This is a genomic window from Halomonas sp. IOP_31, from assembly GCF_021151495.1.
In the GTDB taxonomy this organism is placed as follows: domain Bacteria; phylum Pseudomonadota; class Gammaproteobacteria; order Pseudomonadales; family Halomonadaceae; genus Modicisalibacter; species Modicisalibacter zincidurans.
In genome coordinates this window covers 107,716-164,339 of the sequence record NZ_JAIRBP010000001.1, presented here as the reverse complement: position 1 = coordinate 164,339, position 56,624 = coordinate 107,716, and the positions used below count along the sequence as shown (strand labels likewise).

Sequence of the window (56,624 nt, the reverse complement as noted above, 5' to 3'; positions counted from 1 at the left end):
TGCGCCCGGGGATGTTCGCCGACGTCCGCACCCTGGCGCCGGACAGCGTCAGCGTGCCGACGCTGCCGCGTACCGCCCTCGCCTTCAATACTTATGGCGATTACGTCTTCAAGATCGTCGAGAACGACCAGGGCCAGACGATCGCCCAGCGCACCCAGGTCAGCATTGGCCGCCTGCGTGGCGACCAGGTGGAGATTACCCAGGGGCTCGAGCCCGGTGATCGCGTCGTCGCCACCGGCCAGCTGCGCCTGCGCGACGGTCAGCCGATTCAGGTCAAGGATGGCGGCAGCGAGAGCAATGCAGACGCGGCGCGGAACTCGGGCGACGGCGCACCGGCTGCCGATAGCGAGGCGTCGAACGCGGAGGCGCAGGGCTGATGAAGTTCACCGACATCTTCGTCCATCGGCCGGTACTGGCCACCGTGGTGAGCCTGCTGATTCTGCTGATGGGCCTGCGCGCCGCGATGGACATGGAAGTGCGCCAGTACCCGCAACTGGAAAGTACCGTGATCACGGTCTCCACGGCCTACCCCGGAGCCAGTTCCGAACTGGTGCAGGGCTTCGTGACCACCCCGCTGCAACAGGCCATCGCCGAGGCCGACGGCATCGACTACATCAATTCGCAGAGTATTCAGGGCGCCTCGACCATCGAGGTGAACATGACGCTCAACTACGACGCCAATGCCGCGCTGGCCGAGATTCAGGCCAAGGTGGCGAGTCAGCGCAGCGTATTGCCGGAAGCCGCCGAGAGTCCGGTCATCGAGTCCTCGACCGGCGATTCGACGGCATTGATGTATCTGGCGTTCTATTCCGGCGAAATGCCGGTGCCGCAGATCACCGACTATCTGACCCGCGTGGTCCAGCCCAAGCTGCAGGCGCTGCCCGGGGTCGCCAAGGCACGCATCTATGGTCAGGGCTTTGCCATGCGCATCTGGCTCGATCCCCGGCGCATGGCCGCGCTCGACGTTACGCCGCAGGAGGTCGTCGCGGTACTCGAGAGCAACAATTATCAGGCCGGCGTCGGCAAGACGCGCAGCGAGTTCGTGGCCGTCAACCTGACCGCCAACACCGATATCAGCGATCCCGAGCAGTTCGAGGATCTGGTAGTGCGCAACGACGACGGCGACCTGGTGCGGCTGCGCGATATCGCTCGCACCGAGTTGGGGGCGGAAAGTTATGACAGCACCGCCTGGTACAACGGCACGCCGGCGAGTTTCATGGCCATCGAGCAGGCGCCGGGCGCCAATCCGCTGGATGTGGCCCGGGCCGTGCGCGAGACGATGCCGGAGGTCCGCCGCCAGCTGCCCACCGGGCTCGACGTGGTGCTGCCCTACGATGCCTCGGAATTTATCGAGGACTCGATCAACGAAGTAGTCAAGACGTTGCTCGAGGCGCTGGTCATCGTGCTGGTGGTGATCTTCCTCTCGCTGGGTTCGTTCCGCGCCGCGCTGATACCCGCGGTGGCGGTGCCGCTGTCGTTGATCGGCGCCGCGTTCGTGATGCTGCTGATGGGCTTCTCGCTCAACCTGCTGACGCTGCTGTCGATGGTGCTGGCGATCGGCCTGGTGGTCGATGACGCGATCATCATCGTCGAGAACGTCCATCGCCACATCGAGGCCGGCGAGAGCAAATTCGAGGCCGCCCTGAACGGCGCCCGCGAGATGGCCACGCCGATCATCGCCATGACCACCACGCTGGTCGCCGTCTATGCGCCGATCGGCTTCATGGGCGGGCTGGTCGGTTCGCTGTTCACCGAATTCGCCTTCACCCTGGCCGGTGCGGTAGTGATCTCGGGGATCATCGCCCTCACCCTCTCGCCGATGCTGGCCGGCAAGGTGCTCAAGCCCCACGGCAACCCGTCGCGCTTCGAACGTGGCGTCGAAGCCACCTTCAATGGCCTGGCCAACGGCTACCGCTCCATGCTCTCACGGGCACTGGAAACGGTCTCGGTACTGGTGGTGTTCGCCGCGGTGGTACTGGCGTCGATCTATTTCATGTTCATCACCAGTCAGAACGAGCTGGCGCCGACCGAAGACCAGGGCATCATCTTCTTCCAGGGCACGGCGCCGCAGACCGCCACGCTGGACTACCTCAAGCGCTTCGCCAACGACATACAGGCCGAGGCCGAACAGATCGACGGCTACGACGAGACCTTCATGATCCTTGGGGGCACCAGCGCCGATACGGTATTCGGCGGTTTCAAGATGAAGCCCTGGAGCGAGCGTGACATCTCGCAGATGCAGGTCATGCCGAATCTGCAAGCGGCTCTGGGTCGGGTGACCGGGCTGCAGACCGCGGCGTTCGCGCGCCCTTCCCTGCCCGGTTCGAGCGGCGGCTTGCCGATCCAGTTCGTGCTGACCACCGCCAATAGCTTCGAGGAGCTCAACGCCGCCGCCGATGAACTGCTCGGCAAGGCCATGGCCAGCGGCAACTTCGCCTTCCTGCGCAAGTCGATCAACCTCGACCGGCCGGTGACCAGCATCCAGGTCGACCGTGATCGCGTCGCTGACCTGGGGTTGACCATGGCCGACGTCGGTCAGGCGCTGGCCACGCTGCTTGGCGAAGGCTTCGTCAACCGCTTCAGCATGGAAGGCCGCAGCTACAAGGTGATTCCGCAGGTCGACCAAGCCTACCGGCTCGACGCCTCGATGATCGAGAATTACTACATCGCCGCCGACTCGGGCCGCCAAGTGCCGCTGGCCAGCCTGGTCAGCTTCGAACGCGGCGTCGAGCCGTCCAAGCGCACCCAGTTTCAGCAGCTCAACGCGCTGACCCTGGAAGGCGTGCCGCGCCCCGGCGTGGCCCTGGGCGATGCCCTGGCCTGGCTCAACCAGAGCGCGGCAGAAACCCTCACCGCGAACTATTCGGTGGACTACGCCGGGGCCTCGCGGCAGCTGATGAGTCAGGGCAGCGGCCTGGTTCTGACCTTCTTCCTGTCGCTGTTGGTGATCTATCTGGTCCTCGCCGCGCAGTTCGAAAGCTGGCGCGACCCGCTGATCATCCTGGTCTCGGTGCCGATGTCGGTGGCCGGCGCGATGGCCTTCATCACGCTCGGCGTATCGACGGTCAACATCTATACCCAGGTCGGGCTGATCACCTTGATCGGGGTGGTCGCCAAGAACGGCATCCTGATCGTCGAGTTCGCCAACACGCTGCAGCACGAGCGCAGCCTCGACAAGCGCCAGGCGGTCATCGAGGCGGCGACGATTCGCCTGCGGCCGATCATCATGACCTCAGTGGCGCTGATCGTCGCCATGGTGCCGCTGCTGATCGCCACCGGCGCCGGCGCCGTCAGCCGTTTCGACATCGGCCTGACCATCGCCTCCGGCCTGGGTATCGGCACGCTGTTCACACTGTTCGTGCTGCCGGCGTTCTACATCCTGCTGGCCCGCGATCACAACGCGCTCCGCGATGCCGGTCGCGAGGCACAACCCGGCCATTGAGCACGAGCCCCGCGCGAACGGCGCGGGGCCCGCTCGGGCCAGGCGTCCTTACCAATGCGCCTGGCCGCTCATCGCCCAGAGGCGTAGACTCGATCTCCCACGATTAACGATGCGCTGTAGATGCCCGACACTCAGACCCTGACCCAGCAGGCCGAGCGCCAGTGCCACCAGCGAGGCGTACGCTTCACGCCGATTCGCCGACGCGTACTGGAAATGATCTGCGCCTCGCCTGGCGGTCTCAAGGCCTATGATCTGCTCGACAAGCTGGCCGCAGTACACGCCGCGGCACGGCCGCCGACGGTCTACCGCGCGCTCGACTTCCTGATCGAACAGGGCCTGGTGCATCGCATCGAATCGCTCAACGCCTATGTCGCCTGCCCCTGCCCCGAGTACCGTCACGGTTTTCAGTTGTTGATCTGTCGTGACTGCGGCCGGGTCGAGGAGCTGCACCTCGACGAGGTCAGCGCGCAGCTCAGCCAGCGTTCCGCGCGGCTCGGCTTTCGCGTCGATCGCCAGACCATCGAACTATTGGGCACCTGCGATGCCTGTCAGCTGGCACTGGCCGAATCCTGAAAGCATTGGCATGAACCCCGGATGCGCTGCACGCAGAAGCGGCATCCTAAAACATAACGGAATCTCATGAGCGAATTGTTCAAGTCCTTGGAATCCGCCCCGCGTGGCGAGCACCTGGACACCGCGGCACTCCTCGATGCCGTACGCTGGAACGACGCCGGCCTGATCCCGGCGATCGCCCAGCAGCACGACAGCGGCGAAGTATTGATGATGGCCTGGATGAGCCGCCAGGCGCTCGAGGAGACACTGGCCAGCGGGCGGGTCTGCTATTACTCGCGCTCGCGCGCGAAGTTATGGCGCAAGGGGGAGACCTCGGGCCAGGTGCAGACTCTCGTCAGCGCATGGCTGGATTGCGATGGCGACGCCTTGCTGCTCGGCGTCGATCAGACCGGGCCTGCCTGCCACACCGGTCGGCGCAGCTGCTTCTATATCGCCCTGGGTGCGCAAGACGGCGAGATCGACGCCGAGCCGTTGGTGGATCCGGCCACGCTTTATCGGCCTGACGGCAAGCGCTAAGCACATGGCTCGCCTGCTGCGAAACATCTCGACCGCGCTGCTGCTGGTAGTGCTGCGTGGCTATCAATATCTGATCAGCCCCTTGCTCGGCCCGCGCTGTCGTTTCTGGCCGAGCTGCTCGAACTATGCGATCGAGGCGCTGCGCCTGCATGGTCCGGCCCGGGGCGGCTGGCTGGCACTCAAGCGCATCGCCAAATGCCACCCCTGGCATGCCGGGGGCATCGATCCGGTGCCGGAGTGCCCGGACTGCCGCCAGCCGGTGCCCGACGAGACCGCCTCAGAAGCGAACGACACTCGCTAGACGGCCTTTGCGCCTTTCGATCACGCAATCAGCCCGATACCGCCTGCTGCTCGGCGACCGCGTAGATGTGCTTGAGCATCGCGTGCAGGCCGTTCGAACGGGTCGGCGACAGGTGCTTGTCGAGCCCCAGTTCCTCGAGGAACGTCGGCTGAGTGGCGACGATCTCGCGGGCCGGACGATCGTTGTAGATCCGCATCAATACCGCGATCAGCCCCGACACGATGGCAGCGTCCGAGGTGGCCTCGAAATGCACGCTATCGGCGCGGCTTTCATGGTGAATCCAGACGTTCGACTGGCAGCCCTGGATCTTGGTCTCCGGGGTCTTGAGTTCTTCCGGAAACGCCGGCAGTTGCTTGCCCATGTCGATGATGTACTGGTAACGGTCCATCCAGTTGTCGAACAGACCGAATTCCTCGATCAGCTCGGCCTGGGCTTGTTGAGCGCTCATGATCTCTCCTCGATCGGTCGTAGCGCTGATTATAACGTCTCAGCCCGGGCGGCGTCCGCCATGCTCACTGCTCGCCCAGGCGATGGGCGGCTATCTGCTGCCGCCATTCGTCGGCCTCGGCATGCAGGTAGCGGGCGGTGGTATCGCGTCGCGAGTGACGCGCGGTCTTGGCCAGATAGCGCAGTTCCACGCCGGCCTGCGCCTGATGGGTCAGCGCGGTATGCCTCCCCCCCCTGCGAGGCGAACATCCCCTGCAGAATGACCAGGCTCTGCCGGCGACTGGCCGCCGACAACGGCCGGCGAAACGGGCGCCACTGGAGATGGCTGCGTGGGCGAGGCGGTCCTATCCAGCGCTCGGGCGGCTGCGGGTGGCGATCCCGCTATCGCCCTGCCCCGGCGATCCATGAAGTTATCAGCACGCAAGATAGTGTATTATCCATATTACGTAATATGTATCAAATGGATGATGCTGCAAACACGCGGCATTGGGTTAAAATCGATCGGCCAAGCAAGCGGGTCGCATGAACCAGGCGCATATGACACAGTGAGGAGACCGTCATGGCACGCAGTGGAGTGCAGTTCGAGGATGTCCAGCGAGCGATCGATGTGCTGCTCAAGCGCGGCGAAGCGCCGGGGATCCAGAAGATTCGCGATGTACTGGGCACCGGGAGCTTCACTACCATCAGCGAGCACTTTCGCGAATGGCGGGAGCAACGCGACGCCAACCGCGACCAGCCCACCTGGCAGGACATTCCCGAGCCCGTCGAGGCGCTCGTTCACTCATTGTGGGAACAGGCGCAGAAGCACGCCGGCGACGGCTTGAGTCACTATCGCGAAGAAGCTGACCGACTGGTCGAGGCGGCGCGGGAGCAGGCCCAGCGTTCGCGTCGCGAAGCCGAGGATGCCCTTCAACGCGAAGCGGCGATCAACGAACATTGGCTTCAAGCGCAGACGCGGCTGCAGGAGCACAGCGCGCTGATCGCACGTCTCGAGGCGGCACAACAGGCCGCCGAGCAGCGCGAGAACGAGCTGAACCAGCGGCTGGCGGCGGCCGAGCGTCAGGCGGGCGAGGCGCGGCAATCGTTACGCGACGAGCAGGCCCAGCACCAGACGGCCTTGAAGGCGCGCGACGAGCATTGGAGCGAGCAGCTCAAGCAGGAAGAACAGCGTCACGAGGCGGCCGAAGCGCGACTGATGGCCCTGCTCGACGAGGCGCGTCAGGAAAGGCAGCGCAGCGAAAAGAATCAGCAGCAGCGTATCGACGCACTCGAAAAACGCCTCGCCGAAGCCGACCAGGACAGACAAGCCACCCGGCGCGCGCTGAGCGAAGAGCAGGCCAGCCATCGCGAGACACAGTGGTCGCTGAACAAGGCCAAGGATGCGCTCAGTGAAAGCGAGCGCCGGGTGCGACAATACGCCGACGATCGGGCCGAAAACGACAAGGTCGTGGCGCAGCTCCGCGAACGCCTGCAGGATGCCGAAGCGCGCCTCGCCCGGGTCAACCTGCCGCCCTTCGTCTATTGATGGGTTGCTCGCACAGCCATGACCGGACGCAAAAGAGCCGCCCCGTTGCCCGGGCGGCTCTTTTCAGGTTCTTCGCGGATCAGCGTGAAACGTCAAGACCCCGCTATTGGGAATAAACTCCCTGCCAGGCAAACCAGCCTGGATGGCCCACTGGAGCATGGGGACTCCTGAGGGAGGGAACTTGTTCCCGATTGGCGCCGCAGGCGCCCGGCATGGCCGGGGAGATACAGTGCCCGCCGCCATCGCGAATAAATTCGCTCCCACAAGGACAAACTAACTGGCAGGGGGCTGTGGGAGGGAGCTTGTTCGCGATGATCTGTGCCGCATTTCCCGGTAAAATGCGATGAACCTCTTTTTACTGATTACTTCTGTTGGCTACGCTACCTGGCGACTGATCCCCGTGGGACGCGGCGATCACGATCAATAGTACGCGTTGGTGGTATCGGTATGATCGGTGACGTCGCGGATCCCGGCGAGTTCGGGGATGCGCTCGACCAGGGTCTTCTCGACGCCCTCCTTGAGGGTCAGGTCGACCGCCGCGCAGCCCTGGCAACCGCCGCCGAACTGCAGGATGGCCATGTTTTCCTCGGTCAGCTGGATCAGCTTGACTTCACCGCCATGGGAAGCCAGTCCGGGGTTGATCTCGCTATAGAGGATATAGTTGATGCGGTCCTCCATCGGGCTGTCGGCGTTGACCTTGGGCATCTTGGCGTTGGGCGCCTTGATGGTCAGTTGCCCGCCCATACGGTCGGCATTGAAGTCGACCACCGCCTCCTCGAGAAACGGCACGCTGTGCGTGTCGAGGAAGACCGTGATCTTGTCCAGCGCCAGGCGCTCGTCGCTGGGCTCTTCCTCGCCGGGACGGCAGTAGGCCAGGCAGGTCTCGGCATACGGCGTGCCCGGCTGGGTGATGAAGATGCGCACCGCGATCCCCTCGACGTTCTGCTTGGCGAGCAGCTCGGCAAGGTAATCCTGGGCGCTATCGGTGATCTGGATGTTCTCGCTCATGAATCTCGCCCCATCAAGACAATACGGTGATTTGCCCTAATGGTATGCAAAAACGCCGGGCGGCACAATCCTGACTGAAATACTCGGACTTATGAGCCCCGCGAGGTCGCTCTAGGCTAGCAACGGGCGGGAGTGCCCCGATCGGGCGCGTTTCTGGTAGCATGGTCGGCCATCGAAAGGCCCGCGCCCAGGCATTTCGAGCCGCCATCGGCAGGCCGCCGGGCAACGACAACCGAGAACGATCGCTGGAGACAGATGCCGACCATGGCTACCGCGCCCCCTTCCCCATCGCTTTCTACCGCGCTGCCCGCCAGCCCCCCCGAGGCATTCGCCAGGACCCTCGGGCAGCGCATCATGCTGCTCGACGGCGGCATGGGCACCATGCTGCAGAACGCTCAGCTAAGCGAGGCGGAGTTCCGCGGCAAGCGTTTCAGCGACTGGGCGACGCAACTGCAGGGCAACAACGATCTGCTGGCGCTGACCCAGCCGGCGCTGGTCGAGCGCATCCATCGCGACTACCTCGAAGCCGGCGCCGACATCGTCGAGACCAACACCTTCAACAGCACGCGACTCTCGCAGGCCGACTACGGCATGCAGGCGCTGGTGGTCGAGCTCAATCGCGAGGCCGCGCGGCTGGCACGGCGGGTCTGCGATGCGGTCGGCGAGGAGACCGGCGTGCCGCGCTACGTCGCCGGGGTTCTCGGGCCGACCAGCCGCACGGCGTCGCTGTCGCCGGACGTCAACGACCCGGCCAAGCGCAACGTCACCTTCGACGAGCTGCGCGAGAACTATCATGAAGCCGCGCAGGCGCTGATCGAGGGCGGCGCCGATCTGATCATGATCGAGACGATCTTCGACACGCTGAACGCCAAGGCGGCGATCTACGCTCTCGAGGAGCTGTTCGACGCTCGCGGCCAGCGCCTGCCGGTGATGATCTCGGGGACCATTACCGACGCTTCGGGGCGCACCCTCTCGGGGCAGACCACCGAGGCGTTCTGGAACTCGATTCGCCACGCCTCGCCGCTCTCGGTGGGCCTGAACTGCGCGCTGGGTGCCGCGGAACTGCGTCCCTACCTGGAAGAGCTGTCGAGCAAGGCCGATGCGCTGGTCTCGGCCCACCCCAACGCCGGGCTGCCCAACGCGTTCGGCGAGTACGATCAGAGCCCCGAGGAGATGGCGGCGATCGTCCGCGAATTCGCCGAAAGCGGCCTGGTCAACGTCATCGGCGGTTGCTGCGGCACCACCCCCGAGCACATCGCCGCGATTCACGCCGCCGTCGCCGGAATCGCGCCGCGTCAGGTCCCCGAGCGACCCCGGGCGTGCCGGCTGTCCGGTCTCGAGCCGTTCAACATCGAAGCCGACTCGCTGTTCGTCAACGTCGGCGAGCGCACCAACGTCACCGGCTCGGCGCGTTTCAAGCGACTGATCAAGGAGGAGGATTTCAATACCGCGCTGGAAGTGGCCCTCGAGCAGGTCGAGAACGGCGCCCAGTTGATCGATATCAACATGGACGAGGGCATGCTCGACTCCCAGGAGGCGATGGTGCATTTCCTCAAGCTGGTCGCCTCCGAGCCGGATATCTCGCGGGTGCCGATCATGGTCGACTCCTCCAAGTGGGCGATCATCGAGGCCGGGCTCAAGTGCATCCAGGGCAAGGCGGTGGTCAACTCGATCTCGCTCAAGGAGGGCGAAGCCGCCTTCCGCGAGCAGGCGCTGGCCTGCCGGCGCTTCGGCGCCGCCATCGTGGTGATGGCCTTCGACGAACAGGGCCAGGCGGATACCTTTGCTCGCAAGACCGAGATCTGTCAGCGCGCCTATCGACTGCTGGTCGACGAGATCGGCTTTCCCGCCGAGGACATCATCTTCGACCCCAACATCTTCGCCATCGCCACCGGCATCGAGGAGCACAACAACTACGCCGTCGATTTCATCGAGGCGGCCCAGTGGATCACTGACCACCTGCCCCATGCGATGGTCTCGGGTGGCGTCTCCAACGTGTCGTTCTCGTTTCGCGGCAACAACGCGGTGCGCGAGGCGATCCACTCGGTGTTCCTCTACCATGCCATCAAGGCCGGGCTGACCATGGGCATCGTCAACGCCGGCCAACTGGCGGTCTACGACGACCTGCCCGCCGAGTTGCGCGAGGCGGTCGAGGATGTGGTTCAAAATCGCCGCGACGACGCCACCGAGCGGCTGCTCGAACTGGCCGAACGCTACAAGGACGAGGCCGCCGGCGGTGCCAGGAAGGAAGACCTCGAGTGGCGCGGCTGGGCGGTCGAGAAACGCATCGAGCATGCCCTGGTCAAGGGCATCACCGCGCATATCGAGGAAGACACCGAACTTGCCCGGCAGCGTGTCGAGCGCCCCATCGAGGTGATCGAAGGGCCGCTGATGGACGGCATGAACGTGGTCGGCGACCTGTTCGGCGAGGGCAAGATGTTCCTGCCCCAGGTGGTCAAGTCGGCACGCGTGATGAAGCAGGCGGTCGCCTACCTGCTGCCGTTCATCGAGGCGGAGAAGACCACCGATACCCAGGCCAAGGGCAGGATCGTCATGGCCACGGTCAAGGGCGACGTCCACGACATCGGCAAGAACATCGTCGGCGTGGTCCTGCAGTGCAACAACTACGAAGTGATCGATCTCGGCGTGATGGTGCCGGCCGAGAAGATCCTGCAGACCGCCCGCGAGGAAAACGCCGACATCATCGGCCTGTCGGGGCTGATTACCCCGTCGCTGGACGAGATGGTGCATGTCGCCAGGGAGATGCAGCGCCAGGGCTTCGATCTTCCGCTACTGATCGGCGGTGCGACTACCTCCAAGGCGCACACCGCGGTCAAGATCGACCCGCAGTACGAGCATCCGGTGATCTACGTTACCGATGCCTCGCGGGCGGTGGGCGTGGCCAGCCGGTTGCTCTCGCGCGACAGCAAGCCGGACTACGTCCAGGCCATCCGCGACGAGTACGTCCAGGTTCGCGAACGCAATGCCAAGCGGCGTCCCAAGGCCGCCGATCTTTCTTATGCCCAGGCCCGCAAGCGCCGCTTCGTGCCGGACTGGCCGGCCTATACCCCGCCGGAGCCGAGCTTCATCGGTCTAAAGACTTTCGAGGACTATCCGCTCGACGAACTGATCGAGCGCATCGACTGGACGCCGTTCTTCATGAGCTGGCAGCTGGCCGGCAAGTACCCCAGGATCCTCGACGACGAGGTGGTCGGCGAAGCCGCGCGCAACCTGTTCGACGACGCCCAGGCGATGCTCGCCAAGCTGGTCGACGAGAAACACATCACCGCCCGCGGGGTGATCGGCCTGTGGCCCGCCAACAGCGTCGACGACGACGTCATCGAAGTCTACGCCGACGAATCCCGCGAGACGGTCGTCGAGCGCCTGCACCACATTCGCCAGCAGACCACCCGCAATCGCGACGGCATCTGCTACAGCCTCGCCGACTTCATCGCCCCGCGTTATGACGTGAACGGCGAGCCGAGCGGCAAGCCCGACTGGATCGGCGGTTTTGCCGTGACCACCGGACATGGCGTCGACGAACTGGCCAAGCGTTACGAGCGGGCCGGCGACGACTACAACGCGATCATGGTCCAGGCCCTGACCGACCGGCTCGCCGAGGCCTTCGCCGAGCGCATGCACGAGCGGGTGCGCAAGGAATACTGGGGCTACGTGCCCGACGAGGCGCTCGACAACGACGCGCTGATCGCCGAGAACTATCAGGGCATCCGGCCCGCGCCGGGCTATCCGGCCTGCCCCGACCATACCGAGAAGGCCACGCTGTTCCGGTTGCTCGAGGCAGAAGCCAGAACGGGGCTCGAGCTGACCGAGAACTTTGCGATGTGGCCGGCGGCGGCGGTGGCCGGCTGGTATTTCGCGCATCCCGAGTCGAAGTACTTCGCCACCGGCAAGATCACCCGCGACCAGGTCGAGGCGCTGGCCGACCGCAAGGGCATGTCATCGAGCGAACTGGAACGCTGGCTGTCGCCGGTGCTCAGCTACGATCGCGACTGAGATGTGGCTGGATGTACCCACAAGTAGTGCGTTTTAATAACATATAGTCCAACAAAATATGACTATTTATTCTTTCATCGAATAAAAGAAACGGAGTATGGTCTCTGCCATAAGGCACAGATCCCATTTCGCCCTGACCAGCAGGACACCCCGGTATGTATCGGTACGACACCTACGATCAGACGCTCGTCGACGAGCGCGTTGCCCAGTTTCGCGATCAGATGGACCGCTATCTGGCCGGTCGCCTGAGCGAAAGCGAATTTCTCCCGCTGCGGCTCCAGAATGGCCTGTACATCCAGCGTCATGCGCCGATGCTGCGCATCGCGATTCCCTACGGCATGCTTTCGAGCCATCAGCTGAGAACGCTGGCCGGCATCACCCGACGCTATGATCGAGGCTACGGTCACTTCACCACCCGCCAGAACCTGCAGTTGCATTGGCCGAAGCTCGAGGACGTGCCGCAGATCCTCGCCGAGCTGGCCGAGGTGCAGATGCACGCCATCCAGACCAGCGGCAACTGCATTCGCAACACCACCAGCGATCAGTTCGCGGGCATCGCCAGCGACGAGATCGAGGATCCGCGGCCTTGGTGCGAACTGATCCGCCAGTGGTCGACGCTGCACCCGGAATTCGCCTACCTACCGCGCAAGTTCAAGATCGCCGTCACCGGCGCCGACCATGACCGGGCGGCCATCCAGGTCCATGACATCGGTCTGCGGCTGTGGCGCAACGAGGTGGGCGAGCTGCGGGTACGGGTGCTGGCCGGCGGTGGCCTGGGGCGCACGCCGATGATCGGCGACGTGGTGCGCGAGGACCTGCCCTGGCAGCACCTGCTGACCTACCTGGAAGCCTGCGTGCGCGTCTACAACCAGTTCGGGCGCCGCGACAACAAGTTCAAGGCGCGCATCAAGATCCTGGTCAAGGCCCTGGGAATCGAGGAGTATCGCCGCCGCGTCGAAGAGGAGTGGGCACACATCAAGGATGGCCCCCAGACGCTGAGCGAGGCCGCGGTCGCCTCGGCCCGGGCGCACTTCCCCGAGCCGCCGCGCCGCGTGGTAAGCGAAGCGGCGATCGCCACCTATGAGGCGCTGCGTCGTGACAATCGCGACTTCGCGCGCTTCGTCACCAACAACGTCACCGACCACGTCGATCCGGGCTACAAGGCGGTGACGCTGTCGCTCAAGCGCCGCGAGCACGCCCCGGGCGATGTCACCGCCGATCAGATGGAGGCCATCGCCGCGCTCGCCGATGCCTTCAGCTTCGGCGAGATGCGCGTCACCCACGAGCAGAACGTGGTGCTTTCCGACGTGCCGGTCGACGAGATCGAGGCGCTCTGGCACAAGCTTCGCGATCTGGGCATGGCCAATCCCACGGTGGGCACGCTCAACGACATCATCTGCTGTCCGGGCGGCGACTATTGCTCGCTGGCCAACGCCGTGTCGATCCCCATCGCCCAGGCGATCCAGGAACGCTTCGAGGATCTCGATTTCCTCTACGACCTGGGGCCGCTGGATCTCAACATCTCGGGCTGCATGAACGCCTGCGGTCATCATCACGTCGGCAACATCGGCATCCTCGGCGTCGACAAGAAGGGCGAGGAATACTACCAGGTCTCGCTGGGCGGCAACTCCCGCGACGACGCCTCGCTGGGCAAGATCCTCGGTCCCTCCTTCTATCGCGAGGACGTGCCCGAGGTGATCGACAAGGTGCTGAAGGTCTATGTCGAGCAACGCCATGAGGACGAGCGGTTCCTCGACACCTACCGCCGCATCGGCATCAAGCCGTTCAAGGAGCGCGTCTATGCCTGATACCAGCCTGATCAAGCTCGGCCAGCCGGAGCAGGATACCTGGGCACTGTCGCGGGACGAGGCAAGCCTGCCCGAAACGCGCCCGGCCATCGTGCCGCTCGGCGTATGGCGCGAGCACCGCGGCGACGCCTCGCTGGCGCCCTGGTTGCCCAGCGACACCCAGCTCGACGCGCCGCTCTACGACGCGTTGCGCCAGGCGCCGCTGATCGCCATCGACTTCCCGAGCTTTACCGACGGCCGTGGCTATTCGCTGGCGCGATTGCTGCGCGAACGCTACGGTTATGCGGGCGAGGTTCGCGCCATCGGCGACGTGCTGATCGACCAGCTGTTCTACATGACCCGCTGCGGATTCGATGCCCTGGCGCTGCGTAACGATCAGCACCTCGACGATGCGCTGCATGCACTGGGTGCCTTCAGCGTCAGCTATCAGCCCGCGGTGGACGTCAAGGAAGCGCTCTTCGAGCGGCGTCTGCGCGAAGCGACCTGAAGCCGAGATCGACCGCAACACAAGCGCCGCCCCCCCAGGCGGCGCTGTCGTTAGATGCTTTCCCCTGCCTTGCGATCAGCCGCGACGTTTCTGCTGGCGCTCGCGATTGCGTGCGCGCTCGCGCTCGGACTTGCGCAGCATCACGTAGGTGGCGCCGATCCCGCCGTGTGACGGTACCGCCGAGGCATAGGCCTGGACCTGATCGAATTGCTGCAGCCACTTGGCGACGTACGAGCGCACCACGTTGGCGTGACTGTCCAACGCCCTGCCGCGGCCGTGCACGACGAGCAGACAGCGCAGATCGCCGGCGGTGGCGTCTTCGATGAAGCGAAACAACTCCTGGCGACAATCGCGCAGCGGCCGCTTGATCAGATGCAGCCGCGCTTGCGGGGCATAACCGCCCTGGCGAAGACGATCGAGCACCCCGGTCTGGATACCGTCCCGGCGGTATTCGATCGGATCGATCGACGCCACCAGATCGACGAACTCATCGCTCAGGAAGTTCGCCGCCTGCGCGTCGGCCTCGGCGCTGGCCCGCCTCGCCAGTTGTGCCTCGCTGGGCATTGCGGGCTGGGTGTCCAGGCTGGCCTTGTCGCGGCCCTTGGAAACCGGACGCACCTTGCCGGCCATCAACTGCGTGAAATCGCTGTCTTCGTCGAACTGACGATTCATGGCTACGCCCTCCGGCCGTTCATCGTGGTGCTTAATCATACCAAAGCCGCAGCCGCTGCCTTAAGCGCCACGCTGTCGCAGCCGGAAAAATGCTATGGCATGATCGGCGGCGTTTGCCACAGTTCACAGGACGGACAAATGAAATTGTTCAAGCGCCTGGCCTTGGCGCTGTTGACGATGATTGCCCTGGCGACCGGCTATCTATGGTTCGTGTTCGCCAGTCCCTACGGCTATACGCCACCCGAAAACTTGCCGGCCATCAGCCGTCAGGAACCCCACCGGGTCTTCGTCTATGGCACGCTGCGTTCTGGCGTCGTGCGCTGGCTGGTCTATGGCCGCTGGGGCGACCCGCAGCCGAGCGTCCTGCCGGGTTACGATCGCGAAGGCCTGGATATCGAGAAACAGCCCGGCGCCGAGGTCTCGGGCTTGGTGCTCAGCGTCTCCAGCGAGGAGCTGGCGGCGCTCGATCGCTACGAGCGGCTCGGTGTGCGTTACAGCCGGTATCGCCTGAGGCTGGCCAATGGTCAGCAGGCCTGGGTCTACGCACGCATTCAATCCTGACCCGGCATTGGGGTGACGCCGGGAAGGCGAGTTGTGGCGGGCACTTGGCGCGCTTTACAATGCATGACCCACTCCTTTCCGGTAAGGCTGCGTATGACGCCCCTGACCCTGTCACAACCCGCGCTGCTCGAAGTCGCGCCAGGCACTCAAGTTGAGCGCGGCTGTGACTTTCATGTTCGCCGCTATTTCGACGAGCTCCTGTCCCGCGAAGAGCTCGCTGCGTGATCGGCCGCCCTCCCGAAACCATTCTCGCCCTGATCGATGCGTACTGAGCGCTCGACTGTAGGCAACAAGGAGCTGTCATGAGCGATTCACGTCCCTACGTGCTGGTCCTCTATTATTCCCGCTTCGGGGCTACCCGCAGCCTGGCCGAGCAGCTGGTGGCCGGCATCGAAAGCCAGGCTGGCATCGACGCTCGGCTGCGCACGGTACCGGCGGTTTCCGCGCGCAGCGAAGCGGTCGAGCCGGAGATCCCCGCCGAAGGCGCGATCTACGCGACACTCGATGACCTGCGCAGCTGCGCCGGCCTGGCGATCGGCAGCCCTACGCGCTTCGGCAACATGGCCGCGCCGCTCAAGTACTTCCTCGACGGCACCAGTGAGCTGTGGCTGAACGGCGCACTGGTCGACAAGCCGGCGACCGCTTTCACCTCTACCGCCAGCCTGCATGGCGGCCAGGAAGCGACGCTGCTGACGATGCTGGTTCCCCTGCTGCATCACGGCATGGTGTATGCCGGCGTTCCGTACAGCGAGCCGGGGCTGGTGGCGACGACCTCGGGGGGTACGCCGTACGGGACCAGCCATGTCGCCGGTGCCCGCGGCGAACGCAGCGTCGACGATGCCGAGCGGGAACTGGCCTACGTCCAGGGCAAGCGCATTGCACGCTTGGCGCTGGCCCTGCAATCCACTCAGGGAAGTGCCGGATGAACGGACTCGAACGGCTCGAAGCGCGCCACGGGCTCGAATCGCTGACCCGCAAAGCGCGCCAGGCCGTGCTGGCAAGCTTCGTGTTGCTCATCGCGCTGCTCTTGATCAGTGGCTGGCAACTGCGCAGCAACAACGGAATCGAGTGGCTGCCGGTGCTGGTGCGCGCCCTGCCGCTGGTCCTCTTCCTGCCTTCGATCCTCACCCGCCGCCCGCGCGGCCACGCCTGGCTGGCTTTCGTCAGTCTGCTGTATATCGCCCAGGGGGCACTGCTTACCACGCTACCCAGCCAGGCCTGGTGGGGCTGGCTCGAGGTTCTGGCGGCAATGGCGCTGTTCTTCGCCAGCGCACTGTACGCCCGCTGGCAAAGTCGCCTGCTGCGCCGGTGAAGCCCTCCAGCGCGCTGATCCTGGCGATGCTCGCGACGAGTATCGCGAGCACCCTGGCAGGCTGGCCGATGTGGCCGGCGGCGCTGCTCAGTTGGCTGGCCACCCTGCGGCTGGCCCGGCAGTTGCCGCGGGCTTCGCGTCATCAAGTGCTGTGGCTGGGGGGCGCCGGGGGGCTGATCTGGCTGGTGGCGCTGATGCGCGACACGCCCTACGCGCCGATTCAGGCGCTGACCATCAATCAGGCCCTGCTGATGATGTTCGCCGGAGTCAGCTTCCTGTCGATGGCGACACCCGCCCAGCCTGCGGGCGAACGCCCGCGAAACGGCAGCCTGTGGGGAACCCTGTTCGGCGTTCACCTGTTCGGCGCGGTGATCAATCTCTCGGCGCTATTCCTGTTCGCCGATCGCATGCAGCGTGACGGCACGCTGAGCCGTCGCCAGGCAATGGTGCTGGGCCGGGCGTTTCCGGCCGCCGCCGCCTGGTCGCCCTTCTTCGTCGCCATGGGGGTCGCACTCACCTATGCCCCGGGGCTCGACTTCACGGAACTGCTGCCGTGGGGCGCGGCCAGTGCCGTGCTGCTGCTGGGTCTGGTGGCGCTCGATACTCTGCGCGTCCCGGGCCCGTTCGTCGGCTATCCGCTGAACGCCAGTGCGCTGGTCCTCCCCGGTGTGCTGGCGGTCACGGTAATGGCGATGCACGAGTGGCGTCCGACGATGTCGATCCCGTTGATCATCAGTATCGTTTCGCCCATTGCAGCCTTGCTGCTGGCTCCCCGGCATGAGCGTGATGCACGCCTGAGACAGCAGATCGACCACGGCCTGGCACGCCTGGTGCCCCAGTTCGCGCTGTTCCTGGCCGCTGGGGTGCTGTCCAGCGGGCTGAGCGCGCTGCTCGCCAGTTTTCCCGCCGGGCTTTCACTGCCGTTCGTCAACTACGGCCATTGGCAGGCCTGGCTGAGTTTGGGGGGCATCGTGACGGCGGCCTTCATCGGCATCCACCCGCTGGTCAGCGTGACCACGCTGGCGCCCCTGCTGACGACCCTCGATCCGGATCCGACGCTGCTGGGCATGGTATTCCTGATGGGCTGGGCGCTGGGCACCGGAAGTAGCCCGCTGTCCGGCAGCAATCTCGTGCTGTGCACCCGCTATGGCGTCAATGCCCGCGACATGCTGGGCTGGAACCTGCCTTATGCGGTGCTCGGCTGGCTGGGCTGCGGACTGATCTTTGCGGCCCATGCCCAATGGGGATGATCGTGCTCGAGCCTGTCACTTGGGCGCGTATCTGCGCTGGCCACGCCGGGTCTTTATACCGATCATGAGAGCATGATGAGAGCAAAGTGCCATGCCTCGCGAGCCGACGAGACACCATCAAGCGGGTTTTGCCTCGATCGCCTTGAGTGCGCCCGGATCAGCAGCGATCATGAAGGGAAATACCAGGAGAACGCCATGAACACCGATATCGCCGACGTCAGACGCAACTACAGCGGAGATTACCTCGACGCCAGCAATACCCCTGGCGAGCCATTGGCGCTATTCCAGCAATGGCTGGCGCTGGCGCTCGAGCGCGAGGCCGACGATGCCAATGCCATGACCCTGGCGACCGTCGACAGCCTGGGATTGCCGCATGCGCGTATCGTGCTGCTCAAGGGCATCGACGAACGTGGTTTTGCCTTCTACACCAGCTATCAGAGCCACAAGGGCGCGGAACTCGCCAATGTCCCGCATGCCGCCCTGGTCTTCTGGTGGCCGGCTACCCAGCGCCAGGTGCGTGTCGAAGGGCGGGTGGTCCAGGTCGACGAAAGCGAATCGGACCAGTACTTCCAGCATCGTCCGCGGGCCAGTCAGCTGGGCGCCTGGATATCGCAGCAAGGCGTCGAGATCCCCGACCGGACGTGGATCGAGGAGCGCAAGGACCGCTTTGAACGGCTTTACAACGGGCAGGACGTGGTCCGCCCACCGCACTGGGGAGGCTACCGCGTCGTTCCGGAAATCGTCGAATTCTGGCAGGGCCAGGCCGATCGCCTTCACGATCGGCTGCGCTATCGTCGCCACGACGACAGCTGGAACAAGGTACGTCTGGCGCCCTGAAACCCGATCCTCGGCAAGCCTGAAAAAAGAAGCGCCCGGCCTAGGCCGGGCGCTTACGCATCGATGGATCTAGCCGGATCGCAGGCTTAGCTCTCGCCTTTCCACTCGTTGACGATCTCGGGATTTTCGTCGACCCATTTCTGGGCGTTGGCGTAGGGGTCGCTGCCCTCTTCCTGGTTCATCAGCATGACTTCGCCCATCTGCTCCGGTGTCCACTCGAAGTTGTCGAGGACTTCGTAGACTTCCGGCATGTCCTTCTCGAGGCCCTGGCGGACGATGGTGCGGATCTGCTCGGTATCGCCGTAGACGTTCTTGGGGTCGTCGAGATACTTGAGGTCCCAGCGCGAGAACATCCAGTGCGGCGTCCAGGCCGTGACGACAATGTCTTCTTTATTCTGGATAGCCGACTGCAGCGCAGCGGTCATCGTGGCGCCGCTACCGCTGCGTAGCTTGATGTCGCCCTGAAGGCCATATTCATCGATGACGTCTTCGGTCAGGCCCATCAGGCCGGCGCCGGGATCGATACCGATGATTTCGCCATCGACAAGGTCGGCCTTCTCGCCGAGTTCCGCGATGGAGTCGATGTCGGTATAAGCCGGCACCGCGAGTCCGAGCTTGGTGCCGTCGAGATTGGTTCCCAGATCGACGACCTTGTCCTTGGTCTGTTCGAAGTAATTCTCGTGGGTCGTCGGCAGCCAGGCCGCGACCATGCCATCGGCATCGCCGTAAGCGACCGCCTGCCACATCGCCGCCGCCGACAGCGACGACATCTCGACGTCATAGCCCATATCCTCGAGCACCGCACGAACCACGTTGGTTGACGCAACTTCGGATGACCACTCGACGTAGGCCAGCGTCACCGTGCCCTTGCCTTCCTGCTGAGCCTGGGCAACGCCAGCGACGCCCAGTCCGGCGATCATCATCATTGAACCGAAGCGTACGGCACGTGACATAGCATTGAACGTTTTCATCACTTTCCCCTTCTTTGGTTGAGTGTCCGGGTGCCGTCCGATTAGCTGCCTCGGAACGTCACCCGCCGACGCCCCTCGAAGCGTCGGCTGCAGCGTCTTAACGCGCCTTCACGGGCTTGCGGAAGGCCTGAGTCAGGCGATCCAGCAGCATGGCTAGAATGACCACGGCGATGCCCGCCTCGAAGCCATCGCCCGGGCGCAGCCGCTGGATCGCTTTCCAGACCTCGCTGCCCAGGCCATCGGCACCGATCATGGCGGCGATCACGACCATCGACAAGGCCAGCATGATGGTCTGGTTGATGCCCGCCATGATAGTCGGCAACGACAGCGGCAACTGTACCTTGAACAGTTTCTGGCCACGTGTCGAGCCGAAAGCATCGGCGGCTTCGATGAGTTCCTTGGGCACCTGGCGAATGCCCAGGGTGGTGAAGCGGATGGCCGGCGGCATCGAGAAGATCACCGTGGCGAAGATCGCCGAGACCGAACCGATGCCGAAGAACGGAATCGCTGGAATCAGGTAGACGAAGGCCGGCATGGTCTGCATGAAGTCAAGAACCGGCATGATCACGCTATACAGCCGGTCGGAGAGCGCGCCGAGTATGCCCACCGGCAGCGCGATCACCACTGCCACGAGGGTGGCGAACACCACTAGCGTCAGCGATTCAATCATCGGATACCAGAGCCCCATGTTCCAGATCAGCGCCAGACCGAGTACCGAGCCGATCGCCAGGCGGATGCCCGCTACCCGCCAGCAGAGCAGTGCGATGAGCGCCATCAGCGCCCATTCAGGCATCCAGGCCAGGGCGTCGTTGATGGTATTGATTCCACCCTGGGTGAACCGTGAAATGCCGCGGGTCACGGATGCGTATTCGGTGGTCAGAAAGTCCAGCCCGGTTTCGATCCAGTCGCCGAGCGGTATACGGGGAATATCGATAGCCATTTAGTGTTCTCCAGCTTCAGCCAGTTCCGCCAGCACGGCGCCCTTGACCACCACGCCGAGCAGACGCTGGTCCGCGTCGATCACGGCGATCGGGTAGCTCTTGTCGTTGAACATTGCAAACAGGTTATGCAGCGGTTCGTCGGGGCCGACCTTGGGGAAATCGTCATGAATCAGCTCCTTGATGGACTGAACGCCTTCCCTGGCCGCCCGGTCAGCGGCGTCGGCCTCGATCAACCCGAGCAGCTTGCGATCGCGACTGGTGACGTAGATCGAATCCAGGCTGTTCTCGCTGAGCTTGTGCAGTACCGTGCGCGGGCCGTCGTCCTCGCGTGCGGTGGCACGCACCGGGCGCATGGCGCTGCGTGCGGTGAGGATGCGCGACATGTCGACCCCTTCGATGAAGCGGGCGACATAATCGTCGGCGGGATTGGTAAGAATATCCTCGGGCTTGCCGATCTGGACGATCTCGCCATCCTTCAACAGGATGATCCGATCGCCGATGCTCAGGGCCTCGTCGAGATCATGGGTGATGAAGATGGTGGTCTTCTTCATGCGGTGCTGCAGCTCGAGCAGTTCCTGTTGCATGTCCTTGCGGATCAGCGGGTCGAGTGCCGAAAAGGCCTCGTCCATCAGCATCACGGTCGAATCGTTGGCCAGCGCCCGTGCCAGGCCGACGCGCTGCTGCATGCCCCCGGAAAGCTGGTTGGGCAAGGCGTCTTCCCAGCCGCCGAGACCGACCTGCTTCAGCGCATCGCTGGCGCGCCGGGTGCGCTCCTGCTTGTCCACGCCGCGGACCTCAAGGCCATATTCGGCATTCTGCTGTACGGTGCGATGCGGGAACAGCGCGAAGTTCTGGAACACCATCGAGAAGTGACGGCGCCGGCAATGCAGCAGCTCCTTCTCGGACAGCGTGGGGATATTCTCGCCGTCGATGACGATCTCGCCCTCGGTCGGCTCGATGAGCCGGTTGAGACAACGGATCAGGGTCGATTTTCCCGAGCCCGAGAGACCCATGATGACCAGCAATTCACCCTCTTGGACATCGAAGCTGACATTGGAAAGACCCAGCGTCTGGCCGGTCTGCTCGAGAATCTCCCCGCGGCTCTTGCCCTTGTCGCGCAGTTCCAGTGCCTTCTTCGGCTGATTGCCGAAGACCTTGCTCAGGCCGCGTACCTGAATCTTGGTCTGTTGCGTTTCGCTCATCGGCTTTGCCTGTATGTCGTGATCGTTTTATTTGATGCGAAACGACGCGGCGAAGATTTCTCAACGCCATCGCAGCGCCGTATTTTCATAACGAGTGGTTATAGCTCTTATTGCATCATACAATCTTATTAATAGTGCTTCAAATCAGAAGTACTGATGATTGATCAACGGTTCAATTTCCCCATGGCCAGTTACGGAGGAATTCCGAACGCTCAATAGGGCTGATTTTCGAGGCGATGACGCTGCCAGTCGCTGGCGGGGGCATTGAGTCGCAGGGCAGCATCGACGACTTGCTCCTCCATGTTGTAATGACTGGTGAAGCCGAGCCGCTTCACCAGCGCTCGCATCGGACCGTTATCGACCATGATCTTGCCGACCATTTCCAGGGTACCCAGGCCGCGGCTGTAACGGATCATTTTTTCCATCAGCAGTCGCCCCAGGCCATGACCATGCATGTCGTCGCGGATGATCACCGAGAATTCGGTGCGGATGTTGTCGGGATCGTTCCAGACCCGTACCACGCCGAGCATTTCCTTGCTGCCGTCGGTGCGCTGATGTTCGGCAATGAAGGCCATCTGACGGTCGTAGTTGATCTGGGCCAGCCGCGACAGATCGCGCTTGCTGAGATCGGCCTTGTTATGGAAATAGCGAAAGCGGATGCTCTCTTCGGAAAGCTGAGCGTGGAAGGCCGTGATCAGCGGCGCGTCCTCGCCCCGAATCGGGCGAATCTCGACGTGCATGCCGTTGCTGAGCGCGACCCACTCACGCAACTCTTCCGGATAGGGCATGATCGCGTGGCGCGCGGGTTCGCCGAGATCCATCGCGAAGTCGATGGCCATCAGGCCCTCGCTGTTGAGCAGCAACGGATTGAGCTCCAGCCCCTTGAGCTCGGGCAGGTCCGAGGCCATCTGCGATAGCTTGACCAGCAGTTGGCCCAGCCGCTTGTAATCGAGATCGGGATCGCGCGAATGCTCGCCGATCAGCTTCGCCGCGTGGGTACGCGCGATCAGCTCGTTGGCCAGGGTCATGTTCAATGGCGGCAAGGCGACCTGCCGATCGGCCAGCACGTTGACCTTGTAGCCGCCGATGCCGAAGACGATCACCGGGCCGAAGATCGGATCCCGGGTGATGCCCGCGCACAGCTGCAGCGAATGCTTGCCGCGCTGCATTTCCTGCAGGCAGTAACTATAGATGCGGCTGTCGGGGAACTTCTCCTCGACCTTGGCGCCGAGACGCCGGACGCCGTCGGCCACCTCCTCGGGGGTCTGCAGATCCTGCAGCAGGCCGGCCGAGAGCTTGTGCGGGTGCTGGCGATAGCGAAACGGCAGGCAGTTGCGTTCATGGACGATCTTGAGCGCCATGCGCCCCGACAAGGCGCCGGCCGCCTCGGCGGCCTGTTGCGGGGTGAGCGCATAACGGCTTGGCGCCACCGGGATGCCGTAGGCGGCCAGCACCTGGGCGGTCTCCTCGTGGGTCAGTCGATCGCGTTGACGGGCCTTGGCCTCGCCGATCAGCCGATGGCAGCGTTCGCGAATCGCCGCGCTGGTGGTGAATGGCAGGCTCGGTGGGGTTTCCTGCAACTGCGCCTGGACCCGCTGATAATCCACCATGTGCATGAAGGCCTTGACCGCCTTCTCGGGCGAAATGTAGGTCGGAATCCCGGCCAGATTGCATTCGTGGCGGGCCGACAGCGCCTCTTCGAGCCCCATCCAACTGGTCAGCAGGTTGCGCTTGAAACGCCGCCGGTTGGCGACCACCGCCTGGGCGGTGGCTCGCGACGGCGCCAAACGGGTCGGCGCATGGACCACCAGTACGGCATCGGTATTGGGATCGGCGGCGACGATATCCAGCGCCTCGACGAAGCGCTCGGGCGCCGCATTGCCGCCCAGATCGACCGGATTGCGACCCGGCAGACTGATGTCGAATTCGCCGTCGGTCAGCGCCCGGCGCGTCTGTTCGGAGAACTCCGCCAGCGTGCCGCCGGCGTTGATCAGCTTGTCGATCGCCAGCAAGGCCGGCCCCAGACCATTGGCGACGATCGCCAGGCGGTCGCCACGCAGCGGCTTCATGCGCGACAACGTTTCCAGCGCGTCGAACAGCTCATCGGAATCGTCGACCCGGACCACCCCGGCACGAGCCAGCGCGGCATCGACGATCACGTCGCGGTTGGCCACGCCCGGTGTCGACGGCACGCCGGACAGCTCGGAGCCCGGCGTGCGGCCGCTCTTGATGGCCAGCACCAGGCGGTTGCGCGACGATTCGCGCAACGCGGTCATGAAATGCTGGGCGTCGTGGATGCGCTCCAAATGCAAGAGCATCGCCTGACAAGGCGAGTATTGATTGATGTAGTCGATCAGGTCGGCCAGCATCACATCGACGCTGTCGCCCAGCGTGACGAGGTGGGAGAAGCCAATGCCGCGCCCGGCGGCCCAGTCGATCATGGCATTGCCTAGCATGCCCGACTGACCGAGATAGGCGACGCGTCCGGCCTTCACCGGCTGGCTGGCGTAGGTGGCGTTGAGATGACGCCCCGGGACGATCATGCCCAGACATTCCGGACCCAGCACACGGATTCCCGAACGCCGCGCCGAGGCCAGCATGCGCTCACGAATCGAGCCGCCGTCGCCGCTGCGATCATCGAGATGCGCGCCACCGGAGAGCACCATGGCCGCGCGCACGCCGAAGCGCCCGAGCTGCTCGATGAGCCGGGGCAGACCCGCCACCGGCGAGCAGACGACCGCCAGGTCGGGGACGTCGGGAAGCTCATGGACGCGCCTGACGCACGGCTTGTCGTGAACGCTGGCGTAGCCCTTGGGATTGACGGCCCAGATATCGCCCGGAAAGCCGCTGTCGATCAGGTTGCGAATCACCAGCCCGCCCATGGAATGAGTCTTTTCCGAGGCACCGATGACCGCCAGGGTCCTCGGTTCGAAGAAATACCGCAAAAACCGTGTGCTCACGCTGCGCTCTCCTTGCCTCGACCTTGTCTCGACGATGTTCACTGTGTACGACTTAAGAACAGTGTCCTGCAAGCCTTGCCGGCGTTTACCGTGATTAACTGTCGGCCGGAGACCCTAGATGATCACAGCCTTTATCAGTCATCCCCATTGTGATCGCCACCACATGGGGCCGGACCATCCGGAAAGTCCCAAGCGGCTGGACATCATTCGCGCTCACATGGCGCTCGCCGGGGTACTTCAACAGACCATGCAGGCCGACGCCAAGCCGGCGAGCGACGAACAGCTGGTGCGCATCCACCCGGCGCGTCATCTCAAGGCGCTCGAACGTTGCGTGCCCGAGCGGGGGCTGATCAACCTCGACAGCGATACGTTCATGAACCCCGACAGTCTCGATGCCGCGCGCTTCGCCGCCGGCGCCGTCATTGCGGGCATCGACCGGGTCTTTCGTCATCAGGCCGACAATGCGTTCTGCGCCGTTCGCCCGCCGGGCCATCATGCCGAGGCCAGCGAGGCGATGGGCTTTTGCTTTTTCAACAACGTCGCCGTCGGCGCCGCTCATGCCCGGGCGCGCTACGGCGTGCGACGCATCGCCATTATCGACTTCGACGTTCACCAGTGTAACGGCACGATCGACATCTTCGGTGGCGATCCCGACACGCTGATCTGTACCAGCTATCAGTACCCCTTCTATCCCTGGCGCCACCTGCGCGCCGGATTCGACAACGTCATCGACACGCCGCTCGATGCCGGCTGCGACAGCGCTAATTACCGCAAGCTGGTCGAGCGTGACTGGCTGCCCGCGCTGCAGGCACATCGCCCCGAACTGATTCTGGTCTCGGCCGGCTTCGATGCCCACCGCGAGGATCCGCTGGGCGATATCTGCCTGGAGGACGCCGATTATCACTGGATCACCGAACTGCTCATGGGCGTCGCGCGTAGCCATGCCGACAACCGGCTGGTGTCGGTGCTCGAAGGCGGCTATGCGCTCGACGCCCTGGGTCGCAGCGCCGCCGCCCATGTATGTGCCCTGCTCGGCCAGCCCTACCTGCCCGCTGCAGCGCCAAAGTGAGCACGATGTTTCCGGGAGGGCGGAAATCGGCATGCAAGAAGATGTCGCAGAATGCATCATCATAGGCGCTACCAGGGCGCTTGATGGCAAGCGCTGTGCTAGCATGGACGAAAATTGATTTCCGATCGTGAACTGTCAATCAATGGCCACAACCGACCAGGACGCCGCTTTGCAGATCGCCTCCGGGCGCAAGCCTTTCGTCGAGCCACTGCGCCTCGGCAAGCGACTCAAGGAGATCCGTCTCGCCAACCGGTGGACGCTCGAGGACGTCAGTCAGCGTACCGGGCTGGCGCGCTCGACGCTTTCCAAGATCGAGAACAATCAGCTATCACCGACCTTCACGGTGGTCCAGAAGCTGATCGGCGGGCTGGGCATCGATTTGCCACAGTTATTGCGTCCGCCAAAGCCACAGACGGCCACCATGGGACGGCGCGACCTGACCAGGGCCGGCGACGGACAGCGCCATCCGACGCCGACCTACGAGCATGAGCTACTCTCCCATCAACTCGCCCAGAAGCGCATGATCCCCTTCAAGACCATCGTCCGGGCGCGCAGCTTCGACGAGTTCCATGAATGGGTGCGTCATGATGGTGAGGAGTTCTTGATCGTGCTCGAGGGCAGCATCCTGCTCTACACCGAGTTCTACGAGCCCGTGGCGCTCGAGCAGGGCGACAGCATCTACTTCGATAGCGACATGGGCCATGCGCTGGTTTCGATCGACGAAACGGACGCCACGGTATTGTCCGTCTGCACCCGCGCCGACATCGGCTAGGTCGCCGATCGTTCGCGGCGCTGCTCGGCATATGGCCTGCGCCCTTCTTTCCAGTCTTGACCAAGCGGAGCGATCAACATGCGTGAATTCGACGACGCCACACGTACCGAACTCGAGGCCGCCGCCTTTCGCCGGCTGCTTGCGCATCTCGACGCCAACAAGGACGTCCAGAACATCGAGCTGATGATTCTGGCCGATTTCTGTCGCAACTGCCTGGCGAAATGGCTGGTTGCCGCCGCCGATGAGCGCGGCGCCGAACTCGACTACGAGTCGGCCCGCGAGTACGTCTACGGCATGCCCTACAGCGACTGGAAGGCGAACCACCAGGCGCCGGCCACGCCCGAACAGCTCGCCGCCCTGGAAGCCCGTCAACAGCGCAAGGAAAAGGCATGAGCGACGAACGTGAAGGCTTGATACCGCTCAGCGTGGCGGTATTGACGATTTCGGATACCCGCGACGAGTCGACGGACCGCTCGGGCCAGACGCTCGTGCAGTGTCTCGACGAAGCCGGCCATCGGCTGATCGACAAGCGGATCGTCATCGATGACGTCTACCGGATCCGCGCCGTAATCGCCGAGTGGATCGCCAATCCCGCGGTCCAGGTGATCCTGACCACCGGCGGGACCGGCTTCACCGGGCGCGACTCCACCCCCGAGGCGGTCTCGGTGCTGCTCGACAAGACCATCGATGGCTTCGGCGAACTCTTTCGCCACCTGTCATGGCAGGAGATCGGCAGCTCGACCATCCAGAGCCGCTGCCTCGGCGGGCTGGCCAACGCCACCGTGGTGTTCTGCCTGCCGGGTTCCACCGGGGCCTGCCGCACCGCCTGGCACGGCATTCTGCGCGAGCAGCTCGACAGCCGGCATCGGCCCTGCAACTACGCCAACCTGGTGATCCCCGGGCGAGGCACGCATGGCTGACGCCCAGGCCGAACTGCAAGACGTGGAGGCCGCGCTCGAGGCACTGCTGGCCGGTGTCTCGCCGCTTGCCGGCGAGCAGCTGCCGGCCGAGCACGCCGCCGGACGCGTGCTCGCCGAGTCGGTGACGGCCACCCGCGACGTGCCGCCGGCCGATAACAGCGCGATGGACGGTTACGCCCTGCGTGCCGCCGATGCCGGCACGCTGCTGCCGATCAGCCAGCGCGTTACCGCCGGCAGTGCAGCGCAGCCGTTGGCGCCGCGTAGCTGCGCGCGAATCTTCACCGGCGGCGAGATACCGCTGGGCGCCGACTGCGTGGTGATGCAGGAAGCCGTCGAGTTGCGCGAGCATGGCGCGCTGATACCGTCCGACGTGTCCCGCGGCGAAAACCTGCGCCGCCGCGGCCGCGACGTGGCAGTGGGCAGTGCTCTGCTGCCTGCCGGGGCGCGGCTCGGGGGCGCGGCCTTGGGGCACATTGCCGGCCAGGGCATTGTTTCGGTCAGCGTCCGTCGCCGTCCGCGTGTCGCCCTGCTGACCACCGGCGATGAGCTGGTCGAGCCCGGACAACCCCTCGCTGCGGGGCAGATCTACAACAGCAACCGGCCGATGCTGACACGCCTGCTCGAGCGCTTCGGGGCCGAGGTCGTGTACACGGCCACGCTGCCGGACGATTTCGCCACGACCTGTCGCCTGCTGGGCGAGGCGGCGCAACGAGCCGACGTTGTCGTCTCCTGCGGCGGGGTGAGCGTCGGCGAAGAGGATCACGTCAAGGCGGCGCTCGAGCGCCTCGGCCGGCTCGATCTCTGGCGTCTGGCAATGCGCCCGGGCAAGCCGCTGGCGCTGGGCCGCCTGCCGCACGCCGATGGCGAGGCGCGGTTCGTCGGCCTGCCCGGCAACCCGGTTTCGAGTTTCGTCGGTGCCTGGCTCTACCTGCGCCCGTTGATCGGCGCCCTGCTGGGCTGTGGCGAACTCGCCGCGCTGCCCCGGCTGCCTGCCCGGGCGGGATTCACGACCCGTACCCAGGCGCGACGCCACTTCATGCGCGTGACGCTCGAATTCGGCGAAGCGGACATCGTCGCGCACGCCTTCGCCGATCAGAACTCGGCGGTACTGTCTTCATGCGTCGCCGCCGAGGCCCTCGCCGACATTCCGCCGCACAGCGATATCCACGAAGGCGATCGTATCGGCTGCCTGTGGCTGCCCGAGGGATAATCAGCTTTCGCGCCTGATGCCCAGTTCGCGGTTGAGCGCCGGCCATAGCGCCTGGAAATCCCGTTCCAGGCCCGCGTAGTCGGCCTCGATCCAGGGCACTAGCTCGGCGAGACGGTTGGGGCCCTGCAGGCGCCGCCCCAGATTGGCGATGGCCGTGCAGGTGAAGTCGAGATCGGCGTAGCGCGACAACCAGTCCTGCTCGATGAGCAGCGGCATCATCGTCGCCAGGCGAGCCGGTGCCGTGCGTGCTGCCAGCACCCGGTAGCAGCGCTCGATCAGCGCCGTGTCGAGATGGTCCCGGGCGACGAAATGATCCCACACCATGTCCAGCGCGATGCCGGCGTAACGGCGTCCCCAACTCGGCGCCCGCGAACGGGACTCGCGCACCACGCAATGCTGGTCCACCCAGGCGTCGACGCGTCGATGATGGCGTATCCCGGCAGCGACGGCCGGGGCCCAGTCGCCCAGATCGGCGCCCTTGACGCCATCGGCAACCAGATTGCCATACAGGAATTCATCCGTGCCGCCGCGGGCCAACCAGCCATGTGCGAGAAAATTCACCAGGCGCTCTTACAGGCAATTGGTGGGCTTGGGCAACCCTGCCAGCCGCGCGGCGACCTTGGCCGGGCTGTCGGGGAACAGGCGCATCAGATGGATGGAGCGCCCCTTGTCGGGCCCCAGCCGCTGGCCGACTGCCTTGACCAGCGGGCGCATCGCCGGGGCCATTGCGTAGCGCCGATAGAAATCGCGCAGCGTATCGATCACTTCCCAGTGTTCGTCGGTCAACTCGCGGCCCTCTTCCGCGGCCAGCGCCTGGGCGACGGCCGGCGACCAGTCGGCGAGATCGACGAGATAGCCTTCGGGATCAAGGGCGACTTGGCGCGCATCGATGGCAACGTAGCGTGCGGGGCTCGTGGTGCTCATCAGAACCAGCTCACCGTGCGTTGGGTTTCTTCCGTCAACGTGACGAAACCTTGCATGTCCAGCACCGTTATCCACGCTGCGCAGTGCTCGCTCAAGCCCCGCGACGCGAGATCCTCGGCCAGCGCGAAGCAGCGTCCATGCAGCGATGAAAAAAGCGCCGCATGGGGTTCCACCGCCCCATAGACCCCCGCTTCCATCAACAGCAGCCGGTCGTCGGGGCCCATTGCACGCAACACCTCGTGCGGCACGCCGCTGGAGGCGGGAGAGCGATTAAGCAGGTGCAAAAGCATGGCCGAACGGATCCTCGCTGGGCGCCATCAGAAGTTGAAGACCGACGCGCTCGTTGCAAACAGGCCGGGCAAGGCCTGGTCAGATACCGGGCGTGCCGGCCAGTTGAGTCGCTCCATGGTGAGTCCTCGACTGGTCAACGACTCGATATCGGCGCGGATATCGTCGATATCGTACATGGTCAGCATGTCGAGCGTGGCATGGCTGCCCTTCTGCCCGAGCGGCCCGGCCTGCTGACCACCACGTAGCGCCTCGACGCCGTCGCCGAGAAACAGCAGGGTCACGTCCTGGCCAAGGGCGGCGGCCACCAGCGCGACGTCGAGGCCTTCACGCAGCCAACTACTGTCATGGGGAGCGTGGCGCAGCACCACCAGCACCCTCTGCGGACTACCCATGCATACTCCAACAATCCATGCACACTCCAACATTCATGCCCATCAGGGTGCGAACGTCACCAGGCGGTCATGGGTCATGCTGGCCTCCACCAGTTGGCCCAGCCCGGTCAGCTCGAACGGCGGCTCGACATTATGGGCTGGCTTGCCGTGGCGCCGCGCCTCGCGCTCATCGATCATGCCCCGCCGCAAGGCCGCCGCTACGCACACCAGCAACTCGGTGCCCTGGGATTCGGCCAAGCGCAGCCAGGCATCGCCCAGGTGCGGCTCATCCTGAGGCGGCGCGCTCAACCGCGAGGCATTGTAAACCCCGTCATGATAGAAGAACACGGTTGCCAGGCGATGGCCGCGATCGATGACGGCCTGAGCGAAGCGCAACGCCGAATGCGACGCTTGGTGGGAATAGGGCCCGCCCATTACAACCAGACCATAGCGCATTTCGGTCCCCTTTCTGGATCAGCTAGCTCAGCTAGCTCAACATTCATTGTCGTGCACGCCTTGCGGTAGAGGCAACATTACGGACAGGCACGCTGCTCACGAGAGTCAGCGTAAACCTGCACAACGAAAAGAGCCCCCGCCGGCAATCCGGCGGAGGCTCGTGTCACAGCAGGCCGACTCAATCGCTATTCATGATGCCCAGCAGCGAAAGCAGGCTGATGAACAGGTTGTAGATCGAGACGTACAGCGTCACGGTCGCCAGAATGTAATTGGTCTCACCGGCACGATGCACGATCTCGCTGGTCTGGTAGAGAATGACCGCCGAAGAGAACAGCACGAACCCGGCGGAAACCGCCAGAGCCAGGGCGCCGATATTGAAGATCATCGCCACGACCATCGCCAGGATCAGCACGATGGCACCGGCCATCAGGAAGTTGCTCAGGAAACCGAAGTCCTTGCGGGTAATCAAGGCTACCGCGGACAGCCCGACGAAGGTCGCCCCGGTCATGGCCAGTGCGGTCATGACCAGCTGGCCGCCATTGGGCACGGACAGATAAAGGTTGATCACGGGACCCAGAGTGAAGCCCATGAAACCGGTGAAGGCGAAGGTTGCCAACAGCCCAGCTGCCGAGTTGGCAGTCTTGTGGACCAGGAACATCAAGCCATAGGCGCCGATGAAGAAGATCAGAATGTTCATCTGACCAACGCCCATGGCGACGGCGACGCTAGCGGTCACTGCCGAGAACAGCAGCGTCATTGCCAGCAGCATGTAGGTGTTGCGCAATACCTTGTTGGTCGACAACGCCGACGTGCGGCGATCGCTGACCTGCGATGACTGATAGGCCATGATTCAGACTCCTGTCGCTAAAGAAAACGAGTGTTAAAGGAAGAACTATGAGTATGACCCAGCATGCCGGCTGCGGGTTCCCCGCGCAAGCCACAATAGCGCGTTTTTCATGGCTTATCTCGATTGCCGGCTTACGTTTTGCTTGAGAAGTGACGGGCGCTCTCGTGCAGCGCTTCGATATGCAGATTCCCGGTGCCGAACGCCCCCAGGTCGATGTATCTGACATTCCCCAGATTGATCGGCTCGGCAAGGATGGTATGACCAACCACCACGCCATCGATATTGGCAATGCGGGCGTCATGGTGAGAAGCGATACGTCGACGGGCCCAGGTCAGCTGCTGCTTCAACGCATGGCCCTGTCGCTCGATAGCCAGCCAGTCACCCGGCGGTTCGGCATGCACGATTCCGACGCTGGCCTCGTCGAGGGCCACCTCGATGGCGTAGGGCATGCAAGACAATGCCGCCTCCAGCAAGTCAGCTAACTCGCCAGACCGCTCATTCAAGGCCCAGCCCCCGCCGTTCTCGATCCACAATGCCCAGTCGCCGCTTTTCAGGGCCTGTGCGGCAAGTTCTTCATGATTGCCGCGCACGGCGTGAAACCATGGTTCGAAGGTCAACTCCAGGCAGGCCCGCGAATCGGGGCCACGATCGATCAAGTCGCCTACGCAGAACAACCGATCGCGCGCAGTATCGAAATCCAGGCGCTCGAGCGCCGCTTGAAGCAGGCCGTAACAACCGTGGATATCGCCCACGACATAGTCAGTACCCGCTCGGTTGACGGCACAACGTTCGAGCATCGTGCTCATGAACATCCACCTCGAAAGACCCCTGGGGATGGCTCGACAGATCGCTCCGCGAATCTCGCACCATACAAGTGCCTGATGCGCCAAGGCTTGAAGATAGGCCCCGGCATGACCGGGGCCGGGAACACAGCAGGGCTCAGGTCCTCTTAGTGCCCTGCATGTTCAGGCGTAATGCGATCCCCGAATCCTGACTTACATTAGCGACTTCGAGGGCATGCGTGGTCATATCCGCCTCGAGCCGGCTCAGAGCCTCCGGATCGCTCCGCTGAATCGCCAGGAGCTGATTTTCAGACAGATTGCGTGCCCGATGTAGTCTTTGCCCGCCTTGCGTAGTGCGGTACCCACTTCGCCTGAGGCAGTCTCGTGGAATGCCGTCTCGTCCTCGCCGGCATTCAGGATCGTGATTTCCATGTCTTGCTCCTGTTGTTTCGATCTAGCCTTGCTGCCACTCGCAATCAGCCCATCAGACGCCATTGGTCAGAGTGGCTGACGCGCGGTTCACAGCGTTCCGTAGAAATCATCGACCTCTTTCTTGGCCTCCTCGCGAGCCATGCCGTGACGCTCCTGGAGAACGCCGACCAAACGCTCGTATTCACCGTCGACGACATCCAGGTCGTCATCGGTCAGCTTTCCCCAACGCTTCTGGGCTTCGCCCTTGACCTGCTTCCAGTTGCCTTTCACCTGATCGCTATTCATGTGTCTCTCCTTATCGCCTCCATGCAAGCGCTTGCTGACGCTCCACTACACCGTAGCAGTCACCCGGGCTTTTAACCTAGCCTGAGAACACTGAACTCCACTGATCATAGTCGCCTTGCCCTATAGCCGCCTTTCGCCGAATGCGGGCGCAGCCAGGCGCTGCGCGTAAGGCATTGTATTGATTGCTACCCAGGAGTTGACGGTGACGAAAAAAGTGGTAATATACGCCTCCGTAAGCCGGAGGGATGGCAGAGCGGTTGAATGCACCGGTCTTGAAAACCGGCGAAGGTTTATAGCCTTCCCAGGGTTCGAATCCCTGTCCCTCCGCCACTTACCTTTCTCAGCAATGACTTACGTCACCCGCCCGCTGAGCAAAACACCCGAAAATATCGATTTCTATAACGTCTATAACGATACCCGTTATAAGCTTGCGCCGGCCCGGTGCATAAACGCGTGCTTTCAGACCAAAGTGCGAGCGAGCCATGCAGAGCGCGCCAAGGTCTCACGCGACAGCCTGTACCGGGCAATAACTCGATCCCCCCAGTGAACTGCCTGCATGGCTATCGATCAGTACAGCCGCAATCCCACGCGCTTGACCTGGTTACCGTCCATTTCGCTGATGACCCACTGAAAGCCGTGCCAATCGATGTCATCGCCGATTACCGGATGGCCGCCAACCCGCAGTGATACGAACTCGCCAAGTGTCATCTCCTGCTCACCAGGACTCAACGTCAGGCCGTATGCATCTGCCACGTCACGCATCAGCGCAGCTGCGTCGAGAGTGAAGGTGCCGAAGAACGCGCGCTCCTGCTTCAAGCGGGCATCACCATTGAAAAGCCGATTCAGTGCGGGAAGATCGTCACTGCGGCCGATGATGCAAAGCACGTCACCCATGCGCAACCGGGTATTGCCCTTGGGGTGCAGCATCGCATGCTGCCGGAACAGGGCCGAGATCATCGCTCCCGAAGGAAAACGCAACAAGCGAATGGGGGTATCATCCAGGGCATCGTTCTCGACCTGATAGACGAACATCTCATAGTCGTTTTCCGGCAGGACACCCAGCGGGCCGCGCCGGTTGGGCGTGGTCCGGGCAGGCACCAGAACCTTGGTCAATCGGGCCGCGGGAGACAGGCTGCTGCCCTGCACGAGCAGCGAGATCAGCACCGCGAAAAAGGCCACGTTAAAATATAACGTGGCATTTTCCACGCCACCGATAACCGGAAAAATCGCCAGCACGATCGGCACCGCACCGCGTAAGCCGACCCAGGATATGAAGGCGATCTCTCGCCAGCGAAAACGAAAGAATGGCTTGATGGCCACGATCACAGCCAGTGGACGAGCCACGAATATCAACACCAACGACAGCAAGGAGGCCGGGACCGCATAGTCCATCATCTCGCTCGGGTTCACCAACAGACCCAGCACGAGGAATAGTCCGATCTGACTGAGCCAGGCCAGGCCGTCGTGTACGGGCAGAATGAAGCTGAGATGCCGTCCCGGCTGGTTGCCGACCATGAGCCCGGCCAAGTAGATCGCCAGGAAGCCGCTGCCGCCCAGCGCGCTGGTAAGTCCGAAAATGCAGAACCCCAATCCCAGCGTCAACAACGAGTAAAGACCGGGGGCCAGGTCAAGCCAACGCAGCAACCTGGCGATGAGCCAGCCGCCACCTACGCCGATCAACAACCCCAAGCCGAACTGGTTGACGAACATCAGCACGGTGTCGACGGGGCCGCCGATCTCACCGGTAAGCACCTCGACCAGTGTCATGGTCAGGAAGATGGCCATTGGATCGTTGGTACCGGATTCGATTTCCAGCGTGGCCCCGACGCGTTCGTTCAGGTCGAGTCCCCGCCCGCCGAGCATCGAAAATACCGCCGCGGCATCCGTCGACCCGACGATTGCCCCCACCAGCAAGCCCTGAACGAGCGTGAGATCGAGAAGCCACATGGCAGACAGCCCGACGACGCCACTGGTCAGGAAAACCCCTAGCGTTGCCAGCGACAGCGCCGGCTTGAAGCCGACGCGGAAGGTTTTCAGGCGCGTACGCAGCCCGCCGTCGAGGAGAATCATCGCCAGGGCGAGATGACCGATGATAAAGGCCAGCGAGTAGTTGCTGAACTCGATGCCCAGCAGGCCATCTTCGCCGACGAGCATGCCCAACCCCAGAAAGATCAACAGCAAGGGAAGGCCGAACAGCGATGACAAGCGGCTTGCCAGGATACTCAGCGCGAGCAAAGAGCCGGTGAACAGAAACAGCGTGTTGATGCTATCCATTGTGGTCCATGTCGGATTCCTGATGCCCAGTTAGTATGTCATGCGTTAGGTAGCCACGCAGGCGCCCTTCTGTGTCGTTTGCGCATTGCCAAGAGCGATCTGAAACGCCGAATCAACGGCTTCGCTAGCCAGTCAGATATCCACCGGGCTAGACTGGAGCGCCACCCCGCCCGCTACGCGGGTCATCCCATCGTGTATTAGAAGGAATCGTCAGTGATGCTGGTGAACCGCCTTTCGGCCATTGTGTTAGGTCTCGTCTTGGCGTTGGACACCCAGCTAGTGCAGGCTGCTGCATTACCACTCGACAAGAGCGCCATCGAGGCTGCGCTACAGGTAGCCGGCAAGGCCGATGATGACGCGGCGAACAGCGCTATTCGTGACAACCTGCCGATTCAGGGACTCTCCCGAGGTAGTGAGGCGCAGCGGCTCGCCCCTAGCGAGCCCCGCTTCGCCCAGAATGAGCCGGAAACCATCACGCCGCCGCCGACCCACAGCCTGCGCGTGATGCTCGACTGGTACATCAACCCCTACCATGCGGCGCTGATCGTCGCCCGCGAACGCGGCCTGTTCGAACAGGAAGGGCTTGACGTCACCTTCAGCGCCCCGGCCGACCCCAACGTGCCGCCCAAGCTGGTGGCGGCCAAACGCGCCGACTTGGCCCTGATGTCGCAGCCTACCTTGCATCGGCTGGTCGACCGCGGTCTCCCCCTGGTCAGGGTCGGCACGCTGATTCCCGTGCCGCTCAGCGGGATTCTGGCCCGCGCGGATCGCGGCATTTCCTCATTAACCGATCTCAAGGGTAAAACCATCGGCTATGCGGTAGAAGACGAAGCCCGGGTACTGCTCGATGCTCTATTCGAACAGCAGAGTTTTGGTGTCGAGCAGGTCACCCTCAAGCACGTCGACTTCTCGCTCAGCCAGGCCCTGGTGGGTGGCGATGTCGACGCCGTCGTCGGCACCTTGAGACCGCTGGACCGTCGTCAGAACGCCCAGCAGGGTGTAGCCACCCGTGAATTCTCTACCGACGATAGTGCCAGTCCCCTGTACGATGCGCTGATCCTGGTGGCCAACCGCGACGACCTGGGCAAGCACCGCAGTGATATCGGTAATTTCCTCGAGGCCCTGGAACAGGCCACCGCCTGGCTGGTCAAGCATCCACAAGCCGGCTGGGAGCTGATCCGAACGGCCGAACCAGCGCTCGATACGCCAGAGAATCGTGCCGCCTGGCCTGATGTGCTGCCCCTCCTGGCACTGCGCCCCAGCCTGCTTCAATCCCAGCGCTATGCGCGCTTCGAAGCCTATCTGAAAGCCCAGGGACTGATCGAGCAACTCTCCCCGGTATCACGCCTCGCCGTCGAGATCGAGACGCCCTGACGGGCACCGCCACCGAGCGCACTCGTCTCAGTTTTCCTCATGGCCACGTTCGGCCAGAAACGTATCCACGGCCTCGTGAAAGGCCTTCGGCGCCTCGGCATGCAGCCAATGCCCCGCCTCCAGGGTGACGACTTGCGCTGCGGGCAATACCGCCTTGACCTGGGGCAGCAGGGCATCCTCGACGTAATCCGAGCGGCTCCCGCGCACGACCAGGGTCGGGCCCGAATAGCTGCCCTCGCCGGCCGGCTCGGCGGCGATATCGGCATAGGCCGCCTCGATCTCGTCGAGCCCGACGCGCCAGCGCATGATGCCGTCATCGCCGCGCTCCAGATTGGTTGCCAGGAACCTGCGTATCGCCGGCGTCTCGACATGCGCGGCCATCGCCGAATCGGCTTGCTTGCGGGACTCGGGCGCATCGCGCTCGACCTGCCGCATGGCCCCGAAAATGGTCTCGTGACCGTGATCATAGGCCACCGGGGCGATATCGGCGACGATCAGCGACGCCAGGCGCTGCGGATAAAGACGCGCCACGCTAAGGGCGACCTTGCCGCCCATCGAATGGCCCAGCAGATCGCAGCGTTCTATTCCCAATTGATCGAGCAGCGCAACGACATCCTCGGCCATCACCGCATAGTTCATGGTCGCCGCATGCGGCGAACGACCATGATTGCGCAGGTCGACGACCACCACTCGACGCTGCGCCTGCCATTGCCTGGCATGCGAGCGCCAGTTGTCGGCACTGCCGAACAGGCCATGGAGAACCACCAGCGGCACGCCTTGCTCGGGGCCGCCGAGCTGATGATGCAAAGCGACGGTTCGGGTCATGCGAAGCCTCTCCTGTATCAACGCGAATGGAGGAATCTCGGTAACCGCATGCTTACACGCCCTCGTGGGTCGGCTGCGCCCCCCAGCTCAGTAGACGACGTGTCAGCCATCCCAGCAGCAACCCGTACATGGGCAAGAATAACAGTAACGAAATACTCAGCTTGACGGCGTAATCGACCCAGGCGATTCCCACCCAGTGACCGGCCATGAAGGCATCCGGCCCGTTATGAAAGGCGACCGAAAAGAACACGAAAGTATCGGCGAGGTTGCCGACGACCGTCGACAACGCCGGCGCCACCCACCAGCGAGCGTTGCGCCGCAGACGATCGAAGACCTGGATATCGAGTAGCTGGCCGATCACGTAAGCCATGAAGCTGGCCAGGGCGATGCGCGCGACGAACAGATTGAACTCGCCCAGCGCTGCCAGGCTGCGAAACTCACCCTTCTCGAACAGCACCGAGAGCAGGTAAGAGATGATCAGTGCCGGGAACATCACGCGGGCGATGATCAGGCGCGCCGGCGTCTTTCCGAATAACCGAACGGTAAGATCCGTCGCCAGGAAGATGAACGGGAAGCTGAACGCGCCCCAGGTGGTATACAATCCAGCGATCGTGAAAGGCAGCTGCACTAGATAGTTGCTGGCAGTAATCACCGCCAGCTGCAACGCCACCATGACCAGCAGGCAGCGCCGATATTGGGTGTCGGTCAGCGCAAGCATTCAAAGGTCCTTTTTACTGACGATGGATACCGAGGGGTGAGGGAACCCTCGCAGGTGATGCGTGGCTGGGCGTGGGCGGGGATTATAGCCGATCGCGGCCTTGCGGTCGCCTACCCGGTCCGGACGCCTTGCAGGTGGGCCTCGATCAGCGCCCGCGAGATCGAATAGGCCGGTGGCAGTTGCGGCAGCCGGCGGGGGGTGAACCATGCCGCATCGGCGATCTCGACGCCATCGATGCGAATGCGTCGGCTGGCGGCTTCGGCGAAGAAGCCCAGCATCAGCGAGTGCGGAAAGGGCCAGGACTGACTGCGGAAGTAGGCAACGCGCCCGACGCTCAGCCCCACTTCCTCGTACACCTCGCGGCGCACGGCGTCCTCGGCGGCCTCGCCGGGCTCGATGAAGCCGGCCAGGGTCGAATAGCGTCCAGGCGGAAAGCGCGGACTGCGTGCCAGCAGCAGATCCTCGCCGTGGGCGACTAGCGTGATGATGCAGGGCGAGATGCGCGGATAGCTACGCTGGCCGCAGCGATCGCAATGCATGGCGAATTCGCCGGCAATCCGCCGAGTCGGGCTGGCGCAACGCCCACAGAAACGATGGTCGCGCTGCCAGGTCACCACCTGCAGCGCGGTGGACAGCAACATGAAGTGCGACTCGCCCAGCTCGCCGAGCCATTGCCGCGCCGACGGCCAGTCCTGCTCCTCCGCCTCGACGAGCACGGCCACCGGCAGGTCGTGCCAGAAGCCCAGCGGCTGAACCCCGTCGGGCCAGGTCGCGACGCTCTCGAGAAAGCTGCCGTCTCGCCCCGGGGCGACACGCCCGCGCCGGTCCATGCGAATGTACACTCCGCCGCTGTGGCGTTCGGCGCCAGGCAGGTCGCGGCGAAACATCACGGCTCGACCGGCCGCGAATGCCAGTCGCCCATCGCGTCCCAGCGGCACTCACCCGCCGAGTCGCGGATGCTCGCCAGCTTGGCCTGATGCGCGGCCCACTCCTCATCACTGGGTACCGACACGACAAGCCGCGGGCGATTCGTCGGCAGACGGCGGATCCGGCTCGCCGCGGCGCCGCCTTCAACCGCCTTGCCAACGTCGGCATCGAGGGTCAAGGCCGTCTGGCCACCGGTCATGGCCAGATAGACATCGGCCAGTATCTCGGCATCCAGCAAGGCGCCGTGCAACACCCGGTGGCCGTTGTCGATCTCGTAGCGCTTGCACAACGCATCGAGACTGTTGCGCTGACCCGGGTGCCGGTCCCGCGCCATCTTCAGCGTATCGAGAATTTGGCAATGATCGGCGACGGGACCCAGCACCGGCTCGCCACGCAGGGCCTTCAACAGCTGGAACTCATGGTCGATGAAACCAACGTCGAATGCCGCGTTGTGTATGATGAGTTCCGCACCGTGAATGAACTCCCAGAATGCATCGGCAATCTCGGCAAAGCGCGGCTCATTGGCCACGCGCTCGTCGGTGATGCCATGGATTCCGACGGCTTCGGCCTCGATGCTTCGATCGGGGTTGATGTACTGATGATAGCTGCGACCGGTCAGCCGTCGATTGACCACTTCGACGGCGCCGATCTCGATCAAGCGATGCCCCTCCTTGGGGTCGATACCGGTCGTTTCGGTGTCGAGGACGATCTGGCGCATGACAATCTCGATATTCGTTGAGGAGGGAAGCGCAGCGTCGGCTCAGTTCGCCAGCGTTGCCGCGTCGATGGCCGCATTGGCCAGGGCATCGGCACGTTCGTTGCCGGGGTGGCCGCCGTGTCCCTTGACCCAGTGCCATTCCATCTGGTGGCGCTGCGACTCGATCAACAGCGCCCGCCACAATTCGGCATTCTTGACCGGCTGCCGGGCGGCAGTCTTCCAGCCGCGCTTCTGCCAACCGTGGATCCACTCGGTGATGCCCTTGCGCAGATATTCCGAGTCGGTATGCAGGGCGACGCGGCAGGGGCGCTTGAGTTCACGCAGCGCCATGATCGCGGCCGTCAATTCCATGCGATTGTTGGTGGTCTGGCGCTCGAAGCCGTTGAGCGTCTTCTCGTGTTCGCCGGCCCTGAGCAGGGCACCCCAGCCACCCGGGCCGGGATTGCCGCGACAAGCGCCGTCGGTATAAATCGTTACCCGGGGTAAGTCGTGTTCAGTCAACCTCGGTCATCCTTTCGCGTTCATGCTCGTTGCTTGCCACCCGCGGGGCGTGTCCCAACAGCGAGCGCCCCACGGCAGGCGTGCGCAATCGCGGTCGAACGACCTGTGCCCACTGACTGCGGCGCCGCGCACGAATCATGTAGGCATCTGCCAGGGGCAGGTTGTGGCGTCGCCCGAGGGTTTCCAGAGCGGCGTTGCGCGGGTATCCGCCGAGCAGGCGAAACCCGCAGTAGTCTACCCGCTCGATCTCGAAGTCGACAAACGCCAACCAGTCCTTGAGGCGTCCCGGCGTCCGCCACTGGCCGCGCCAGGGCAAGACCTTGCGGCGCCCGGCCCAGGGCCGGCGACACCCCTCGAAGCTCCAGGGCGACCAGCCGAACACAACCAGGCGACCCTCGTCGGCGACCAGCCGCGTCGCCTCCTGAAGGAGCCGATGCGGCTCGGGCATGACCTCGAGCAGATGGTGGATGACCACGAGAGTCATGCTTTCATCGTCTAGCGGCAGGCTGTCGGGCGCACTGATCACGGTTGCCGCATCGTTGGCGAGTTCGCGGGTCGGTGACCAGGTCAGGGAGTGACGAATGGGGCACATGTCACTGAGCCGGGGCGCCATTCCCAGCTGTAAACTATGAGCGCCAAAGAGATTTTCGCATATCGGCCCCAGGCACGCCCGCTCGGCCTGCCAATGAGCCAAGCCGGCTTGCGTCGACCAGTAGCGACGTCCCTCGCGCATTAGTCGAGCCAATTCGACCGTTGACTGCGAATTTGACACAGCGCCTCGATCCCCCCAAGGTTGGCCATTTTACGCAGCCGGAATTGCGCCACGTACGTGCGGATAACGGTTAATCATGGACTGTTCTGGCTGCCGTCAACCGCGCCGAGGATAAACTCTTCATGTTGAGCGTGACACCCATTCCGGCTTTCAGCGACAACTATATCTGGCTGTTGCGCCAGGATACCAGCAACGATGTTGCTGTCGTCGATCCCGGCGACGCCGCACCGGTGGTCGAGCTGCTCGAACGCGAGGGACTCGACCTGACAAGCGTGCTGATCACCCATCATCATCATGATCATACCGGCGGCCTCGCGGAGCTCGCCAAGCGCTACGCCCCCCACGTCATCGGCCCCGACAATCCCGATATCAAGGCGCTCGACGAGCGACTGGGCGACGGCGACGAATGTCGCGTCCTGGGGCGCCGATTCGAGATCATGGCGGTCCCCGGTCATACCCTCGATCATATCGCCTTCTTTGCTGCCGGAACCCCACCGCTGCTGTTCTGTGGCGACACGCTGTTCTCGGGGGGCTGTGGTCGTCTCTTCGAAGGCACGCCCGAGCAGATGCACGAGGCGCTGACCCGCTTGAGCGCTCTGCCGGATGACACGCTGGTGTTCGCCGCACACGAATACACGCTGGCCAATCTGCGCTTCGCCCAAGCCGCCGAGCCGGACAACCCGGCCCGCGATCGCTACCTGAGCGAGTGCCAGCAGGCCCGCGACCTTGCGCGCCCCACCCTGCCCAGCAATATCGGCCGCGAACGCCAGATCAACCCTTTCCTGCGGGTCTCCGGCGAGGCCGTGCGGACACGAGCCGCGACGCAGGGCGCGGCGGATACGCCGCTGAATACATTTGCCACGCTGCGCTCCTGGAAGGACCGCTTTTGAACCCCATGGACGCCATTGATCGCGCCCACGAGGAAGCCCCGACATGACTCACCGATCGTCCCGCCGCCGGGCTCACGGCCTGGCGGGCGGCTTGATGCTGGCCCTGGCCGTGGGCGCCGCGCAGGCACAACCGCAGACGCCCCCGACCTTCTGGAACGAGCTGATACTGGAACCCGCCGCGAGCAAGGACGCCTGGGCGCGTCTACGCAACGATTTTCAGTGGCAGGTGGATGCCGACGAACCGCGCGTTCAGCGCTGGCTGGAATATTATCGCAAGTCTCCCGACAACGTGACCGCGATCGCCCGGCAGGCAAGCCCCTGGCTTTACTGGGTCATGGAGGAGCTCGAGCGTCGCGACATGCCCGGCGAGATTGCCCTGCTTCCCTTCATCGAAAGCGCCTACGACCCTACTGCCCAGAATCCCGGCGGCGCTACCGGCCTGTGGCAATTGATGCCCGGCACCGGCGACGCACTGGGATTGCGGCGCGACTGGTGGTACGACGGCCGTTTCGACGTGATCAGTTCGACGCGCGCCGCACTCGATTATCTTCAGCAGCAGGCCGACCAGTGGTATGACGGGGATTTCGAGCTTGCGCTGGCGGCCTACAATGCCGGCGCCGGGACCGTCAACCGAGCGATACGCCGGGCGCTCGCTCAGGGCAAGTCGGGAAGTTACTGGGACCTTCGGCTGCCGCGCCAGACGATGAGCTATGTACCCAAGCTACTGGCGCTCTCCCAGATCATCGCCCGCCCGGACGAGTACGGCATCAGCCTGCCCGCCATCGCCAACAAGCCCGCCTTCGCACGCGTCCAGGTACCCGGCCAGATCGATCTCGAACAGGCCGCCAAGCTGGCCGATGTCAGCGAAGCCAAGCTGGAAGCGCTCAATCCCGGATTGCTTCAGGACGTGACGCTGCCGCGTGACGCTTCGACCCTGCTGGTTCCGATCCAGGCGCGAGAAACGCTGATAACCGCGCTCGCCGACCAACCGCCTCGAGCCATGGCCAGCTGGCAGCGCTATCGGGTCAAGCGCGGCGACACCCTATCGGCGATAGCCAACCGCTATGCGGTGCCCGTCAGTGTGCTGCGACAGGAGAATCGCCTGAATGGCGATATCATCCGCATCGGCCAGACCTTGCGGGTTCCGCAAGGTCGTAAGACGCCTGACTCCCGTGCGGACACTTTGGTGGTACAAGTCAAGCCCGGGGACAGTCTCAGCGGTATCGCCCAGCGTCATGACGTTACCGCCTCGGATATCGCGCGCTGGAATGCGCTCGACAGCAACCAGTATTTACAACCCGGTCAACGCCTGACACTGTATCTGGCAAACTAAGCATTTCACCCGCCTTTCCCCTCCTTCGATTTCTTTCTAAGCCCTGTGTTTACGGGGCTTCCTTCCTTCTCCCCCTTTCGCTAGTATTCACCCTAACGGACACCCAACAGACACTCCCCTAACGGACACCGATGCTCACCGACAAAAAGATCCGCGCACTCAAGCCACGCGACAAGGACTACACCGTTTCTGACGATACCGGCGGCCGCGGCGAAGGCCGCCTGGCCATCCGTGTGCGCCCTACCGGCACCAAGACGTGGGAGTATCGTTGGTTCGAAGACGGCAAGAAGCGGCGCAAGTCGCTCGGCACCTTCCCGGCCGTACCCCTGGTGGAAGCGCGCCAGGAAGCGGCGGAAACCGCGCGCAAGGTTCGGCAACAATCGCCCATCTCCCCCGCTGCCCAGGGAACACTCGGCGAGTTGCTCCTGGCCTATGTGCAGGACATGCGAAACCGCAATAAACGATCAGCTGACGAGGTAGATAGCGATGTCAGGCGCCTGGTCGAGAAACCGTTTCCGCGCCTCTGGGGCAAGGTGGCCGCCAAGGTCACGCCGCACGATATACGCGATGTCCTCACCCATCACATCAACCGCGGCATGAGAGCGGGATCCAACCGGCTGCGTTCATACATCAGCACGGCGTACCGCTACGGGATGCAAATCGAGTTTGATCCGCTTGCATCGCAAAACCGCACATGGGGAATTACCCTTAACCCGGTGGAACCTGTGCCCAGGCAGCGCCAGTTCGAGAACCAGGGTAAGCGCGTCCTGACCGCCGGGGATGTCGGCGCCGTATGGGGCAAGATCGCCCGCACGGCGCGCGTGGGGACGCTTGGCGCATCGATTGTCCGGCTCTGTATTGCCACCGCTGGACAGCGCCCGACGGGGCTGGTGAGGCTCGAGCCCGACATGCTTGACTTTGATGAGCGCTTGATCTGCCAACCCGGGTCCATCACCAAGAATGGCAAACCACACGTCATCCCCATGTCGCAACAGGCCTACGAAATCCTGGCGCCGCTTCATCAATCTGCCGTAGATCGCGACTGGCGGTACCTGTTTCCCTCGGCGTACAGCACGATTGATCACTACCAGGTGAACAGCGCCGGCCAGGCGATACGTGAATACCGAATGCAGCACGGTGCTGCCCACTGGACGTTGCGCGACATCCGCCGTACAGCCAAGACCGTGCTCGGCATGCAGAAGGTCAGCAAGGAGGACCGCGACAGGCTCCATGGCCACGCCTTGCACGACGTATCGAGCCTGCACTATGACTTGTACGAATATCTCGACGAGAAACGAGCGGCGATGAAGGCTTGGGAGAAGTGGCTGAACTCGGCGCTCTCATAGGTATTCGACCATGCTCCACCCCGCCCACTTCCGCGGCATCAGCTATTGCATCCAGCGCGTCGATAATGGATAAGGACGACAGTATGAAGCACATCGCAACGATGGCCCTGGCCGGCATTCTCACGGGCTGCGCCGGCATGCCCGGCAGCCACGAGCCGCCCCACTACGATTACAACCAGCAAGCCATCATTGCGCCCGGGTATCCTGTCGAGCGCGTCGATCAGCCGGCGGGCTACACCTATGCGGCGATCGAAAGCACATCGGCATCCAAGGAATATAGCAAAGCCTGGGATTCCGGCAGCGGCCGGATGAGTGATTATGGCGTTGGATGGAACAGCGATGAAGGCGGCACGAGCGTGGTGGTCGCGCTATTCCGTAGCGTCGATCCGCAGTCCTATATGTTCCCGCTGGAAGACACGGATGGCTTCGAGTTCATTGATGGCAATCGCGTGCAATACGCCTTCCAGGAAGGCCGGTACCGGGATGTGGTTGGGAACGCGCCCGACCTGATACCCGGCAACGCTCCTGGGTGCGCCCATGGTGTGTACCTGGTGGCGACCTCAAGCGATGCCCGCCGCCGGTTCATCGGCACGCTGTCCGACGGCCTGCCGTGTGATGAGCTGGGTCAGGTAACCAGCCTGGACCGAGAACAGCAGCTAGATCGCGCGTTCCGCCTGATGGGCTTGCGGTGAAGTGAGCCGCCCCTTAGAGCGGCTTGTGGTGGCTGCGGAATTTTGATCAGCGTCCTGCTGGCAGCGCCCCGGCCGCTCTCTGCATCGAATGGGCGATCCTCGCAGCACCAAGAACGTGCTCGTGAAGATCATCCGCGTGGTGGCTGCCAAGCGCTTTGAGCGCCGGGCCCAGCTCGCGCTGCCAACGGTTGCTCAGCCACTTGGCGTGGTAGCACAGCAGCCTGAGCCCGGCGGCCTGTTCGTCGAGATCACCGTGCGCTACCGCATGAGCAAGGCTGCCTTCGGCCTGATCCGTTCGGATTGCGAGGCGATATGGGAAGCCCGTGGAGAGATGCCGGCGCGCCTGGCCGATGAAATTCCAGAGGCGGCATGGGATCAGCACCGCGAGGCGATCCTCGAATTGGTTGCGGAGAGTTTGGGGAAATGATGCGAAGAATTGCTGTAGCGCTACTCACCGCCCTGCCATTGCTGGCCATGGCCGAAAACTACGGCTCTGCTCGAGTCAGCGAAGTCACCAGCATCTACGATGGCGATACGTTTCGAGCGAATATCGAGGGCTGGCCGGCAATCATCGGCGAGCGGGTGCCGGTGCGCATCATGGGCATCGATACGCCGGAACTCCGGTCACGCTGCTCCACCGAGACAGGCAAGGAGCGGGAGAAGCGCCTTGCGCGAGAAGCCAAGCAGTTCACGGTGGCCAGACTGCGCGGCGCCGACGAGATCGTGCTCGAGCATCTGGATCGCGGCAGCTTCTTCCGCGTGCTGGCCGAGGTGCGAGTGGATGGCGAGAGCCTGGGCGAGTCGCTGATGGCGGCGGGGCCTGCGCTCAGGAAATCTAGGCCCTCGCGCTTTACGCGGCGCCTCGCTACCCTGTCTCTATGGATCTCTCCGAGCTATTCTTCCTTGCCATCGCTCTGCTCGTCTTCGGGGGCCTGGCCATGACCTGCATGCCGCCGCGCTGGCAGACGCCAGGCGTGTGGCTGCTGGTCAGCCTGGCGGTCATCCCTGCCTTCCTGATGATCATCATGGTGCCGACGCTGGCGATAGGCGGGGCGATCCTGCTGGCATTCGCCGCCGGCGGTAACGGCCGGCGGCGCTGATCTATTCGCCCGTTTTCGCGCTTTCCAGCCGACGCCCCGCCATCTCAGTCAGGCGGTTCTTCATCGCGCGCAGCCGGTCCATCTCGCGGCGCTTGAACTCGGCGCTGTTGTCGGAGCGTTGAACCATCTGCATGCGCTTGTTGACGGCCGAGAGCTTGCTCTGCGTGCGGTTGAGCCACTTGCGCATGCGCAGCATCTCCCGGTTGTCGTTGAGCAGCTGCATGGCCTGCTGCTGGTCGCCGAGCTCGCGATACTCCTTGATGTCGGCGTAGACCCGACCGACCTCGTTCAGACCCTCATAGAACAGCGTTCCGTAGCGGTTATAGCGGTCCTCGTCGCCCAGGTTCTGGTAGAAGCGCCGGATCGGCTGATATTCATACCAGTAGCTTGCCGGCTTCGTCTCGCCCTGCATGGTGCGCGCGATGGTGTCGGTGATGCCTGCGCCCCAGGCGCCGACCTGACCGAGATACCCCTGAATGAGGTGATCGACCTGCACCGGTGACACCGTGAGCTTGCCCTCGGGGCCGAATAGCGCCTCGCTGGCGTCGGAGATCCACTGTGCGGGTGCCGTGGTGCTGCTACGGGAGCGCAGGCTTGGCGACAGCCGGTCCATGCCCATAGACTCGATGGGGCGGCCGGTGAAGGCGTCGTAGTTCGAATAGACGTCGAGCATCGGCTGGGCGATCTGCGGCACCGGGGAGAAGCTAAACGTGCCGGTCAGCATGCGGCCGAGACGCTCGCGGAACAACTCGCCGGTGGCCTTGTCGTCCACCATCTGCTCGGTCATGCGCTCGGCCAGGGTGGCGATCGCGCCGACCTCGAACGGTTTCGGGATGAATATCCCCTGGTCGCCGATGCGGAAGAACCAATAGGTATCCTTCTGCCAGTCCTCGAGCTTGCGGTATTCCTCGTCGTCGTAGTTGTTCAGGTAGAGCGCGATGCTGGCCATGGCGATCGAGCCGGTGACCGTCCAGAAGCGCGCCGCGGCCTCCTTGTCGCTGGCACTACCCCTGCCCATCGCCACGCGCAACGTCGGCGCCACGCCGGAGCGCCCGATCTTGTCGAGGCCCTGAAGGCGGGCGTTCATGAATGGCACGACATCGATCAGAAAGCGCACCGCCGGCCAGGCGCCGCGGCTGGAAAAGTCCATCAAGTCGCGCGCCTGGAAGGCGGCGAACAGTTTGCCGCGCGCCTCGTTCTGTCGGTAGATCTCGGCTCGGCTCATGTTCTCGGTGAAGTCGGTGGCGTCGTTCCACTTGCTCCACAGCAGCTTGGCCGCCGCCGGCACTTGGCTGGGATCTCTAACCAGGTGTGCTTTGCGCATCTGGCTGGTCAACTGCACCTTGAGCTCGTCGGCGTTCTCGCCATACAGGTAGCCAAAGCTGAACGAGCCGCCACTGGCCATCATCCGCGCCCGGGTGCGCTTGTTAGCGTAGGTCCGGGCGCCCCTGAACAGGTTGGCCGGAATGTTCTTCGACAGCGGCGACGTGGCGGCGGCCTGCATGGAATCGCGTAGCATGTTGGCGACGACGAACTGCGGCGTGGTCGTGGTCATGTTGGTGAATACGCGCTTGAAGCCGCGCATCAGCTTCATGGCGGTATTGTTCATGCCCGGGTCGGCCAGGGATGAGATCGCCTTGTAGACCAGCGGATCGCTGACCTCGTACCAGACCTTCTGGCCGTCGCGCAGCACGTACGTCGCGTCCGGGTTGCCGCGCACCTGCGCTTCTGGTGCCTGACTGGCAATCCCCACCGCCTCGGCATTATCCATCGCCTGCACTGCCGCCTGGTTATTCAAGCTGGTCTGCAGCAAATGATGAAAATTCATCATCGTGTTCGACAGCAGGTCGTTCAGGTTGCCGCTGCCGCCCCTGAGCTTCTTGTAGGCCTCGGCGCGGGTCAGGCCGGATGTCGCGCGCGGCGCGTCCGGGCCCTTGGCTTCCTCGCTGATCCGGTAGAACGGCACATAGAATTCATCGCGCCACATCGCCCGGTTCTCGGCGCTGATAATGCCCGACTGCTCGGCGATCGCCAGCACGTCGTCGCGGTATTGCTGGAACTCGGCGAACACCTCGTCGTAGAGCGCGCCGCGGTCGCGGCCGTCCTTGGTGGTGCCCTGGTTCAGCGTGCGTAACCCCTCGATCTCGCCGGCCTCGAACAAGTTCTCGCGACCCTCAGCGGCCAGGCGTGCGGAGCGGTTGCCGGCGATCCAGCCCATGAAGCGCTCGATCTCGGCGGCGTCGCCCAGCCGGCCCAGCACGCTGCCCAGACCCAGGCTGTCGTCGTCGCGGACATCGATTACCTTCTGGTCCGGGTCCAGATAGATGCGGCCGTAGTTGAGCATCGCTGTCAGCGCGCCGCTGGCAGCGGACGACATGCGGGCAAGCACCCAGCTCGAGGACGCGGTCGATCCGTCCACGCTGTCCTTGCCCAGCAGCTTCTCGTCCATCTCCTTGAGCGCGGCGTAGCGATCGACCAGACCCTGGCGAATCTTCGTTCCCAGTCGGTCGGTATGCTCCTTGAACCATGCCAGCGCCGACTCCCTCGGCGTGCGCGGCGCGATCTTGTTGAGCGCGCTGGTCTGCGCATCGGTCAAATCGTCGAAGGCCTCTGACGTGGTGCGCGGTTGGGCGCGCAGGCTGTAGCGCTGTACGATTTCGCCACTTGCCTCGGCCTGCTTGCGGCGTAGGTAGTCGCGGGACTTCTCGCCCAGCAACAACACATCGGTATACGACCAGCCGATGCCCGGGAACATGGTGCGCAGCAGTTCGCGGATCTTTGCGACAGCACGCTGCCAGGCCTTGGGCCGGTAGCCCTTCTCGAGCAGGTGGGCGATCATCTCCTCCGCAATGGTCACCTGGTCGTCGGGGTTGTTGCGATCGAGGAAGTCGTAGGTTTCCAGCACCTCGTCGAGCGCGGCGCGCCCCTGCTTGCTCAGCGGCAGGGTCTTGTAGAGCTGACGCATCACCGGCGCCAGTTCCTCACCCAGCATGCCGCGAATGCCCTTGTGGCCCACGGCTTCATGCACTGCGGTTCGCACCGCGCGTTCGACCGATTCGTTGTTGTTGGCGATGATGTAGAGCTTGTCGCCTTCGTAGAAGCCGCGCACGTCGCGTGGATTGATCCCGTTCAGGGCCATGCCGATCAATGAGGCCTCGGGAAGATCGCGCGGCGAGTCGAGGATGGTGAAGTCGCCGAGCTGCTCGATCATGCCGGCCAGCGCATTGCGCACGGCTTCGGCTGTGGGCGGCTGATCGGCTGGAGAGTCGTCGAGACGGTAGAGCTGATCGCTGGGCTGCTCATCCAGGGGACCGTTCTGCCCGCGCGCGGTGGCCGTCTCCGCGGCCCGGTCGCTACCATCGGGGCTTGTCTCGCTGGTGTCACGGTCTGCCGGGCTATCGGTGGCCTGGAGATGTTCTGGCGCCACTGGATCCCGGGCGGCTTGCGCAGCCGCCTGCTTACCATCTTCACGCCGCCGGATCAGCGCCTCAGCGTAGTCCATGCCAGTCTTGGTCAGCGTCGATTGTTGGTAGAAGGCGCCATCCTCGTCCACGAGGCGGCGATTAGAGCCTTCACCCTGCATGATAGCGCCATCTTCCACGGCCCGCTCGATACGCTCTTTGCGGGTCATTACTCGACCATCGAAACGCATGCGCCGATTGAGGGCGTCGCGGGCCTTACCGGCTCCAGGCCGCGTGACGCCGAGGATTGCTGCCAGCTCGTCGAGATCTGCTTTCTCCCGTGCCTGTTGCTGCTCCTCGCGCTGCTGGTTGATAGCAGCCTCCTCCTGAATCTGCGACCGCTGATCCGCGCGGCGCGCATTGCGGCCAGCCTCTTCCAGCGCTTCCTCGCGGGTCTCGAACAGGCTATCTCCGGACTGCTGCTGACCGGCCCGCTCTGGCACGGCCCACATCTCGCCCATGGCGCGCACATGAGTGCGGTAGGGCTCGAACCCTTCGGGGGCTGATTGCTGCAGCGTGGCTTCGCCTTGAGATTCCGTTAGCTCGGCCTGTTGCTCCTGCCGGGCGGCCTGTTCGCGCTCGGCAATGTCCTGCTCGGTGTAGGTGCTGAGGAGCGGCTCGGCTACCGTGTCGTCGGGCGCATTGTCTCGGGCAGCATCAGCTTGTCGCCCTTCGGTAGGCCGCGGTTCGCCTGAGCGAGTGCGTCCTGAAACATCGCGCGCAGCGGTTCGTTGTTGCGTATCGGACTGGCGGAATCCTTCATTGATCACGTCCTGGTTGGTGGTGGTGTCTTCAAACAGAGATCCATTGCGCTCGCTCTCGGCGCGCTGGCGTATCGCCTGCCCAATGTAGCGCATCGCTTCGCCCAGGGCCAGGCGTGAGCGCATGTTGTTGTTGAGCGTCACAGCAAGGTCGGCGGTCAGCGCCGGCACGGGTTCGCTGAAAACGTCCTGTTGGCTGACCAGTTCTCGGATCGGCGTTCCATCCTGCCGCGAGCGGCGCACCAGGCGCACGGCGTCGTTGATCGTGCCGATGGCAGTCAATGCATCCTCACTGCCGGTCTCGCGCGCCACGGCCAGGTCAGCCGCCGCGCCCTGCAAGGCGGCGGTCAGGTTGCGCATGGCGTCGCCCTGCTCGGTGGCCATCTCGACCATGTCGCTGTCGTTGTAGGCCTTGGCGAACACGGCGCGCTGCATGCGCTGGCCGAGCTCCGGGCTGGCCTGGCCGTCGCGGGTGGTGTAGCGGCTGGCCTCGTTGTTGCCCAGATGCTGGACGAAACGGCGCTGGAAGGCGCGGTTGCTGGCGGCCAGCGGGTCGCCCGACTGATCCGGGTTCCATTGCTGAATGTCTCCAGCGGTCAGCGCGTCGGCATCTGCGCGCGCCTGCTCGTAGCTGGTCATGCCTGCGACGGTAGATTCATTGGCACGCCGCGCGAAGTCGGCCCGGTCCATGCTGGTAACCCGCTCGCGGACCAGCACCGGCTGCTGCATCTCGCCGATGGCGGCCGGGTCCATGCCCATCGCCTCGGCCTGCTGGCCGACGTACTGACGGTAGGCGCTGCCGAGACCTTGCCGGTAGGCCTGGCTGATCGCCATGATGCGGCCGTTGCCGGATTCGACCACCCCGTCAGGGCCAATGATCGGCGCACCGGTGGCGGCATCGGCGCTGGGCCCCAGTCGCTCCGGGTTGAGGTTGGCGGCGATGTTGCGTACCTGCACCTGGCTGTTGGCATTGGTGCGATCGCGTGGCTGCAACTCGGCAGGGAATGCCTGATTGACGCGGCCATCATCGGTATTGGAGGGCGTGAGCTCGGCCAGGTCCATGACCCGGTAGCGCGTCTTGATCGGCGTATTGTCGGGCAGGTAGGTGGTTTCGGTGGGGCCGCGGGTGCGCGCAAGCTCGGCGACGCGCTGATTGCTGTCCTGCTGCTGAGCGCGTTCAGTCTCGGGGTTACGCCCACCCTGTGTGTCGCTGAACTGGGCGCGCTCGAACGGCTGATCCAGTCCGGTGTTGGCGTTGCCGCGGCGCGCAACCGGCCCATCGCCGTAGACGATACCCTGGTCGGCGAGCTGCGGGCGCCGCTGGGTCATCTGCTCGCGCAGGCGTGCCTCGCCCTGTTGTTGGGCCTGCATCCGCTCATCGCGGCGCACGGTGCGCGCCTGCGGGTCGTATTGGGTGGTGTCGGCGCTGGGGCCGCCCATGTTGATGACGGATGGATCCGGGGCATTGAGTCGGCCGGCGGAATCCTGCCCCAGGTAGCCACCGAACGGCGCGGCGCGCTCCCATGTGCCGGTCGCCGGGCGCTCGCGGCTGCCCTGGCGGTTGAGCGATTGCGTCAGGTTGCGGCCGATCATCTCGGCGCGGCCGGCCAGCCGGTTAGCGAGCTCGATGTTGCCGTCGGCATAGGCGGTCTCGGCCCGCTGCAGCACGGCGTTCATGTTGCGCAGTCGGGTCTTGCCCTGCTCGGTGCCGTTGGCCAGCGCCTCCATGTCCTCGGCGGCGTTCATGGCGAGTTGGATGCGGTTGCCGACCTCGGCGCCCTGCCGGGGCCCTTCGGCGGCCTGTTCATCCTGGCTGGCGCCCTCGGCCATCTGCTCGGCTTGCTGGGCGGCCTGCGCCTGCTGTAGTGCGTCGCCACCGGCGGCGGCGGTCTGCTGGCGGGCCTCGGCAATTGCCTGTTCCTTGCGCCGTTGGGCGCGCTGCGCGGGCGGCGTGTCGTAAGCCGACCAGTCCGGCTCCGGCTCGGCCTGCGGTTCTGCCTGGCGGCTGCCCTCGGCCTGCCGGTCGGCAGGTAGTTTGTTCACGGCGCGACGCGCCTGCCCTCGCTCGACAATGCCGGCCGGTGCGCCCATCATGGCGCCACCCAGGCCGCCGGCTGCCGCCGCGTCAATGACCTGCTTCCAGTTGGCCTCGCCCAGGTCGCTCAGCAGCGTCTGACCGTTGTTCTCGACCCAGTAACTGGCATTCTGCTCGATGAGGGTTTGCAGGGCTTCGGTCGAGGATTCGGCCATGGCCTGCGTCAGCATACCCTTGCCGGTCGCGCCCTTGAGAGACTGGCCCGCGGTACGCTTCAGGCTGGACAGGGTGTTGTCGGCAATCTCGCCCGCAGCCCGGTCAGCGATTTCCTTGCCGCCGAACTTGCGCAGCGCGCGCATCACCGGCAGCGCATCCAGGGCGCCGGCAATTGAGCCGTGAGCCAGGGCTACGTCGGCGTTCTCGACCTCCCCCATGATCGAGCCGGTTTCCATGCCGGCACTTGCGGCGTAGGCGCCGATCGCCTGACCGGCTTGGGTCGCCGCACGTTTGGCGGCGGCTCCGGCCAGCATGCGCGCAGCAACACCGCCCGCGCCGCCGCCGGCTACGGCCGTGGCCATGGTCGGAACCAGGTTGCCCGCCGTGTAACTGGCCCACTGCCAGGCGCTGGTCTCAGGGTTGGTGAACAGGTCGGTGAAACCGTAGCCCAGGGCGTTCTCGCCGGCCTCGGCCATGTTGCGATCGTAGACGCCCTTGCCCGCCTCGTAGACGTCCTCCTCTCCCAGCTTCTGCCCGGCCGCCATGAGCAGGCCGCCGCCCATGGCTTGCAGCTGGTCAACGCCGGCGGAGAAACCGGCGGAGAAGCCGGGTTCGTCTTTCTCGGGTTTGCCGGCCTCCCCGTACGCCAGCGCCTGCATCTCGCTGTCGGAGAGCCCCTGAAACTCGGGCTGCTGGGCGAGTGCACCGATCAGTTGATCGTCGGCTACGGATTTCAGGCGCGGGTTCTGGGCGCGCAGGTCTTCAAGAAGGGGCATGCAGCGAGTCTCCCGACTGGCTTGGGCTTAGAAATCCTCGATCGAGATGCCGGCCTTGGCCAGCGCGTCCAGTTGCTCGGCGATGCGCCGGCGCTGGAACTCCGAGGTATTGGGGTCATTGTACAGCGTGCGCATCTGCTTTAGCAGCGCACGGCCCTGCTGCTGCTTGTCGGCGCTGGACATGCCCAGGGACTTCGAGCTCTGCCCGAGCAAGCCGTTGGGGCGGCTGCCGAAGATCGATTGCACCTGGCCGGCAACGTCGTCGATCTGGCTCTCGATCTGGGTCTGCTGCTTCTCGGTCTGCTGCTGCTGTTCGGTGGCCTGGCGGTTCTGCTGGGTGCGCTGAACGGCCGTGTTGAAGTCCTGCGGCTGCCCGCCCTGCCGCGCCCCTTCCTCAGGCGCGCCCAGGGTGTCGGCCAGGCGCGTCGCCAGGTCACCGCCGCTTGATTGTTCACCCATGCCGATGATCTGCCGCTGCTCGCCGGCCAGTTGGTTGCGCTTCACCTTCAGTTGGGCGCGGGTGGCCTCGTCGAGCATCGCGTTCGAGTCGTTGAGCTGCTTGTCGATCTGTTCGATCTGGCCGCCAAGCTGTTTGAACATCAACTCCTGACGCTTGGTGATCTCGCCGCCACCCGATGGATTGATGCCCTCCGGCACGTCGCCGGTCTCCCCGGTGACCGTGTTGAAGCGGGAGTATCCGCCGTCCTGGTTGGGAACGACGGTCCAGCCGCCGGCCGCGCTGCGCGAGTTGGCGCCGGCTTCCTGCTGGGCGGCGAGATTTGAGCGCAGGTTGCGATCAGCGGTGTTCTCGGCGGCCGTGAAATCCTGCCCGGCGATACGCTCGCCCCGCTGGAAAGTGCGCCCTTTGTCGTTCTCGGTCGCGGTGAACTGCTGTTGATCGTTCTGTTGCTCCATCGCGTACTTCTGGCGCAAGCCCATCAGCGCCGCTTCCTTCCGTTTTTTCAGCTCGAGCTTGGCGTTCGTCTGAACGGCTTCACCGGCGCCGCCCAGGGCGGCCGCGAGTAGTCCTGCCATGGTTACATACCTCGCATCGGTTTCTGGGCGGGAGCGGGCTGTTGTGCCTGCTGGGGAGCTTGCTGCGGTGCCGGCTGCTGGGGTTGCTGGTCACCCTGCTGCTGGCGACTGCCTGCACGCTGCTTGAGCTCGCGCGTGGCGCGGATCAGCTCGCCGTAGCGCTTGCGCTGTTGCTCGGTCATCGCGCTGTCTTGCACCAGTTGCCCGAAACGCCCGATGCCGGCCATGAACGCGGCCTCGACCGCTTCGCCGTTGCCCTGCTTGGGCAGACGGCCCATCTCCATCGCCATCTCGCCGACGGCCTTGGAAAGCTCCATGCCGGCCTGGAACATGACGCCGGGCGGCACGGTTTTCCCCTCGGCGGCAAGCGCGTGGTAGATCGTCAGCATGACGGTGCTGACCACCGTGCTCATGCGCTGGACGATGTCGTCGCCCTTGCCGAGCGCCTGTTCGACTTGCTGCATGCCGGGGCCGTAGAGGTACTCGAGCATTGCCTGGACGAGCGCGTCGTATTGCTGCTGGCCTTGCTGAGGGTCTGCGTCCGTCTGCGGGTCACTCTGCGAGGGCTGCTGCTGGGGTTGCGGCTGGCCTTGCTGTTGCGGGGCGGGCTGCCCTTGCGGGGGCTGCTGAGGGGCTTGCTGCGGGCGCTGGGGTGCACCCTGGGAAAGGAGTCCTGCCATGTGTGTCGCCTCCCGGCGAGATCGGGTTAACCGAAGAATGACTCAGCATAGCTCGCGTAGCCGTCGAAGTCAGCGGGGCCGTAGCTGGTTGCGGGTGCCGCGGCGGCCGGCTGGTTCGTCGCGCTGGCGAGTAGCCCCTGAGAGCCATTGCCCTGCGCGGGGTTGGCCGGGGTCGCTGGCGAGGTGCCGGGGTCGCTCAGGGCCATATCGCCGATCTCGCCGCCGGCGGCGTTGCCCAGCAGTCCGCCAGCGCGCGCGCCATTGACGCCCGCCAGGCCGAAGCCAGTGTTCGCGCCGAAACGCGACAGCCCCATGCTGGCGATCGCGCCGAGCGTGTTGCTCGCCGCCTGCTTGCCGATGTTGGTGGCCACGCCGGCATCGAAGCTCGTGCCGTACTGATCGTTGAGCGCATCGAAAGTGCTGGCCGCCTTGCGCCCGCCCACGACGGAGTCGATAGCTGTATCGAGCGCGACCCCGCCCGGGCCGAGAAAACCGGTGGCCACGTTCTGCGCCATGCTCAGCAGACCATGCGGCTGCGAGGACTGCTGAACGCCGCCGTAGGCCGCCTCAAGGTTGCCACCGACCATCTGGCCGAAGTCTTCCTGGCCGATCTTCTGCCCGACATCGGACGGCTTGCGGCCGGTCTGGTCGGCGATGGTCTCGACCATGCTCTCGGCGCGGCTCATGGCCGGCGTGGCATTGTAGCTGCGCGGGGTGTCGGCGTAGGTGGTGAAGTTGGTTCGATCGAGAAACGAGCGCTCGGCCTGCTCGGCGGCTTCGTCCATCGAGGCGATGGTGCCGTTGGAAATACTCTGGCTGGGCGCGGTTGCCACGCTTCGACCGAAGGCGCCCGAGTAGCCGGACGTTTCAGCCGCTGCGGCCGGACTGTTGCTTGCGCCCGAGCTGCTGCGGCCGGGCGTGCTGTTGCCGCTACCACCGCGCACGCCACCAGTGTCTACTTCGGCGCCGAAGCCGCTGGAGTAGCCGCCCTTGTCGCTATTCGA

55 protein-coding genes and 1 tRNA gene (2 of these 56 only partly in view) are annotated in these 56,624 nt (G+C 64.2%); 28 read left to right on the top strand and 28 right to left on the bottom strand.

Features of this window, described 5'->3' with window-relative positions:
* From K7I12_RS00935 to yidD, 5 genes are all read left to right on the top strand, one after another.
* Window positions 1–377, top strand: the 3' end of a protein-coding gene (locus tag K7I12_RS00935) for an efflux RND transporter periplasmic adaptor subunit (RefSeq protein WP_231662687.1). 790 nt of this gene lie to the left of the window's left edge; only the last 377 of its 1,167 coding nucleotides appear in the window; its start codon lies beyond the left edge, outside the window; the stop codon is at window positions 375–377.
* Window positions 377–3,442, top strand: a complete 3,066-nt coding sequence (locus K7I12_RS00930) for an efflux RND transporter permease subunit (RefSeq protein ID WP_231662685.1) — start codon at window positions 377–379, stop codon at window positions 3,440–3,442. Before K7I12_RS00935 ends, K7I12_RS00930 begins: the two co-directional genes overlap by 1 nt.
* Before the next feature lie 120 nt (window positions 3,443–3,562).
* Complete coding sequence (locus K7I12_RS00925; protein WP_231662684.1) at window positions 3,563–4,015, top strand: transcriptional repressor; 453 nt, start codon at window positions 3,563–3,565, stop codon at window positions 4,013–4,015.
* A gap of 66 nt (window positions 4,016–4,081) precedes the next feature.
* Entirely contained in the window at window positions 4,082–4,531 is a 450-nt protein-coding gene (hisI, locus tag K7I12_RS00920) for a phosphoribosyl-AMP cyclohydrolase (protein WP_231662682.1), read from the top strand.
* 4 nt (window positions 4,532–4,535) lie between these two features.
* Window positions 4,536–4,832 (top strand): membrane protein insertion efficiency factor YidD, encoded by a 297-nt coding sequence (yidD, locus tag K7I12_RS00915; protein ID WP_031383532.1) that lies wholly within the window; start codon window positions 4,536–4,538, stop codon window positions 4,830–4,832.
* A 28-nt stretch (window positions 4,833–4,860) separates the two neighbouring features.
* Here the strand turns inward: yidD and K7I12_RS00910 are convergent, their stop codons facing one another.
* Window positions 4,861–5,280: a SufE family protein gene (locus tag K7I12_RS00910; protein WP_031383533.1), complete on the bottom strand. Its 420-nt coding sequence runs from the start codon at window positions 5,278–5,280 to the stop codon at window positions 4,861–4,863.
* Between the two features lie 64 nt (window positions 5,281–5,344).
* Window positions 5,345–5,470: a hypothetical protein gene (locus K7I12_RS00905; protein WP_422723635.1), complete on the bottom strand. Its 126-nt coding sequence runs from the start codon at window positions 5,468–5,470 to the stop codon at window positions 5,345–5,347.
* Between the two features lie 368 nt (window positions 5,471–5,838).
* Between K7I12_RS00905 and K7I12_RS00900 the strand changes: the two genes are divergently transcribed.
* Window positions 5,839–6,804 carry a DNA-binding protein gene (locus tag K7I12_RS00900; protein ID WP_231662680.1) on the top strand — a complete coding sequence of 322 codons (966 nt, stop codon included), beginning with the start codon at window positions 5,839–5,841 and terminating at the stop codon, window positions 6,802–6,804.
* 420 nt (window positions 6,805–7,224) lie between these two features.
* Here K7I12_RS00900 and nfuA read toward each other — a convergent pair whose 3' ends face one another.
* The gene (nfuA, locus tag K7I12_RS00895) at window positions 7,225–7,812 is read right to left on the bottom strand and encodes a Fe-S biogenesis protein NfuA (RefSeq protein WP_031383534.1); all 588 of its coding nucleotides are present in this window, start codon (window positions 7,810–7,812) and stop codon (window positions 7,225–7,227) included.
* 264 nt (window positions 7,813–8,076) lie between these two features.
* On the opposite strand from nfuA, the gene metH reads away from it, so the two are divergent.
* The 3 genes from metH to K7I12_RS00880 all read left to right on the top strand — a co-directional run bounded on the left by metH (window position 8,077) and on the right by K7I12_RS00880 (window position 14,121).
* A complete protein-coding gene (gene metH, locus K7I12_RS00890; RefSeq protein WP_269438525.1) occupies window positions 8,077–11,826 on the top strand; it encodes a methionine synthase in 3,750 nt (1,249 codons plus the stop codon).
* 155 nt (window positions 11,827–11,981) lie between these two features.
* Window positions 11,982–13,634 carry a nitrite/sulfite reductase gene (locus K7I12_RS00885; protein ID WP_231662678.1) on the top strand — a complete coding sequence of 551 codons (1,653 nt, stop codon included), beginning with the start codon at window positions 11,982–11,984 and terminating at the stop codon, window positions 13,632–13,634.
* Window positions 13,627–14,121 carry a DUF934 domain-containing protein gene (locus K7I12_RS00880; protein WP_231662677.1) on the top strand — a complete coding sequence of 165 codons (495 nt, stop codon included), beginning with the start codon at window positions 13,627–13,629 and terminating at the stop codon, window positions 14,119–14,121. Before K7I12_RS00885 ends, K7I12_RS00880 begins: the two co-directional genes overlap by 8 nt.
* 75 nt (window positions 14,122–14,196) lie before the next feature.
* On the opposite strand, the gene smrA is transcribed toward K7I12_RS00880, so the two are convergent.
* Window positions 14,197–14,793: a DNA endonuclease SmrA gene (gene smrA / locus K7I12_RS00875; RefSeq protein ID WP_031383538.1), complete on the bottom strand. Its 597-nt coding sequence runs from the start codon at window positions 14,791–14,793 to the stop codon at window positions 14,197–14,199.
* A 138-nt stretch (window positions 14,794–14,931) separates the two neighbouring features.
* Here smrA and K7I12_RS00870 point away from each other — a divergent pair, with 138 nt between their 5' ends.
* The 5 genes from K7I12_RS00870 (at window position 14,932) to pdxH (ending at window position 18,753) form a co-directional block, all read left to right on the top strand.
* Window positions 14,932–15,354 (top strand): gamma-glutamylcyclotransferase family protein, encoded by a 423-nt coding sequence (locus K7I12_RS00870; RefSeq protein ID WP_231662676.1) that lies wholly within the window; start codon window positions 14,932–14,934, stop codon window positions 15,352–15,354.
* Between the two features lie 302 nt (window positions 15,355–15,656).
* Window positions 15,657–16,280, top strand: coding sequence for an NAD(P)H:quinone oxidoreductase (gene wrbA, locus K7I12_RS00865; protein ID WP_231662673.1), 624 nt, complete (start codon window positions 15,657–15,659; stop codon window positions 16,278–16,280).
* Window positions 16,277–16,666, top strand: coding sequence for a DUF2069 domain-containing protein (locus K7I12_RS00860; RefSeq protein WP_031383541.1), 390 nt, complete (start codon window positions 16,277–16,279; stop codon window positions 16,664–16,666). The genes wrbA and K7I12_RS00860 overlap by 4 nt, the downstream gene beginning before the upstream one ends.
* Window positions 16,663–17,916, top strand: coding sequence for a hypothetical protein (locus K7I12_RS00855; RefSeq protein WP_031383542.1), 1,254 nt, complete (start codon window positions 16,663–16,665; stop codon window positions 17,914–17,916). The genes K7I12_RS00860 and K7I12_RS00855 overlap by 4 nt, the downstream gene beginning before the upstream one ends.
* Before the next feature lie 195 nt (window positions 17,917–18,111).
* A complete protein-coding gene (pdxH, locus tag K7I12_RS00850) occupies window positions 18,112–18,753 on the top strand; it encodes a pyridoxamine 5'-phosphate oxidase (protein ID WP_031383543.1) in 642 nt (213 codons plus the stop codon).
* A gap of 86 nt (window positions 18,754–18,839) precedes the next feature.
* On the opposite strand, the gene K7I12_RS00845 is transcribed toward pdxH, so the two are convergent.
* The 4 genes from K7I12_RS00845 to K7I12_RS00830 form a co-directional block, all read right to left on the bottom strand.
* The gene (locus K7I12_RS00845; RefSeq protein ID WP_031383544.1) at window positions 18,840–19,724 is read right to left on the bottom strand and encodes a glycine betaine ABC transporter substrate-binding protein; all 885 of its coding nucleotides are present in this window, start codon (window positions 19,722–19,724) and stop codon (window positions 18,840–18,842) included.
* Between the two features lie 97 nt (window positions 19,725–19,821).
* Entirely contained in the window at window positions 19,822–20,664 is an 843-nt protein-coding gene (locus tag K7I12_RS00840; protein ID WP_031383545.1) for an ABC transporter permease, read from the bottom strand.
* Entirely contained in the window at window positions 20,665–21,867 is a 1,203-nt protein-coding gene (locus K7I12_RS00835) for a quaternary amine ABC transporter ATP-binding protein (protein ID WP_031383546.1), read from the bottom strand.
* Between the two features lie 212 nt (window positions 21,868–22,079).
* On the bottom strand, window positions 22,080–24,827 hold the full coding sequence (locus K7I12_RS00830) for a bifunctional acetate--CoA ligase family protein/GNAT family N-acetyltransferase (RefSeq protein WP_231662671.1): 2,748 nt from the start codon (window positions 24,825–24,827) through the stop codon (window positions 22,080–22,082).
* A gap of 118 nt (window positions 24,828–24,945) precedes the next feature.
* On the opposite strand from K7I12_RS00830, the gene K7I12_RS00825 reads away from it, so the two are divergent.
* The 5 genes from K7I12_RS00825 (at window position 24,946) to K7I12_RS00805 (ending at window position 28,798) form a co-directional block, all read left to right on the top strand.
* Window positions 24,946–25,896: a histone deacetylase family protein gene (locus tag K7I12_RS00825; protein ID WP_031383548.1), complete on the top strand. Its 951-nt coding sequence runs from the start codon at window positions 24,946–24,948 to the stop codon at window positions 25,894–25,896.
* A gap of 142 nt (window positions 25,897–26,038) precedes the next feature.
* Window positions 26,039–26,668 carry a helix-turn-helix domain-containing protein gene (locus K7I12_RS00820; RefSeq protein ID WP_031383549.1) on the top strand — a complete coding sequence of 210 codons (630 nt, stop codon included), beginning with the start codon at window positions 26,039–26,041 and terminating at the stop codon, window positions 26,666–26,668.
* Between the two features lie 78 nt (window positions 26,669–26,746).
* A complete protein-coding gene (locus tag K7I12_RS00815; protein WP_031383550.1) occupies window positions 26,747–27,061 on the top strand; it encodes a DUF1244 domain-containing protein in 315 nt (104 codons plus the stop codon).
* Window positions 27,058–27,588, top strand: a complete 531-nt coding sequence (gene moaB / locus K7I12_RS00810; protein ID WP_031383551.1) for a molybdenum cofactor biosynthesis protein B — start codon at window positions 27,058–27,060, stop codon at window positions 27,586–27,588. The genes K7I12_RS00815 and moaB overlap by 4 nt, the downstream gene beginning before the upstream one ends.
* Entirely contained in the window at window positions 27,581–28,798 is a 1,218-nt protein-coding gene (locus K7I12_RS00805; RefSeq protein ID WP_031383552.1) for a molybdopterin molybdotransferase MoeA, read from the top strand. The genes moaB and K7I12_RS00805 overlap by 8 nt, the downstream gene beginning before the upstream one ends.
* On the opposite strand, the gene K7I12_RS00800 is transcribed toward K7I12_RS00805, so the two are convergent.
* The 9 genes from K7I12_RS00800 to K7I12_RS00760 all read right to left on the bottom strand — a co-directional run bounded on the left by K7I12_RS00800 (window position 28,799) and on the right by K7I12_RS00760 (window position 33,186).
* Entirely contained in the window at window positions 28,799–29,359 is a 561-nt protein-coding gene (locus K7I12_RS00800) for an acyl carrier protein phosphodiesterase (protein ID WP_031383553.1), read from the bottom strand.
* A gap of 9 nt (window positions 29,360–29,368) precedes the next feature.
* Complete coding sequence (locus K7I12_RS00795) at window positions 29,369–29,722, bottom strand: TusE/DsrC/DsvC family sulfur relay protein (RefSeq protein ID WP_231662670.1); 354 nt, start codon at window positions 29,720–29,722, stop codon at window positions 29,369–29,371.
* Window positions 29,722–30,012 (bottom strand): sulfurtransferase complex subunit TusB, encoded by a 291-nt coding sequence (gene tusB, locus K7I12_RS00790; protein WP_031383555.1) that lies wholly within the window; start codon window positions 30,010–30,012, stop codon window positions 29,722–29,724. The genes K7I12_RS00795 and tusB overlap by 1 nt, the downstream gene beginning before the upstream one ends.
* A gap of 27 nt (window positions 30,013–30,039) precedes the next feature.
* Window positions 30,040–30,405, bottom strand: coding sequence for a sulfurtransferase complex subunit TusC (gene tusC, locus K7I12_RS00785; RefSeq protein WP_031383556.1), 366 nt, complete (start codon window positions 30,403–30,405; stop codon window positions 30,040–30,042).
* 42 nt (window positions 30,406–30,447) lie between these two features.
* Window positions 30,448–30,840 carry a sulfurtransferase complex subunit TusD gene (gene tusD, locus K7I12_RS00780; protein WP_031383557.1) on the bottom strand — a complete coding sequence of 131 codons (393 nt, stop codon included), beginning with the start codon at window positions 30,838–30,840 and terminating at the stop codon, window positions 30,448–30,450.
* Window positions 30,841–31,018: 178 nt separating this feature from the next.
* Window positions 31,019–31,687: a Bax inhibitor-1/YccA family protein gene (locus K7I12_RS00775; protein WP_031383558.1), complete on the bottom strand. Its 669-nt coding sequence runs from the start codon at window positions 31,685–31,687 to the stop codon at window positions 31,019–31,021.
* Window positions 31,688–31,818: 131 nt separating this feature from the next.
* Window positions 31,819–32,493, bottom strand: a complete 675-nt coding sequence (locus tag K7I12_RS00770; RefSeq protein WP_035575540.1) for a metallophosphoesterase — start codon at window positions 32,491–32,493, stop codon at window positions 31,819–31,821.
* A 240-nt stretch (window positions 32,494–32,733) separates the two neighbouring features.
* A complete protein-coding gene (locus K7I12_RS00765; RefSeq protein ID WP_160171092.1) occupies window positions 32,734–32,901 on the bottom strand; it encodes a hypothetical protein in 168 nt (55 codons plus the stop codon).
* Between the two features lie 87 nt (window positions 32,902–32,988).
* Window positions 32,989–33,186, bottom strand: a complete 198-nt coding sequence (locus K7I12_RS00760; RefSeq protein ID WP_031383560.1) for a CsbD family protein — start codon at window positions 33,184–33,186, stop codon at window positions 32,989–32,991.
* Window positions 33,187–33,425: 239 nt separating this feature from the next.
* On the opposite strand from K7I12_RS00760, the gene K7I12_RS00755 reads away from it, so the two are divergent.
* A tRNA-Ser gene (locus K7I12_RS00755) sits at window positions 33,426–33,516 on the top strand.
* Between the two features lie 237 nt (window positions 33,517–33,753).
* Here K7I12_RS00755 and K7I12_RS00750 read toward each other — a convergent pair.
* Window positions 33,754–35,460: a potassium/proton antiporter gene (locus K7I12_RS00750; protein WP_031383561.1), complete on the bottom strand. Its 1,707-nt coding sequence runs from the start codon at window positions 35,458–35,460 to the stop codon at window positions 33,754–33,756.
* 258 nt (window positions 35,461–35,718) lie between these two features.
* Between K7I12_RS00750 and K7I12_RS00745 the strand changes: the two genes are divergently transcribed.
* Window positions 35,719–36,834 (top strand): ABC transporter substrate-binding protein, encoded by a 1,116-nt coding sequence (locus K7I12_RS00745; RefSeq protein ID WP_231662668.1) that lies wholly within the window; start codon window positions 35,719–35,721, stop codon window positions 36,832–36,834.
* A gap of 27 nt (window positions 36,835–36,861) precedes the next feature.
* Here K7I12_RS00745 and K7I12_RS00740 read toward each other — a convergent pair whose 3' ends face one another.
* The 6 genes from K7I12_RS00740 to K7I12_RS00715 form a co-directional block, all read right to left on the bottom strand.
* Window positions 36,862–37,659: an alpha/beta fold hydrolase gene (locus K7I12_RS00740; protein WP_031383563.1), complete on the bottom strand. Its 798-nt coding sequence runs from the start codon at window positions 37,657–37,659 to the stop codon at window positions 36,862–36,864.
* Between the two features lie 52 nt (window positions 37,660–37,711).
* Window positions 37,712–38,377 carry a 7-cyano-7-deazaguanine/7-aminomethyl-7-deazaguanine transporter gene (locus tag K7I12_RS00735; protein WP_031383564.1) on the bottom strand — a complete coding sequence of 222 codons (666 nt, stop codon included), beginning with the start codon at window positions 38,375–38,377 and terminating at the stop codon, window positions 37,712–37,714.
* 110 nt (window positions 38,378–38,487) lie between these two features.
* Complete coding sequence (gene nudC, locus K7I12_RS00730) at window positions 38,488–39,264, bottom strand: NAD(+) diphosphatase (RefSeq protein ID WP_031383565.1); 777 nt, start codon at window positions 39,262–39,264, stop codon at window positions 38,488–38,490.
* Window positions 39,264–40,022 carry a DNA polymerase III subunit epsilon gene (gene dnaQ, locus K7I12_RS00725; RefSeq protein ID WP_031383566.1) on the bottom strand — a complete coding sequence of 253 codons (759 nt, stop codon included), beginning with the start codon at window positions 40,020–40,022 and terminating at the stop codon, window positions 39,264–39,266. Before dnaQ ends, nudC begins: the two co-directional genes overlap by 1 nt.
* A 42-nt stretch (window positions 40,023–40,064) precedes the next feature.
* Entirely contained in the window at window positions 40,065–40,523 is a 459-nt protein-coding gene (gene rnhA / locus K7I12_RS00720; protein WP_031383567.1) for a ribonuclease HI, read from the bottom strand.
* A complete protein-coding gene (locus K7I12_RS00715; RefSeq protein ID WP_231662666.1) occupies window positions 40,516–41,115 on the bottom strand; it encodes a class I SAM-dependent methyltransferase in 600 nt (199 codons plus the stop codon). Before K7I12_RS00715 ends, rnhA begins: the two co-directional genes overlap by 8 nt.
* A 302-nt stretch (window positions 41,116–41,417) precedes the next feature.
* Between K7I12_RS00715 and gloB the strand changes: the two genes are divergently transcribed.
* From gloB to K7I12_RS00680, 7 genes are all read left to right on the top strand, one after another.
* Window positions 41,418–42,185, top strand: coding sequence for a hydroxyacylglutathione hydrolase (gloB, locus tag K7I12_RS00710; protein ID WP_031383569.1), 768 nt, complete (start codon window positions 41,418–41,420; stop codon window positions 42,183–42,185).
* A 43-nt stretch (window positions 42,186–42,228) separates the two neighbouring features.
* Window positions 42,229–43,518 carry a LysM peptidoglycan-binding domain-containing protein gene (locus K7I12_RS00705; protein ID WP_031383570.1) on the top strand — a complete coding sequence of 430 codons (1,290 nt, stop codon included), beginning with the start codon at window positions 42,229–42,231 and terminating at the stop codon, window positions 43,516–43,518.
* A gap of 131 nt (window positions 43,519–43,649) precedes the next feature.
* A complete protein-coding gene (locus K7I12_RS00700; protein ID WP_231662665.1) occupies window positions 43,650–44,864 on the top strand; it encodes a tyrosine-type recombinase/integrase in 1,215 nt (404 codons plus the stop codon).
* A gap of 83 nt (window positions 44,865–44,947) precedes the next feature.
* Window positions 44,948–45,556, top strand: coding sequence for a hypothetical protein (locus K7I12_RS00695; RefSeq protein WP_231662663.1), 609 nt, complete (start codon window positions 44,948–44,950; stop codon window positions 45,554–45,556).
* A gap of 121 nt (window positions 45,557–45,677) precedes the next feature.
* On the top strand, window positions 45,678–45,983 hold the full coding sequence (locus K7I12_RS00690; RefSeq protein WP_231662660.1) for a hypothetical protein: 306 nt from the start codon (window positions 45,678–45,680) through the stop codon (window positions 45,981–45,983).
* Entirely contained in the window at window positions 45,980–46,498 is a 519-nt protein-coding gene (locus K7I12_RS00685; RefSeq protein ID WP_231662659.1) for a thermonuclease family protein, read from the top strand. The genes K7I12_RS00690 and K7I12_RS00685 overlap by 4 nt, the downstream gene beginning before the upstream one ends.
* Complete coding sequence (locus K7I12_RS00680; protein WP_231662658.1) at window positions 46,495–46,656, top strand: hypothetical protein; 162 nt, start codon at window positions 46,495–46,497, stop codon at window positions 46,654–46,656. Before K7I12_RS00685 ends, K7I12_RS00680 begins: the two co-directional genes overlap by 4 nt.
* A gap of 1 nt (window position 46,657) precedes the next feature.
* Here K7I12_RS00680 and K7I12_RS00675 read toward each other — a convergent pair whose 3' ends face one another.
* The 4 genes in view from K7I12_RS00675 to K7I12_RS00660 are tightly spaced (at most 27 nt apart) and all read right to left on the bottom strand, a layout consistent with a single transcriptional unit that may run on beyond the window.
* A complete protein-coding gene (locus tag K7I12_RS00675) occupies window positions 46,658–53,905 on the bottom strand; it encodes an LPD38 domain-containing protein (RefSeq protein WP_231662657.1) in 7,248 nt (2,415 codons plus the stop codon).
* 27 nt (window positions 53,906–53,932) lie between these two features.
* Window positions 53,933–54,940, bottom strand: coding sequence for a hypothetical protein (locus K7I12_RS00670; RefSeq protein WP_231662654.1), 1,008 nt, complete (start codon window positions 54,938–54,940; stop codon window positions 53,933–53,935).
* A 2-nt stretch (window positions 54,941–54,942) separates the two neighbouring features.
* The gene (locus K7I12_RS00665; protein WP_231662652.1) at window positions 54,943–55,620 is read right to left on the bottom strand and encodes a hypothetical protein; all 678 of its coding nucleotides are present in this window, start codon (window positions 55,618–55,620) and stop codon (window positions 54,943–54,945) included.
* 26 nt (window positions 55,621–55,646) lie between these two features.
* Window positions 55,647–56,624 carry the 3' portion of a hypothetical protein gene (locus tag K7I12_RS00660; RefSeq protein ID WP_231662650.1) on the bottom strand. Its footprint extends 78 nt past the window's final position, so the window shows 978 of its 1,056 coding nt (coding positions 79–1,056); its start codon lies beyond the right edge, outside the window; its stop codon occupies window positions 55,647–55,649.

Coding starts and splice junctions, on each gene's coding strand:
- K7I12_RS00930 (WP_231662685.1), top strand. CDS start 377: ATGAAGTTCACCGACATCTTCGTCCATCGGCCGGTACTGGCCACCGTG.
- K7I12_RS00925 (WP_231662684.1), top strand. CDS start 3,563: ATGCCCGACACTCAGACCCTGACCCAGCAGGCCGAGCGCCAGTGCCAC.
- hisI (WP_231662682.1), top strand. CDS start 4,082: ATGAGCGAATTGTTCAAGTCCTTGGAATCCGCCCCGCGTGGCGAGCAC.
- yidD (WP_031383532.1), top strand. CDS start 4,536: ATGGCTCGCCTGCTGCGAAACATCTCGACCGCGCTGCTGCTGGTAGTG.
- K7I12_RS00910 (WP_031383533.1), bottom strand. CDS start 5,280: ATGAGCGCTCAACAAGCCCAGGCCGAGCTGATCGAGGAATTCGGTCTG.
- K7I12_RS00900 (WP_231662680.1), top strand. CDS start 5,839: ATGGCACGCAGTGGAGTGCAGTTCGAGGATGTCCAGCGAGCGATCGAT.
- nfuA (WP_031383534.1), bottom strand. CDS start 7,812: ATGAGCGAGAACATCCAGATCACCGATAGCGCCCAGGATTACCTTGCC.
- metH (WP_269438525.1), top strand. CDS start 8,077: ATGGCTACCGCGCCCCCTTCCCCATCGCTTTCTACCGCGCTGCCCGCC.
- K7I12_RS00885 (WP_231662678.1), top strand. CDS start 11,982: ATGTATCGGTACGACACCTACGATCAGACGCTCGTCGACGAGCGCGTT.
- K7I12_RS00880 (WP_231662677.1), top strand. CDS start 13,627: ATGCCTGATACCAGCCTGATCAAGCTCGGCCAGCCGGAGCAGGATACC.
- smrA (WP_031383538.1), bottom strand. CDS start 14,793: ATGAATCGTCAGTTCGACGAAGACAGCGATTTCACGCAGTTGATGGCC.
- K7I12_RS00870 (WP_231662676.1), top strand. CDS start 14,932: ATGAAATTGTTCAAGCGCCTGGCCTTGGCGCTGTTGACGATGATTGCC.
- wrbA (WP_231662673.1), top strand. CDS start 15,657: ATGAGCGATTCACGTCCCTACGTGCTGGTCCTCTATTATTCCCGCTTC.
- K7I12_RS00860 (WP_031383541.1), top strand. CDS start 16,277: ATGAACGGACTCGAACGGCTCGAAGCGCGCCACGGGCTCGAATCGCTG.
- pdxH (WP_031383543.1), top strand. CDS start 18,112: ATGAACACCGATATCGCCGACGTCAGACGCAACTACAGCGGAGATTAC.
- K7I12_RS00845 (WP_031383544.1), bottom strand. CDS start 19,724: ATGAAAACGTTCAATGCTATGTCACGTGCCGTACGCTTCGGTTCAATG.
- K7I12_RS00840 (WP_031383545.1), bottom strand. CDS start 20,664: ATGGCTATCGATATTCCCCGTATACCGCTCGGCGACTGGATCGAAACC.
- K7I12_RS00835 (WP_031383546.1), bottom strand. CDS start 21,867: ATGAGCGAAACGCAACAGACCAAGATTCAGGTACGCGGCCTGAGCAAG.
- K7I12_RS00825 (WP_031383548.1), top strand. CDS start 24,946: ATGATCACAGCCTTTATCAGTCATCCCCATTGTGATCGCCACCACATG.
- K7I12_RS00820 (WP_031383549.1), top strand. CDS start 26,039: ATGGCCACAACCGACCAGGACGCCGCTTTGCAGATCGCCTCCGGGCGC.
- K7I12_RS00815 (WP_031383550.1), top strand. CDS start 26,747: ATGCGTGAATTCGACGACGCCACACGTACCGAACTCGAGGCCGCCGCC.
- moaB (WP_031383551.1), top strand. CDS start 27,058: ATGAGCGACGAACGTGAAGGCTTGATACCGCTCAGCGTGGCGGTATTG.
- K7I12_RS00805 (WP_031383552.1), top strand. CDS start 27,581: ATGGCTGACGCCCAGGCCGAACTGCAAGACGTGGAGGCCGCGCTCGAG.
- K7I12_RS00795 (WP_231662670.1), bottom strand. CDS start 29,722: ATGAGCACCACGAGCCCCGCACGCTACGTTGCCATCGATGCGCGCCAA.
- tusB (WP_031383555.1), bottom strand. CDS start 30,012: ATGCTTTTGCACCTGCTTAATCGCTCTCCCGCCTCCAGCGGCGTGCCG.
- tusC (WP_031383556.1), bottom strand. CDS start 30,405: ATGGGTAGTCCGCAGAGGGTGCTGGTGGTGCTGCGCCACGCTCCCCAT.
- tusD (WP_031383557.1), bottom strand. CDS start 30,840: ATGCGCTATGGTCTGGTTGTAATGGGCGGGCCCTATTCCCACCAAGCG.
- K7I12_RS00775 (WP_031383558.1), bottom strand. CDS start 31,687: ATGGCCTATCAGTCATCGCAGGTCAGCGATCGCCGCACGTCGGCGTTG.
- K7I12_RS00770 (WP_035575540.1), bottom strand. CDS start 32,493: ATGAGCACGATGCTCGAACGTTGTGCCGTCAACCGAGCGGGTACTGAC.
- K7I12_RS00765 (WP_160171092.1), bottom strand. CDS start 32,901: ATGGAAATCACGATCCTGAATGCCGGCGAGGACGAGACGGCATTCCAC.
- K7I12_RS00760 (WP_031383560.1), bottom strand. CDS start 33,186: ATGAATAGCGATCAGGTGAAAGGCAACTGGAAGCAGGTCAAGGGCGAA.
- K7I12_RS00750 (WP_031383561.1), bottom strand. CDS start 35,460: ATGGATAGCATCAACACGCTGTTTCTGTTCACCGGCTCTTTGCTCGCG.
- K7I12_RS00740 (WP_031383563.1), bottom strand. CDS start 37,659: ATGACCCGAACCGTCGCTTTGCATCATCAGCTCGGCGGCCCCGAGCAA.
- K7I12_RS00735 (WP_031383564.1), bottom strand. CDS start 38,377: ATGCTTGCGCTGACCGACACCCAATATCGGCGCTGCCTGCTGGTCATG.
- nudC (WP_031383565.1), bottom strand. CDS start 39,264: ATGTTTCGCCGCGACCTGCCTGGCGCCGAACGCCACAGCGGCGGAGTG.
- dnaQ (WP_031383566.1), bottom strand. CDS start 40,022: ATGCGCCAGATCGTCCTCGACACCGAAACGACCGGTATCGACCCCAAG.
- K7I12_RS00715 (WP_231662666.1), bottom strand. CDS start 41,115: ATGTGCCCCATTCGTCACTCCCTGACCTGGTCACCGACCCGCGAACTC.
- gloB (WP_031383569.1), top strand. CDS start 41,418: ATGTTGAGCGTGACACCCATTCCGGCTTTCAGCGACAACTATATCTGG.
- K7I12_RS00705 (WP_031383570.1), top strand. CDS start 42,229: ATGACTCACCGATCGTCCCGCCGCCGGGCTCACGGCCTGGCGGGCGGC.
- K7I12_RS00700 (WP_231662665.1), top strand. CDS start 43,650: ATGCTCACCGACAAAAAGATCCGCGCACTCAAGCCACGCGACAAGGAC.
- K7I12_RS00695 (WP_231662663.1), top strand. CDS start 44,948: ATGAAGCACATCGCAACGATGGCCCTGGCCGGCATTCTCACGGGCTGC.
- K7I12_RS00685 (WP_231662659.1), top strand. CDS start 45,980: ATGATGCGAAGAATTGCTGTAGCGCTACTCACCGCCCTGCCATTGCTG.
- K7I12_RS00680 (WP_231662658.1), top strand. CDS start 46,495: ATGACCTGCATGCCGCCGCGCTGGCAGACGCCAGGCGTGTGGCTGCTG.
- K7I12_RS00675 (WP_231662657.1), bottom strand. CDS start 53,905: ATGCCCCTTCTTGAAGACCTGCGCGCCCAGAACCCGCGCCTGAAATCC.
- K7I12_RS00670 (WP_231662654.1), bottom strand. CDS start 54,940: ATGGCAGGACTACTCGCGGCCGCCCTGGGCGGCGCCGGTGAAGCCGTT.
- K7I12_RS00665 (WP_231662652.1), bottom strand. CDS start 55,620: ATGGCAGGACTCCTTTCCCAGGGTGCACCCCAGCGCCCGCAGCAAGCC.